We start from the raw sequence: 57671 nt of genomic DNA on the forward strand, positions 1-57671 counted from the left end.
ATTCAAGTACGCGACATACAAACCTTTGAGCGCAATGGAGAAAGCTGGGTGCGCTTTAGCATCAATGAGGCTCCCGCCTTTGAAAAGAAAATGCTGCGCTATTCCCAGATACAAGGCCAGCGAGAAAACAAGCGCCCTGTTATCCAATTGCGTTTTTCCTTGGGGCGCGTCACCCAATTGGCGGAGTTTGCTCTGGCCGACACAGCGTTCCCGGGCAACCCGGTTAGGGTGGGGCGCATGGCTCTGCGCGATGTGATGGTAGTGGATGTCAGTCGCGATCATATTGCTTCAACCACGGATAACACACCATGAACCGGGGAAAAATACCCTTTTATTTGTTGATTACTGTACTGATTGGTACCGGTTTAACCACCGCTTGGTTAAGACACACCACCACGGAAGTTCCTTTAATACCCGGTGAGCAAAAACCCGTTTGGTTAATTGAAGGGCGAGTGGATTTTTATGCCGACGGCGGAGCGGTAACTGTCAATCTTGATTTACCCGACCAGGCACCCGGCTTTCGTTTAATTAGAGAGCAGGCGGCAAGCCCAGGCTATGGTTTTGCCGTACTCGAGGACCAAAACAATCGCCGCGCTGAGTGGACCAAGCGCGAGGCCGTCGGCTTACAAACGCTTTACTACAACGCTCAATATATCCCCGTGGATAGCAGGCCTATTGAGGTGGACATTGAGCCCGAGCTGCAAACCGTTTTTTGGAGTGAGCCCCAGTCGACCGCAGCGCGAGAACTATTGCGCGGCGCTAAAGCGCGCTCGAGCAATCCTGCCAGCACCGCGCGTGAGTTAATTAAACTGCTTAACCCCAGCACTGCCGATCAAAATGCCGAATTACTACTGACTAAAGAGTTTAGTCGGGCCGAGTTATTGGTGAAGCTACTTAACCAAGCCGATGTTCCCGCGCGCAAAGTAATGGCGTTAAAACTTGAAGATGCGCGGCGCCGGCAGGTATTACAACCCATGGTAGAGTTGTTTGATGATGGTCACTGGCTTTTAATCGACTCAATGACCGGTGAGCAGGGATTGCCGCAAAATTTACTACTTTGGTCGCGTGGTGAAGCCGCGCAGCTTGATGTATTAGGTGGTCAAAATTCGCGCCTAACCTTCTCCATGATACGTCAGACCGTTCCTGCATTAGCGCTGTCGCAAGTTCAATTTACCGATAATTTATTTAGCATGCTAGGTGTTTACAGTCTGCCGATTGAAGAGCAGAGCATGTTTAAAATGCTCTTCCTATTGCCACTGGGTGCCATGGTGGTGGTGTTTATGCGGGTGATGATTGGTTTAAAAACCGCCGGCACATTTATGCCGATTTTAATATCCTTGGCATTTTTACAGACCTCGCTGATTCCGGGCTTGGTTAGTTTTATTTTAATTGTCGGCTTGGGCTTATTGCTGCGCAGTTATTTGTCATACCTTAATTTATTATTGGTAGCTCGGATCGCCACGTTAATTGTGTTGGTTATCTTTTTGATCTCTATTTTAAGTTTGGTGGGGTATCAACTGGGTTTCAATGCCGGCATCACCATAACCTTCTTCCCCATGATTATTATCGCCTGGACCATTGAACGCATGAGCATTCTGTGGGAAGAAGAAGGGCCACACGAAGTATTGATTCAAGGCGGGGGCAGCTTACTGGTCGCCGTGATTGCCTATTTATTAATGAACGTGCAATTGATTAGCCATTTAAGTTTTAATTTTCCCGAACTTAATTTAGTCATACTGGCGTTGATATTAATGATGGGGCAGTACACAGGTTATAAATTATCCGAGTTACATCGCTTTCGTTCCATGAGTCATGTCACCGATGCTGATTAGCCCGTTACGATTAAGTAAACTCGGTATGTTGGGTATGAATTGCCGCAACCGGGACTTTATTGGCCGCTACAATCGGCGTGACCTGTACCCGCTGGTGGATAATAAATTACTCACTAAGTTCTTGGCGCAAGAGCACAATGTCGCCACACCCCAGCTGCAATTTGTGGTGCGTGAACAGCATGAAATCGTAAAAATTGAGCAACAGTTAGCCAATATGAACGGGTTTGCGATAAAACCGGCTAAAGGCTCTGGGGGTAAGGGTATTTGGGTGATTACTCACCGCGAGGGTGATCATTTTATCAAATCCTCCGGCGCCGAAATTACGCTAGATGACATTCGCCGCCATATGAGTAATACCCTAGCGGGGCTCTATTCGCTCGGTGGTGTTAACGATGAAGTTATTGTTGAAGATTTAATTGAGATTGACGACTGCTTTGAAGGCTACTCATTCGAAGGGGTGCCAGATATTCGCATTGTCGTTTTTCATGGCTTTCCCGTGATGGCCATGTTGCGCTTGGCAACTCATGCCTCGGATGGTAAGGCTAACCTACATCAGGGCGCTGTGGGGGTGGGCTTAGATTTGGCCACTGGCCGATGCCTTAATGCGGTGCAACACGGCATGCCAATCGAAGAACACCCCGACACTAAACGGCCACTCAAAGATATAAAGGTGCCAGACTGGCATGGTATGTTGACGCTCGCCTCACGCTGCTACGATATGACCGAGCTGGGTTATATTGGTGTCGATTTGGTTCTGGACGCTAACCGGGGGCCTGAGTTATTAGAGCTTAACGCCCGCCCCGGTTTGGCGATTCAAGTGGCCAATGGGTTTGGTTTACTGCCTCGTTTACGTCAAATTGAAAAGCTTAATCGCAAACACTACACACAAGCTGACGAGCGGGTCGAGTATGTGATGCAACATTTTTCGCGGCTCGATTAACACCCTACCAGTACTTTTTATCTTTATGCACTAGATAACCGTGTGGGTGCCTCCCCTTAGGGTCTCGGTGAGTCCAGTGCACCACTCCGCCTTTAGCGTTCCACTCATACTCACCGTAAAAGGTGACGCTATCCCCCCGTTTGAGAGTGTTAATTCTCGGTGCTAAATCGATATTGTGCGCAATCAGCAACGTCTGTGACGAGGGTAGAGTTAGGATAAAACGTTGGTGCTGAGAGCCTTTGGTATCATCACTGAGAATGCGACTAACCTGGCCCTTGCCTAATACCTGAACATCGCTGCGCTGATTTTTCCAAAGAGATGCAAGGTCTGTATCGGTGGTGTCAGCACAGGCACTTAATGCAAGGCAAAGCCAGACGACGAGAGAGAAACGAAACAAACCGAGCGCACCGACTATTGGTCGGACCATACCGCAAACTCACTGCCGCCGGGCTCGGTAAATTGAAAGCGGCGGCCACCGGGAAAATCAAAGGTCGGCTGGATAATGGTGCCGCCAGCATTTAATACGGCCGCTTCTGTAGTGCTGAGGTCGCGACTGAAAAAAACAATAAGAGCTGCCCCGTTCTCAGTAAGGGATACCGTATCGCTGGTGAAAAACCCACCTTCTATGGTGTCACTGACAAACGCGGTGTAATCTGGGCCGTAGTCGGTAAAACGAAAATTGAAAACGGATTGAAAAAACGCTTTGCTGGCGGATAAGTTGCGCGAAGGTATTTCTAAGTATTGAATGTTTTGATGATAGTCCATATACACCTCGGCGCATTGAAGCGCCCTTAAAAAATCCTATTGCTTAACGGCGCCAAAATACAGGGCTAAACAAAACCAATAAGGTAAACACTTCTAGCCGGCCCAGAAGCATGGCAAAACACAACACCCATTTAGCGGGGCTGTTGATGTCACTATAGTGTGATGCTACCTGACCCATGCCGGGGCCGAGGTTAGTAATACAGGCGCCGACAGCAGAAAAAGCCGTTTGTAAGTCAAGCCCGGTAGCGATCAGCAATAGAAACATCGCGGCAAAAGCCACCACATACATAGCAAAGAAACCCCATACGGCTTCAATCACCCGGTCGGGTACGGTGATATTACCCACTTTTACGGCAATAACCGCATTGGGATGAATCAGCCGATGAATTTCACGCACCCCCTGTTTATACAGCAGTAAAACTCGAATGGCCTTCATGCCACCACCGGTTGAGCTGGCGCAGCCGCCGACAAACGCGAAAATAAATAGCATATACGGCAAAAAGCTGGGAAAGCTGGAATAGTTACTGGCGAACCCTGCGGTTGTCATGGTGGAGACGAAATTAAAGATCCCCAGAAAAAAGCTCTCGTTAAATGTATATGACTTCGATCCTGCCAAATAGGCGACGGTCACGACACAACCGACAACTATCCAATAGAGGAAAAATTTTAGTTCGGCATCGGCAAAATAATGACGCAAAGATTTCTCACGCCAAACAAAAAAGTGCAGAGCAAAATTAATACCGGCAATCAGCATAAACACGGTGCAGACCATCATGATTGCTGGCGATTGATAGTGCAAAATACTGGCGTCGTGGGTGGAGAAGCCACCGTTGGCAATGGTCGAGAATGCGTGACAGATTGCTTCAAACCAATTCATACCCGCTAAGCGATAGGAAATAGCACAGGCGAGCGTAAACACCAGGTACATAGTGAATAGCGCTTTGGCGGTTTCGGTAATGCGCGGGGTAAGTTTGTTGTCTTTAACCGGTCCCGGGGCTTCGGCACGGTATAACTGCATACCGCCAATACCCAGCATGGGCAAAATGGCAACGGCAATAACAATAATACCGATGCCGCCGAACCACTGAAGTTGCTGACGGTAAAACAGTATAGAGGGCGGCAGCGTATCCAGTCCCGTGATAACGGTAGCCCCGGTGGTGGTTAATCCAGATATGGATTCAAAAATAGCATCGGTAACCGATAAGTCGAGCCCGTTGGAAAAAAACAGTGGCACTGCACCGAAGGCGCCCAGTACAAACCAGAACAGGGCGGTAATCAAAAAGCCATCGCGAGTGCGCAAGTCAGCTCGGCTTTTGTAAACCGGTGCCCAGATGGCAAGACCGCAGCTGAAGGTGACCGCAAACGCGACTAAAAACGTCATATAGTTGTGGTCGTTAAACCACAGACTGACGCTGACTGGCGTGAGCAGTATCAGACTAAACATCATTAAGAGCACGCCGAGTACGCGGGCGATTACCGCAAAATGCATAGCGGCTCCGGGATGTAGGGTCGATTAACAGTGAGCATATTGACGGCCATATTTAAAAGAAGGTAAAGCCCACTTGAAATAACTTTTCGATGTCGCGGGTATGTTTTTTGTTGAGCAAAAACACAATCACATGATCACCGCTCTCCACCACAACATTGTCGTGGGCAATAATCACTTCACTGCCCGAACCTTTTTCACGCACTATCGCACCGATATTGGCCCCTTGGGGGAGGTCGATATCTTCGAGCGCCCGACCCACCACTTTAGAGGAGCTTTTGTCGCCGTGGGCAATAAGCTCAATGGCTTCGGCCGCGCCCCGGCGCAGCGAGTGAACGCTGACCATATCGCCCCGACGTACATGGGTTAATAAGCTGCCGATGGTGGTGGTTTGGGGGGAGATGGCGATATCAATATCGCCGCCTTGTACTAAATCGACATAGGCTGGGTTGTTAATTAGGGCCATGACCTTGCGAGCCCCTAAGCGTTTGGCCAACATGGAGGACATGATGTTGGCTTCGTCATCGTTGGTCAGAGCCAGAAACACATCAGTGTCTTCAATGTTTTCATCGGCCAGCAAATCTTGGTCGGATGCGCTGCCCTGCAGCACAATGGCCCGCTCCAAGTGTTCCGACAAATGCGCGGCTCGCTCTTTATTTTGCTCTACCACACGAACGCTGTAGCGGTTTTCCAGCTTGCGCGCTAAGCGCATACCAATATTGCCACCGCCGGCAATGATAATGCGTTTGTAGGAGGTTTCCATACGGCGCAATTCACTGATTACCGCACGGATATCGTTTTTGCCGGCAATAAAAAAGACTTCGTCATCCGCTTCAATGACTGAGGAACCGGTGGGCATAATAGCCCGGCCGCGTCGATAAATTGCCGCCACCCGGGTGTCGACCGAAGGCATATGCTCGCGTAAAAAACGCAGTTCTTGCCCAACCAGTGGCCCGCCGTGATACGCCTTTACCGCAACCAGTTGCACCTTGCCTTCGGCAAAGTCGAGTACCTGCAAAGCTCCCGGAGTTTCAATTAAGCGGTGAATATAATCAGAAACCAGTTGTTCGGGGCTAATCAGTACATCAATGGGGATGGAGTCGTTGGCAAATAACTTATTATTGGTCAAATAAGCGGTGGCGCGTACGCGAGCGATTTTTGTGGGCGTGCGAAACAGACTGTGGGCCACTTGGCAGGCGATCATATTGATTTCGTCGTTATTGGTGACGGCCACTAACATATCCGCGTCTTCCACCCCGGCTTGGATCAAAATATCCGGGTGTGAGCCTTCGCCGTTGACGACGCCAATATCGAGGCGATCGCGCAATTCACGCAAGCGTGCTTGATTGGTGTCAATAATAGTAATGTCGTTGGATTCGTCAGCGAGGTTTTCCGCTAAGCTGGCGCCCACCTGTCCTGCACCCAGAATAATAATTTTCATAAACCTGCCAGGTTATCCCTTAACATTGCGCTATGACTGATACATTCTTAATGGTAGCAACTTTACCGCTTTTGGCCGTCACTTGGCTATTTTTGTTAGCTTTGCGTAATAAAAGCCATCGTGATGATGGCTCGCTTGTAGCAATTGGCGGCCATGGGGTTGCGCAAGTCCCCAGTCGGCCTCAATACCGACAGATGCACAATCAGGGGTTCGGTTTACAAACGCCGCTACAACTTGGCTGTTTTCATCAGGCAGTGCCGAGCAGGTGGCATACAGCAGTATGCCACCTGGCTTTAGGGTTGCCCACAGAGCGTCGAGCAATCGGTTCTGCAGGTGAGTGAGAGTGGCAATGTCATCCGGGCGGCGCAGTAATTTGATATCGCTCTGGCGGCGGATGATGCCAGTGGCCGAACAGGGGGCATCGAGCAATATACGGTCGAAGAGCTTGCCGCTCCACCAGTCGGCGGTTTGACTGGCATCACCTTGTTGCACCTGGGCGTGAACACCCAGCCGGTCGAGATTTTCTTGCACGCGCTTTAGGCGTCGCTGATCGCAATCGAGTGCCACAACTTCCTCCAGTTGTGGCTGCAGCTGCAGTATGTGGCCGGTTTTGCCACCTGGCGCACTACAGGCATCGAGTACCCGCTGCCCCGGGGCCAACTCTAATAGCGGGGCGGCTAGTTGTGCCGCCTCGTCTTGTACGCTGACAAGGCCTGTATCGAAACCGGGTAGTCCGGTAGGGTCAGCCGGTTTGTCCAGCGTAATACCGCAGGAGCTATAGCGGCACGCTTTAGCTTCAATGTTCTGCTGGGTTAAGCGCTCCAGATAATCCTCGCGCGTTACTTGCTGGGTATCAATGCGCAAGCTCAACGGTGGATGAGCATTATTAGCCTCCAGCATTTGGGTATAGTGCTCTGGCCAAGCTTTGCGGTATGCATCGATTAACCACTGCGGGTGAGCTTTTTGAAATTCCGGGTTGCCGCCTAATTTGGCGACAATTGATTCGCCTTCGCGTTGGTAGCGTCGCAGGGCGCCGTTAATAACCCCCGTGGCCCAAGGTTTTTTCAGCGCTTTGGCGGCGCCAGCAGTTTCGCCAATGGCCGCATGATCGGGAATGCGCATAAAATCTAATTGATACAGGCCGAGCAACAGCAGCGCTTGAATATCGCTGTCTTTGGCGCGCAGGGGTTTATCCAGCAATTTGCGCGCGATCAGTTGCAGCCGGGGGTAGTAGCGCATGGTGCCATAACACAGCTCGCGCAACATTGCGTGATTACCCTCGTCTACTTGCTCTTGTACGGCGGGTAGGCTGCTGGCCAAAGAGCCCTTGTGGCGCAGTAAATCGGCCAGTACGCGAGCGGCGCCAATTCGCGGCTTCATGTATTGGGCTCCAGTAGCCGCTCACCCAAAGCGAATAATCCGGCGTTGCCTCGCAAAACATCGCTGACCGCCATAGCGCGTTTGCCGGGTAGCTGCAAAGATTCAATGCACAGGCTGCCACGGCCACAGGCGACGGTGATTTGATCTTCGCCAATCTGCACGATTTCACCCGGCGCGCCCTCTGTGGCGGGGCCCAGGCGGGCTTGCCAAATACGAATCCGGTCGTCGGGCGATTTCGCTGGGCGGGTAAAGGCGACGGGGAAAGGGTTAAACGCCCGAATCTTGCGGTGCAGCTCGGCCGCGTCTGCAGACCAATTCAACTCGGCTTCGGCTTTGGTGATTTTGGCGGCGTAGTTGGCCTCTGAGTCGTCTTGTGGCTGCGGCTGCGCTTTGTCGTCGGCCAATTGTTCTATCGCGCTTAACAGCGCCGGCCCGCCGAGAGACATTAAAGTGTCGTGCAAACTGCCGCCGGTGTCTTGATCCGTGATTGGGCAGCGTTGCTCTACTAGCATATCGCCTGTGTCCAGCCCCACATCCATTTGCATAATGGTCACGCCACTTTGGCTGTCGCCCGCCTCAATGGCGCGTTGTATAGGTGCCGCGCCGCGCCAGCGAGGCAGCAGCGAGGCGTGAACATTGATACAGCCTAGCCGCGGTGTGTCCAATACGGCTTTGGGTAGGAGCAATCCGTAGGCAACTACCACCATTAAGTCGGCGTTGAGGGCGGCCAGTTCGGCCTGAGCGTCGGCATCTTTTAAGCTTTGGGGTTGCAACACCTCAATACCGGCGGCTTCTGCGGCTTGTTTAACCGGGCTGGGTTTAAGCTTTTTGCCGCGTCCGGCGGGCCGGTCCGGCTGGGTATAGCAGGCGACAATCTGGTGGGGGCTATCGAGCAGAACGTGCAGATGGGCCGCCGCAAACTCGGGCGTGCCCGCGAAAATGATTCGCAGGGGTGTGGTCATAAACAGATCCGGTTGGTCATCGCGCGGCCTAGGCCTGGGCGCGATGTATTTTTTCCAGTTTTTTGCGAATTCGCTGGCGCTTTATCTGAGAGATATAATCGACAAACAATTTGCCGTTGAGGTGATCCAGCTCGTGTTGAATACACACCGCCAGCAGGCCATCTGGCTCGATGCTGTAAGGGTTGCCATCGCGATCGAGGGCATCGACGCGTATTTGCGTAGGACGGTCTACACTCTCATAAAAGCCGGGAACCGATAGGCAGCCTTCGTCGTAGGGCGCTTCGTCCTCGCCCAGCACGCTCACCTCGGGGTTGATAAACACCAAGGGTTCGGTCTGATCTTCCGAAATGTCCATAACGACAATACGTCGGTGAACATTGACCTGCGTGGCTGCCAAACCGATACCGGATGCGGCGTACATGGTCTCAAACATGTTGTCGAGCAGCGTGCGAACGCTATCGTCGACGTTTTCCACAGGCTTGGCAATAGTGCGCAAGCGAGGGTCGGGGAACTCAAGAATTTCAAGTAGGGCCATAAGCTTTGTGACAAACTTCTAGTAAAAAGGTAACAAGCGCTGCTAACATGATGATCGTACAGGAAATAACCTGAGTCTAAGCGTAAGCTCAGTGGTCGCGTAGCACGCTACTTTGCGCTATTATAACGTTTAAACCGCTCAGGACCGAACAAAAACAGGATCGGTTTCTATGAAAAAAATGATTTTTGCAATTCTGGCGCTCTCAGCGGCCAGTGTATTCTCTTGGGCCGAATCCTCGCCGTTCAAGTCCAACTCCCCCAGTGAGTACGTCGTGGTTGAGGGAGATACCCTGTGGGGCATCTCAGATACCTTCCTCGATGCCCCCTGGATGTGGCCTGAAATCTGGCACGCCAATCCCGAAATCGACAATCCGCATTTGATCTTCCCGGGCGATGTGGTGCGCATGGTGTACATTGATGGCCAGCCACGCCTGACGGTAGATCGCACGGTTCGTTTGGCCCCCTCGGGTGATGCCAAGCTCGAGCCAACCATTCGTGTACTGCCCATAGAGGCAGCGATACCGGCAATCTCGCTGGATAAGATCGCTTCCTATCTATCGCGCTCAACCATCGTGATGCCAGAAGATGTGGAGGCTGCACCATACATAGTGGGTGGTTCAGAAAAACGCTTGGTTATGGGCATTGGCGATACCGGTTACGCACGCGGTGATTTCCCCAGTGATATTCACAACTTCAGTGTATTTCGCGAGGGCGAGTCCTTTATTGACGAAAGCGGTGAAGACGAGGACCTGTTAGGGGTTCATGCCGTGGGTGTCGGTGCGGTTGCGATTGATAAAGTACAGGGCGACATAGCTCGGTTGCGGGTAACCCGTTCAGATAAAGAGCTGCGCGCCGGTGATATATTGTTGCCCAGTAAAGAGCGCTCGGTGGACTCTATTTTCTACCCCAGTGCACCCGATTTCCCTATTGAAGCCGAAATGATTGCAGTGGAAGGCGGGGTCAGCCAGATTGGCACCTTGGATGTAGCCATTGTTAACAAAGGTCGTCGCGACGGAGTGCAGGTAGGTAATGTCTTTGAAGGCTTTGTGCGCGGCGAACAAATTGCCGACCATGTTACGGGCGAAACTATTCAGCTGATGGATGAGTCCGCCGGCTTGGTGATGGTGTTCCGCACCTTTGAAAAATTAAGCTTCGTGATTGTGGTTGAGTCAACCCGCCCGATGGCGGTGGGGGATATTCTCCGCAACCCCTAACGATAAGCGCCGCTTGGTGCTGAGATAGCAGGAATCCAGCCATGGATGGCATCGAATCAATCTTAACCCTTTCCTATTTGCCGCAGTTGGGGCCCGCTCGTATTAAGCAATTGCACAGTGCGTTTGGCAGCTGCGCTGATGTGTTAGAGCGCGATCCCCAAGTTCTCGCCGGTTATATGCCAGAGGTCGCACTGACAGAGCTCGGACACTGGCACCGCAACCCTGATCACCCCATTCGTGAACAAGTAAAGCGCGACAGTGACGCTTTGCACAGGCAGGAATCGACAATATTAACGTTTCTGGGGCATGAGCATTACCCAGAGCTTCTCTACAACATCAGTGCGCCACCGCCATTTTTAACGATACGCGGTAGTATCACGACGCTAGAGCTGCCGCAGATAGCGATGGTGGGTACCCGTCGCCCTACGGCTGGCGGTCGCGATGTGGCTCGCAGTTTTGCCCGGTACCTAGCAGGTGCGGGTTTTGCTATTACCAGCGGGTTGGCCTTGGGGGTGGATGCCTGTGCCCACCGCGGTGCTTTAGAGGCCAAGGGCGTTACTCTGGCGGTGCTTGGTACTGGATTGGATACAATATACCCCGCGCGCAACAGAGCCTTAGCGGATGAAATTGAAGCCGCAGGCGGCACTTTAATCAGTGAATTTTTACCTGGAACGGCACCCGAGGCCAAAAACTTTCCCCGTCGCAATCGGGTCATTAGTGGCTTAAGCTTGGGCACTATGGTGGTCGAAGCGGCGGTAAAAAGTGGTTCTTTAATTACTGCACGATACGCCCTAGAGCAGGAGCGCGAAGTTTTTGCCGTACCGGGGTCGATACACAACCCCATGAGTCGCGGCTGTCATGCCTTGATAAAAGACGGTGCCAAGTTAGTAGAAACCGCCGATGATATTATCGATGAGTTGGGGGCAGCAATTGCGTATAAAAAACAGCAATGTTCCCAACCCCAAGAGAAAGCACCCGAACAGCACTGGTTGTTACCGTTTATGGGATACGATCCGGTCAGTGTTGACAGTTTGTGCGAGCGCAGCGGTGCCAACACCTCGGAAATCACCCCGGCATTGCTAGAGCTAGAACTAGACGGCCTAATTGAGCAGCGCGGCTGTCACTACTGCCGCATCTGTTGAGCTAGTGAGTCGATTTTTGGCGGCTAGTGTCATGCTCTGGATGTGTCTGACTATCAGCCTCTATATGCCGGTAAGCGTAGACGCCTAAATAGACCATAATCAGTACAATGGCGACGATGGTGGCCACGCTGAGCACTAAAACGAAATCGAACATAAGGTTTCTCCAGCCATAATCAATACGTTTAGCTTATTCCCTGTAAAATGTAAGGTTATTGATGTAGGTCAAACTAGGTTAGATTCGTTGTTTGGTGAATTAATCTAAGGTAAATTTGCCGCTTGTTGGCGCGAGTCAGTTTTTAGGATCGCGTTTTTATTGACACTTCTTTGTCTAAAGTGATCCCCGGAAAGTAATGTTGTGACTATTTGGCTCAATCATCAACGTATTGTGCATGCGGCCCAAGTGATGAGGGCGGGCGGTGTTATTGCCTACCCAACGGAGTCCGTGTGGGGGTTGGGGTGCGATCCGGCCAACCATCATGCCATTAGGCGCCTGCTTCAGCTCAAGCGGCGTCCGCGTCATAAAGGGCTGATATTAATTGCGGCCGAAAGTGATCAAGTGGCACCTTGGCTTGCGTCCGTAAGCGCTGAACAGCGGGAGCAATTACGGGCCACATGGCCTGGGCCGAACACGTGGTTGGTACCTAACCGAGGGTTGGCTTCTCACTGGGTGGTGGGAGATCATACAAGTGTTGCTTTGCGGGTAACTAACCATCCAGTGGCTAAAGCACTATGCATGGCCTTTGGCGGACCTATTATCAGTACCTCGGCCAATCCGCAAAAGCGGCCCGCAGCTAAAACATCCATACACGTTAGGCGTTATTTTGGCGCCCAGCTAGATGCCATTGCTCCTGGGCAGACCGGTGGCAACCCCAACCCATCAATGATTCGCGACTTAGCGAGCGGCTCAATTGTTCGCGGGTAAGAATCCATAAGCTGGTTAATTGCTCGGGTGTACCCTAAGTCCGGTGCTGGTACAATGGCGCCCCTTGAGAGGACACTATGACAGATACCCCCGATAAAGCTTCCGTAAAAACGTATTTACTGGAACTGCAAAACCGTATTTGCCAGGCCCTGGAAGAGGTAGATGGCGGTCAATTTCAGCAAGATGAATGGCGCCGCCCTGAAGGTGGCGGTGGGCGCTCACGGGTGCTGGCTGATGGCGCGGTGATCGAAAAAGGCGGCGTTAATTTCTCCCATGTTACCGGCGGGCAGATGCCGGCTTCGGCTACGGCGCACCGTCCCGAATTGGCCGGGCGCTCATTCGAAGCGATGGGGGTGTCTTTAGTGATACACCCGAATAACCCCTACGCGCCTACCTCGCACGCCAACGTACGTTTTTTTATCGCCGAAAAAGAAAACGAGGCACCGGTTTGGTGGTTTGGCGGCGGCTTTGACTTAACCCCTTATTACGGCTATATCGAGGACTGTGTGCACTGGCACAAAGTGGCCCAAAAAGCGTGCGAGCCGTTGGGTGACGAGGCCTACCCACGCTATAAAGACTGGTGTGACGAATACTTCTATCTGCCCCATCGCAAAGAGGCTCGAGGAGTGGGCGGATTATTTTTTGACGATTTAAACGCTCCGGGGTTTAGCAAAAGCTTTGAGTTTATGCGCTCGGTGGGCGACGCCTATACCGAGGCCTATATGCCTATTTTGCGCAGTCGAAAAGACACCCCATTTGATGATCGCCAGCGCCAGTTTCAACTCTATCGGCGCGGTCGCTATGTTGAATTTAATTTAGTCTACGATCGTGGCACTTTATTTGGCTTGCAAACAGGGGGGCGCACCGAGTCTATTTTAATGTCGTTGCCACCGCTGGTGCGCTGGCAATATGATTATGCCCCCGAAAAAGACAGCCCCGAAGCGGCACTCGCGCGAGACTTTTTGCCGGCCCGAGACTGGTTGGCCGACTCCTAAACGATAATAAAGACAGTAAGCGTTCGGTAAGAAACATCTGTTAACTTTGCCGCACGTTGACACAGTAGGTACCCCATGACGGACAGTTACGCAGTATTTGGCAATCCTATTGCCCAGAGTAAATCCCCGGTAATACATCGCCAGTTTTGCGATCAAACCGGTGAGGATATGAGCTACACCAAGCAATTAGTGGATGAGGGCCAATTTAAACAAGCGGCGGATGATTTTTTTGCCGCTGGTGGGCGTGGTTTGAATATAACCTCGCCTTTTAAACTGGATGCTTTCTCTTATGCCGATCACTTAACCGCGCGGGCGGAACGAGCCGGAGCGGTTAATTTACTGATCAAAGAGCCAGACGGTAAATTACTGGGTGATAACTCTGACGGTATTGGCATGGTCAATGACATGTTAAACCTAGGCTGGGAAATTGCCGGTAAGAGAATTTTGATGTTAGGTGCAGGCGGGGCAGTGCGAGGTGTTTTGCAGCCGCTGCTCAATCAAGAGCCCGAATCGATTACTATCGCCAACCGCACCTTAGCCAAGGCTGAAGATTTAGCCCAAGGTTTTCACGATTTGGGCAACCTAAAAACGAGCAGTTTTTCGGATCTGGCCGGTAAGCAATTTGATTTAATTATTAACGGTACCTCTGCCAGCCTGCGCGGCGATTTACCGCCCCTGCCGGACGGTTTAATAACAGATCATACAGCCTGTTATGACATGACCTACGCCGCAGAGCCGACCGTTTTTTTGACTTGGGCACAGCACCAAAAAGCGGCTCAATTAGCGGATGGCTTGGGTATGTTGGTTGGCCAGGCAGCCGAGTCTTTTTATGCTTGGCGACATATCCGCCCGGAAGTGGTGCCCGTTATTACTGATCTGCGCCGCAAAATGAACGAGAGTAAAAAGAAGGCGGGTTAACCTTAAGTGGCGGAGAATTAGTAGTGGCCGTACTTGGCATAAACCTCGGCACCAGTCATTTTCTCCGTGTGCTCTTGAGCGGCGTAATAGTCGGGCTTTTCCTCAATAAATACTTCTTGGCGCAAGGTAAATGACGTCTCGGGAAACAGGCCGGCTGATAAAATATATTCGTCGTTTGGCCGCAAATAGTAAAATAAATGTGTGCCACAGGTGGCGCAAAATCCACGTTCTGCCCACTCGGATGATCGGTAACGGCGCGGAGTATCTCCGCTGAAGGTGACGGGCCCGCTACAGTGTACCGCGTGCAGTGGACCGCTGGTCCAGCGACGGCACATACGGCAGTGGCACAAGCCAGCATCGGTTTGGGTTTCGGTCGATACCTGGATAGCACCGCACAAACACTGGCCTTGCATACACAACTCCCTTACAAGCACGGCCGTATCGGCCGTGGCATTAAGTGATTAAGCGGAAAACCTAGGTTTCGGCAGTGTCTACGGAGGGTTTTTCGTGGCGATGGCCTTTAACGGCGCCTTTGCGATGTGCGAGGGCGGCTTCCAGTTTTTTAGCGGCTTGCGCGATGGCGCTGTACATATCTTGGTGGGAGGCTTGTACTGCCACCGGTGCGCCGAGATACTGGGTGGTAACTTCGATGCTTTGCGAGGCGCGCTCAACCGTGAGCGTGACATTGGCCGCGTCGAGCTGGGGAAAGTGGCTGGCAACCTTGCCTAATTTTGCTTCTACGTTTTCTTTGATTGCGTCGGTAACAGTGACGTGATGCCCGGAAAGATTGATTTGCATAGGGTTTTCCTTCCTCTACCTCTGTGAAGTGACAATTGTTGCCCGAGATTAAATCACCGAGCCACGCTTTAAACATGAGCCTGAATAGACAAAAATTCAAGTGGGGAAATCAATTAAATTTAATCAATGAGTCACAAGTCGACATTTGTTAATCAACCTGTATGTTTTGTAACCTGTGTAGGCTCGTTAGTGACTTAGCAGGGCTTTTTAAAGGAACTCTTATGTGGATTCAGACCGAGATATCAATGCCGCCTAAGGCGCGTGGCTTTCATTTGATTACCGATGAAATAGAGCGCCAATTGCCCGATATGAGTGCAATTGCGGTGGGGTGGGCACAGATTTTCATTAAGCATACCTCCGCCAGCTTAACGCTTAATGAAAATGCTGACCCAACGGTTCGTGGCGATTTAGAACGTCATTTTAATCAATATGTACCCGAACGCGCGCCCTACTACCAACACGATTACGAGGGTGACGATGATATGCCTGCCCATATTAAAAATTGTATTTTAGGCTCCAGCCTTATGCTACCAATATCTAAAGGGCGATTTAATCTGGGTGTCTGGCAAGGGGTGTACTTGTGTGAACATCGCAATCGGGCTGGTGGTCGACAATTGGTAGTAACACTCAATGGCGAAGCAATGTGAGCAGCGCCTGAGCGGTCTGCAAGATCCCTTGCAAGCTTAATGATGGCGAAACCCTAGCGTGAAATTGCGTAAATGAGCCGGGTGATTATCGGGTAAAAGGGCTCTGGCGCCGAGGATTGTCGACATCGATCGACAGCAACAGGTTTATCGAACAAAGATGTAAGGGCCGACTATACTAGAAATAGTTGCACTCAACTTGCGTAAAACAATTTAGAAGCCCTGCCGACAGGTTAAGCCCTATTGGTTGCAGGGCCGTTATAGCTCTTGAGTATAAGAGAAACTTCTGTCATTGTTGATTGGCAGTATTAGTATGTTAATACATGGGTTTTACCGTGTGTGACTGACATAACCGTTTAATATGTGAGCAACAATAACAGCTCGGTTCACAGGTATAAAATGACCCTAGACCTCTTTCAACGACTTTCCTACAAACTGGCGCGTACCAGTTTTGTGGTTGTTGTCGTACTGGGGGTGCTAGTGGCAAGCCTGCAAGTCTATTTAGATTTTCGCACCCAATATCGAGAAATACTCAATAACGTAGAAGAAATTAGTCGAGTCAGTCGTAACTCGGCTCAACGCGCTGTGTTTTTATTGGATGAAAATTTAGCCGAGCAGGTAGTCCAGGGCTTGGCTGAATACCGGTTTTTAAGCCAAATAGCCATCTTTGATGACCAGAACCACCTTATGGCTCAGCACCACCAGGCTATCCAGCCCAGCCAGTCGCTCTGGCTAACCCGTCTTTTGGTAGGGGGGAAAGAAAGTTTTGAATACCCACTGATTGCCGAGGATGGCATGGTAATGGGAACGCTAAAGCTGGAGCTGAATAAAGATCGAGCGCTCAACCCTTTTTATCATCGAGCTTGGCGGGTTCTACTGACAGGTTCGGTGCGCAATTTCGGTATCGCCTTGGTTTTAGTGATGGTGTATCACTTTTTATTGACCCGCCCACTGGTTACCCTCGCTACCCGATTTGCCGCGCTGGATCACGCTCGGGTTCCGGTTAGCAATATTCCTCATCTGCGTAAACATGAGCACGATGAGTTGGGTTATATCGTTAATTCAGCCAACCGTTTGCTGGATAACTTTAATGAAAAACACGCCGAGCTCAAACAACAGCAACAACAACTGAGCCTGATTTTAGATGCCAGCCCCAATCAAGTATTTGCGGTGGATTTAGAAGGAACTTTGTTGTTTTATAATCAGGCATTTAAGCGTTATTTCGGGGCCGATCAGGCGAGCAATTATTTTGATTTGATTACCGAATGCGGTATTGAAGAAAGCGAGCAAATTCGAGCGTTGTTGCAGCGCGTGGGAAGAAAGCAGGCCCCCGTCTTTAATCGCCAGCAGCATTTCAGTGGTCTTCACAATGAAAGCCACATTATGCAAATGTCGTTAGTGCCCTTTGTCTCCGAACATATCACCCGTGTAATCGTTGTTTTGAATAATATTACCGAGTTGGTGGAAGCTGAGGAGCGAGTTGAGTATTTGGCCTATTGCGACACCCTGACCGGGCTTGCCAATCGCAATAAAATACTGGAGCAGCTGCAAGAGGATATTCATCGCTGCAAGGCCAGCAACCGCTACGGCGCACTGGTGCTTATTGACTTAAATGAGTTTAAGCGTATCAACGATACTATGGGCCATTCGCTGGGCGATGAACTCTTGCTGCATTTATCTGAGCGCATGGCAAAAAAGGTGCGTGAGCCTGAGACACTGGCCCGTTTGGGTGGTGATGAATTTATCCTCAGTATGCCAGAAGTGGGTACCACACAAGAAGAAGCGCGCAGTCGCGCGGAGCAAGTTGCCGAGCGGTTTTTACAAACCATCAATGAGCCGGTAACCCTAGCCAACCAAGACTTTGCGGTACAGGCAACCGTGGGCATAGCCCTTTACCCTTTAGGGGATGTCACGGTCGAAACCTTATTGTCGCAAGCCGATACCGCTCTGAATGAGGCCAAGCGTCGTGCCAGTGGGGCGGTTCAGGTATTCGAGCCGCAAATGGCAGCGGAAGTAAACCGGCTACTGCAATTGGAATCCGATATCAGGCTCTCCTATCAAGAACACCATTTTTCTTTTTACTTGCAACCGCTGATAGATCTACACGCGCGCTCACTGGTAGGGGGCGAGGCGCTCATCCGCTGGTTCCACCCTATGCGCGGTGTGGTATCACCGGGGGAGTTTATCGGGTTTTTAGAAAACTCAGAGATGATCAATCTAGTCGGTATGCAATTATTGGATGATGTGTGCCAGTTTATTCGTCGTCATAAAGAGCAGGGGCGCTTCCCACCTGATATGCGAATAGCGGTTAATATCAGCGAGCGGCAATTGTACGATGCAGACTTTGTGGGCAAATGTATTTCCGTATTGCGCAAATACAAATTACCCGGCAGTTGTTTAGAGTTTGAAATTACCGAGGGCGCGGCTCTCCACAATCTCGATGAGGTAGTGGATAAAATGCGCAAACTGCAGAACGAAGGTATCACTTTTGCTCTGGATGATTTCGGCACTGGTTACAGTTCTCTGAGTTATCTCAAGCGGTTGCCGGTAAATAAAGTCAAAATCGATAAATCCTTTATCGACGATATCACCATCGACCCCCAAGATGCTGCCATGGTGGCTTCTATTATTGCCATTGCTCGCAATATGAACCTGTTGATTGTGGCCGAAGGCGTTGAGACAGACGCGCAAGCACAGTGGCTGGCACAGTACGATGAAATATTGATTCAAGGCTATTTATTCGACAAGCCTTTACCCCCGGAAGTGTTCTCGCAAAACTACCTGCCTAAACCACCCAGCTATTAATCCCTGTTACAGAGAAGCCCCACTTTAAGAGGCGTGAGTTGGCCCGCGGTTGGCCAATTGTGTTGCTCGGCAAGCTTGAGTCTTCGTTGTTGTCGGTGGTCACTGTGGGGGTGAGTGGTCAACCAGCTAAGCGTTTGTGCGTCTTGTTCGCTGATCATTTCAAACAAATCGCCACTGCCATTAATGTGTCCGTAATGACGTAATAGAGCCTGATACGCCCAGGCATCCGCCTCTCGTTCAAACTCGCGTGAATAACTGAGCAGTGCCAATGAGCCGCTGAGCCCCGCTAATTGGCCAGCGTTGCTCTGGCCAAACAATAGAGCTACCGAAAGCGAGAGTCCCAATTGCTGTGCGGCCGAGCGAATAGGGTGGCGCAGGTGTAGATGGGCAAGCTCGTGGGCGAGGACAAAGGCAAGCGCTTGTTCAGAGTTCATTTTACAGAGCAGTCCATCAAATATCACTATATGTCCCCCTAGGGTGGCATAGGCATTGATAGCCTCAGAGTTGTTTCGGTGTAGGGTAAAAGTGATGTCTGGGTCTAGTCCGCCCGCTTGGGCGATTTGCTCGGTTAATGTTTGCAGGTAAGCGGGTGAGTCTGTGCCTGATGATATTTGCCACTGCTCGGTTAAGGTGCGCTCCCAGGCAAAAGGGGTTAAGCGGGTAAGTTCAGTCAGTAACAGTAGTAATAGCCAGAAAAGAACAGCAAAAACGCCGACCACCATGGCTAAACGGCGCAATAAGTCCGCCAGCCATGGACCACTTTGAGCATTAATATGCTCAGGTGGTAGGCGGTTGTGATAGGCCATGAGGGGGAATGAGCGCGGTGCCATAGGCCACCACCTCCAGGCAAGCGGTGCCTGCCCGGGCGCTGCGCCCGGCAATGGCGGCGGTTTGTAACTTCATATTAAAAACGCTTTGCGCCCCCAGTTGCTCTGCTTGCTCTTTCATACGCAAAATTGCTTCGCGCCGGGCACGATCGAGCAAGGTTTCGTAGGTGTCTAAACGCCCGCCTACCAGCATGCGCAGCACGGCGATAAAGCGCTTGAAGTAATCGGCGGAAATCACCACCGAGCCAACTACCAGCGCTGTGGTGGGCGCTGGTAGTTGTGGCGGCGGTAGGCGCTGGGGGTAGGTTAAGATGCCCACCAGTGCCCGCTCGCGCTGACGAATACTTTGGTAGTGACGCTTTTCAGCAATAGAGCCAAAAATAAGCCCACAGAGCATCAAAATAGAAAAGAGTACCAGTGGCCCAATAAACTGCATTAGTGCGGCAGACACAGCTTACGCTAGCTCAACGGCGGTGCCGTAAACAAATAATTCACTGGCGCCCTGAGCCACCGAGCTGGTGGAAAAACGCACATTCAAAATAGCGTTGGCGCCAATGGCTTGTGCTTGCGCCTGCATGCGTGCCATGGCTTCCTCGCGCGAATCGTTGAGCAGTTCGGTATAGCCTTGTAACTCACCGCCAAATACATTTTTAAAACTGGCGGCGATATCGCGCCCGACATGCTTGGCGCGCACCGTACTGCCTTGCACCAGTCCCAAATGCTCTTTAACCCGGCGGCCGGGCACTACTTCCAAGTTGCTGATTAACATATATTCCTTGCTCTAACGTCGTGTGAATTCAGTATAGGTGATTGAACCTTGTTGATTGCGGTTAATTACACTTCGGCTAAATACTGATCTTTAAGACGGACGTAATTGTTGGCCGAATAACAGAAAAAGTCGCGTTCTTTGTGGTTTAGGGGGCGCACCTGTTTGGCGGGACTGCCCATATACACAAAGCCGGATTCTAATCGTTTGCCCGGCGGCACCAAGGTGCCGGCCCCGATGACCACTTCGCTCTCAATGATGGCCCCGTCCAAAATAGTAGCGCCAATGCCCACCAGTACCCGATCGCCGATGGTACAGCCGTGCAGGCAGGCGCTGTGGCCTACCGTCACATCCGAGCCAATAGTCAACGGATAGCCCTCGGGGTTAAACGGTCCGGCATGGGTAATATGCAGTACCGTGTTGTCTTGAATACTGGTGCGTTCGCCTATACGTATAGAGTGCATATCACCGCGTGCCACAGCAAAAGGCCAGACGGAGGAGTCTGCGCCAATACTGACATCGCCGATTATCAGCGCTTTGGGGTCGACAAAGGCCCGCTCGCCCAACTGGGGGTGGTGACCTTGAAACGAACGAATGTTATCCGCTGTCGTGGTGGAATTCATAGTGGGTACCTCTGCTAAGCGGTGTATCATAGCCAGTATAAGGGGTGAGCCAGGCTCTGGGTTGAAAATAAGCCTGAACATACCCTATTTAATATCGGCCCCAGAGTATAACGGCTGTGGGCCCTAAACCGGAGGAAAAATGACCGATTCCCTAGCGCAAAACCCCCTACTGAGCGATCAGCCACTGCCCCTGTTTGACGAAATAAAACCCGAGCATATTGTGCCTGCTGTCGAGCATCTTATCGCCGAGGGGCGAGCGCATTTGGAGCGGTTATTGGCCTGTAACGATAAGCCCACCTGGGACAATCTGGTCGCGCCGCTGGAGGCTGAAGATGACAGGCTGGAGCGCGCTTTCTCGCCGGTGAGTCATTTAAATGCGGTGGTTAATTCGCCAGAGTTACGCGAAGCCTACAACACCAGCATAGCTTTGTTGACCGAGTACAGCACCGAGGTGTCGCAAAATCGCGACTTGTACAACGCCTACAAAGCTCTGGCAGAGAGTGATGAGTATTCAGCGCTGAGTACCGCCCAGAAAAAAGTGGTTGATAATGCCCTGCGCGACTTTGTCTTGGGCGGTGTCGCACTGGATGGTGAAGACAAGCAGCGCTTTGCCGATATCTCCCGACAAAAGTCTGAGCTGTCCACCCGTTTTGCCAACAATGTGCTTGATGCCACCGGGGCTTGGTATTTGCATTTCGACAGCGCAGATTCTCTCGCCGGCTTGCCCGAGTCGGCCATCGCGCAAGCGCGTCAGGCAGCCGAACAAAAGCAGGATGATCAAGACAACCCACTATCGGGGTATGTTGTTACTCTGGATTTTCCCTCTTATCTGGCGGTCATGATGTACGCTAATGACCGCACCCTGAGGGAAAAAATGTATCGGGCATTTGTCACCCGGGCCAGTGCCGATGGTAAAAAAGCCGATGGCAGTAGCGCCGCAGAGTGGGACAATACGGCGTTGATTGCCGAAACACTTAAGCTGCGCCACGAGCAGGCGCAGCTGCTCGGCTTTGCCAGCTACGCCGAGCGCTCGCTGGCCACTAAAATGGCCGATAGTCCCGAACAAGTATTGGGTTTTTTACACGAGCTGGCGGAAAAGTCTCGCCCGCAAGCTCTGCAAGATGTGGCCGAACTTAAACAATTTGCGACCGAGCAGGGGTGTGACGATTTACAGGCCTGGGACCTAGCCTATTACAGTGAAAAGCTGCGCAAGCAAAAATACGATATTTCACAGGAAGAGCTGCGTCCTTATTTCCCAGCCGAAAAAGTCATTAGCGGAATGTTCGATGTAGTAGCCCGGTTGTTTGATATCGACATTGTTCCGGTGGCGGCATTTGCTAGCTGGCACCCGGATGTTCGTTTTTACCAGATTTACCGCAACGGTGAACAGGTGGCGAGCTTTTATCTCGATTTGTTTGCTCGCGAACACAAGCGCGGCGGCGCTTGGATGGCGGATTGCCGTGTGCGCCGTCAAACCGAATCGGGTCTGCAATTGCCGGTTGCCTTTTTAACTTGTAACTTTACTCCGCCGGTGGGCGATACGCCTTCACTGTTGACTCACGACGAAGTCACCACCTTATTCCACGAGTTTGGTCACGGCCTTCACCACATGCTAACCGCCATTGATGTTGCGGCCGTTAGCGGTATTAATGGGGTGGCTTGGGATGCCGTCGAACTGCCCAGTCAGTTTTTAGAAAATTGGTGCTGGCAGAAAGAAGTAATAGGTAAAATGTCCGGCCACTTTGAAACCGGCGAGCCACTGCCGGAGGCGCTACTTGATAAAATGTTGGCGGCGAAGAACTTTCAGTCGGGCATGCAAATGATGCGGCAGCTTGAGTTCTCGCTGTTTGATTTTCGCCTGCACGCCGAATACAACCCTCTTAACCCAGTGCCAGCAGCCGTGCTGTTGGATGACGTTCGGCGCGAGGTGGCAGTTGTTCCGCAACCGGCGTTTAACCGGTTCGAAAACGGTTTTAGCCATATCTTTGCCGGTGGCTACGCGGCGGGTTACTACAGCTATAAGTGGGCGGAAGTGTTATCGGCCGATGCCTTTTCTGCGTTTGAAGAAGAAGGTATTTTTAACAATCAAACCGGCCATCGGTTTATGCAGTCAATCTTAGAGCAAGGTGGTTCGGCCGAGCCCATGCAACTGTTTATTCGCTTTCGTGGGCGCGAACCCTCAATTGAGCCGCTGTTAAAACACAGTGGACTTATCGCGGAGGCATCATGAGCAGTTATAGCGAAACCCCCCGGTTTTTAGCCGGGGCCATTTGCCCTAAATGCGAAGCTCTAGATCGTATTAAAGTCTACTCGAAAGACGGAAAGGATTATCGCGAATGTGTTACCTGCGGTTTTCAGGATGAAATGCACTTTACTTCAGCCGCCAAAGAATTAGAGACTCGTGTTAATGCGCAGAAGCACACTGTGCCCACCGAGGTGGTCAACATCGTTAAGCTGTCGGATCAATAATCAAACTGTTCTTACAATCGCTCGCGATCGAAATTAAGAAAAATGGCCCTGTCTGACGCCAGGCAAGGCCAGCGAGATATTTCTACCGACCAACCACTTTGCTGGTGGCGGGCAAAAAACTTGTCAAAGACGGCGCCAGAAAAACTGTACTCACTTAACAATAACTCAGCGGAAAAAATGACTGCCTGATCCAGCTCGTTGGCAAAAGGCTCGCCAATCAATTCGTGTGCGATTAAATTGGCGCGTGTCGTGTCCATAGGCACTAGCGGTTGGCCGCAGCGCAAAATAAATCGATCGTTAATTTCCTCCAGTAAACGATGAGCCAAATAGGCTTCGTCCAGCAGTGATTCGAGTGGGCTGTGCTCGGTGATTAAGTCGGGTGGTTTGAGGAAGTAATCGGTGGCAATAGTCAGTAAAGGTTGCACTTGTGGCAGTAGTTCAGAGTCGGCAGCCATTTCATAAATGGCTTCAACAAAATCGGGTACATGTTCGATATAGCGCACCACAAAATCGGCCAGTAATAAAGGTGCTGAGTCGGCCGGCAAACTGATAGAGGCATGTAAAGAAGAGGTGCGGTCCGCCAAGCGTTCCACCAAAGACGTCGTCCCTCTTGGTTGCTCAATGGCATGTTCTACAATGTCCCGAATGCGTCCAATCTGTCCCTGAAAGGTGGCGGTGTCCGAGTGTCTGCCAGCCATGGGCGTCTCGCTTGCGTGATTGAAATTGTCAGGGGCGTGCATTCGGTTTCCTTATGAAAACAACGGAGTTGCTTAAAAAGTAATATAAATAAGCACTAATGCAAGTTTGCAGAGAGATTAAAATCTTATTAGCACTAGCCGGAATTATACAAATAGGTATAACCGCGCGATTTAACCTAAAGGGTTATGTGTGCCAGCGACGTTTAAAACATCAGCGCGTTGATAAAAATTTCGCAGGTGGATTGATGAACAATACCCCCGCCATAAATAAGCCGCGGCTGACGTTAAAAAGACAAAAAGCTAACCAGAGCCCAGTATTACCCCAGCTTGTGCTTAACCACCAAGCGGGGAAAAACACCATAAGCATGCAGCCGAGCATGGTGTTTTGCATGGCACGAGTCATGCCCATGCCAATAAAAATACCATCCAGTTGATAACTCCAAACTGCCAATAACGGCAATGCAATCATCCACGGGTATTGTCGATTTGCCTCAAGCAAAACCTCAGGCAATTGTGTAAAAAGTTGTAACAAAGGCTCTTGGCCCAACCAAAACAGAACGCTGATCAAAAAAGCGCTGGCCGCGGCCATAATCGTAGTGGCATTAATAATTCGTTTTAACTCGTGTTGGTTATTGGCGCCAACCGCTTTACCGCACAAGGCTTCGGCGGCGTGAGCGAAACCGTCAAGCGCGTGGGAAGTTATCATTAATAGCTGCAATAAAATGGCATTCGCGGCAACAATAGTGGTGCTGGCCCGGGCGCCTTGAGCTGTGAAGAACGTAAATACACCTAAGAGGCACGCTGTGCGAATAAACAAATGTCGGTTAATGGTCAATAGCGGCACGTATTCTCGCCAGGCCCACAATCGTTGCCAGTGCTCACGAATCGAGTTGGTTAAGGTTAAAGCTGATAAGTGGCGGCGCAATAAATAAAGGCCGCAGGTAAGCCCACTGTACTCGGCAAGCACGCTGGCATAAGCGGCGCCGTCACTGGCCCAACCGAGCCCTAAAATAAAAAGACAATCAAGAGCAATATTAAGTGCATTGGTGAAAAATAAAATGATTAGCGGGCTGCGAGTATTTTGCTGGCCAATACACCAACCAATAATAGTGTAATTAAGCAATGTGGCCGGAGCGCTGTAAAAGCGAATTTGACAGTAGCGCTTGGCCAGCTCTAACGTTTCTGGAGCCGGCTGCATCCACAACAGAGCGAACTTTATTATCCAGCCACTGGCCAACACTAAGGCAAAGGCCAGCGCGAGCGCCAGTATCGCTGAGCGGAGCCACAGAGTTAACGTTTCGTCCCAGTTTTGCCCGCCCACGGCACGGGCCACCAAGCTGGTGGTGCCCATTCGTAAAAAACCCAACGACCAAAATACGAGGGTGATGATACTGCCTCCAACCGCTACGGCCCCCAAGTAGGCGGCCGATGGAAGGTGGCCCAATATGGCCGTATCGACAGTACCCAATAAGGGAACGGATAGGTTGGTCAGCATGATTGGCCACACCAGGGGCCAGATGCCAGAACTGGTTTGGCGCCAGCGGGAAAATATAGACAAAGTTGCGCTCATTGGCGGAAGTTGGCCAGAATTTGGCTGAAAAAACCTATTTTCTCACAGACTATAGTGCGTGTGAAATGCGATAAAGATATTGACTTTTGTGCCGCGTTATGGCCTTATAAAATCTGTAGTTGCGACGATTTGCCGCAGTTTATTTGTCGTACCCTTCCGAATTTCTTCGCTGGTACCCAATAAGCTAGGCCCAGTATCTACTGTTTCAGTAAATACTGTTGTGACTGTGTTTAAGGCGCTTGGAGTCTCGTTTAGTTGCTCCTAATAAACGAGTGGTGGCTTGTCACCACAACCCGCTGGGTTGGGTTCTCGTTTGGGTAACATTTAACCGCGTCTCAGCTGTCTATAGGCGGCTCTTAATCAGTTGCTACTAAGTTAGTGGCGCAGGATTAGTGCAGGTTGTGCCTCTGGTATAAGAGTGACAGGCTCTATAAATAAAAACACTTGTGGCGGTCACTCCGCATAAAGTGTTTGGCTGTGTGGCTGGCTAGCATACCGTGATCTAGGCCACTCACGAGCAGTAAAATCATGCAGGCAACGAATGTGCCTGCCTAATAATAAGCATAATGAAACTAAACGGAGAAGATGGGCAATGTTGAAAACAGCACGTGGCCTTTGTGCCTGGTTGCTTGGTTTCGCGGTGCTGTTGTCATCCAACTGGGTGCTAGCAGAGCAAACTGAGCAGTTGAAGTTCAATATGACCCGGGGGGTGACGCCGGTCAGTCAAGACATACACGGACTTCATATGCTGATGTTCTGGTGGTGTGTCGGCATCGGTGTGGTTGTGTTTGGCATCATGTTTTTCAGCATGTTTGTACATCGCAAGTCTCGGGGTGTAAAACCCGCCAACTTCCATGAAAGCACAATACTTGAGCTTACCTGGACGGCAATTCCATTCGCAATTCTAATCGCCATGGGCATCCCCGCCTCAAAATCCCTAATCGAACTCTACGATACTTCCGAGTCACAAGTGGATGTATTGATCACCGGTTATCAGTGGCGCTGGAAATACGAAATTTTAGGCGAAGACGTTAGCTTTTTTAGTAACCTCTCCACCCCGCGCGACGAAATCACCGGTTTTGCCGAGAAAAACCCCAATTATCTACTTGAGGTGGATGAGCCTCTGGTGTTGCCCGTGGATAAAAAAGTCCGCTTTATCGTCACTGCCAACGATGTCATTCATAACTGGTGGGTGCCGGCTTTTGGTGTTAAGCGCGATGCGATTCCAGGCTATACCAACGAATCTTGGGCTGTGATCGAAGAGCCGGGTGTCTACCGAGGCCAGTGCGCTGAATTGTGCGGTAAAGATCACGGCTTTATGCCGATTGTGGTGGAAGCTAAATCCGAAGCTGACTACCGCGCTTGGCTGGAAGAGAAAAAAGCCGCCGCTGCCGCCCTAGCCGAGCTGACCGAAAAAACCTTTACCTTTGATGAGCTCTACGCCAAAGGCGAAGAAGTGTATAACCGCTCTTGTGCCGCTTGCCACCAGGCTAGTGGTGAAGGGGTTCCGGGTGCCTTCCCTAGTTTGAAAGAAGGCATTACGGTCGGACCGATTGAACAACATATTGATGTAGTAGTGAATGGTGTTCCCGGTACGGCCATGCAGGCCTTTGGCGAGCAGTTGTCAGAAGTCGACATTGCCGCCGTCGTCACTTACGAACGTAATGCTTGGGCAAATAACATGGGCGATCTCGCTCAGCCGCTCGATATTTATAATCATAAACAGGGCAAATAGGAGGTAGACAATGGCTCACGGTCCCGCAAAAGGTATTACGCGCTGGTTGTATACCACCAACCACAAAGACATCGGTAGCATGTACTTGTGGTTCAGTTTTGCAATGTTCTTTTTGGGTGGCATATTCGCCCTGGTGATTCGCGCCGAGTTGTTCCAACCCGGGCTGCAAATCGTTGAACCGAATTTCTTTAACCAAATGACCACCATGCACGGTTTAGTGATGGTGTTCGGTGCAGTGATGCCCGCCTTTGTTGGCTTGGCAAACTGGATGATTCCTATGCATATTGGCGCGCCAGATATGGCCTTGCCACGTATGAATAACTGGAGCTTCTGGATTCTGCCGTTCGCGTTCGCCATGTTGTCGTCCACCTTGTTTATGCAAGGCGGGGCACCCAACTTCGGCTGGACGTTCTACGCACCACTGTCCACCACCTACGCACCCCCCTCGGTGACCTTCTTTATTTTTGCCGTGCACATCATGGGCGCCAGCTCGATTATGGGGGCCATTAATATCATCGCCACCATCGTCAATATGCGCGCTCCTGGCATGACCTACATGAAGATGCCACTGTTCGTTTGGACTTGGTTAATCACGGCTTTCTTGCTGATCGCGGTAATGCCCGTGCTGGCTGGTGTGGTCACCATGATGTTAATGGACATCCACTTCGGCACCAGCTTCTTTGATGCCGCCGGTGGTGGTGATCCGGTTCTGTTCCAGCACGTGTTCTGGTTCTTCGGTCACCCCGAGGTGTACATCATGATCTTGCCGGCCTTCGGTATTGTCAGCGCGATTATCCCAACCTTCGCGCGCAAGCCACTGTTCGGTTACGCCTCTATGGTGTATGCCACAGCCGCCATTGCCTTTTTGAGCTTTGTAGTTTGGGCGCACCATATGTTTACCGTGGGCTTACCCATCGCCGGTGAGCTCTTCTTTATGTGGGCGACCATGCTGATTGCGGTACCTACCGGGGTGAAAATCTTTAACTGGGTGGCGACCATGTTCCGCGGCGCCATGACCTTTGAAACGCCGATGTTGTTCTCAATTGCCTTTGTGATTTTGTTTACCATTGGTGGTTTCTCGGGTCTGATGCTTGCCATAGCGCCGGCGGATTTCCAGTATCACGATACCTACTTTGTGGTCGCTCACTTCCACTATGTTCTGGTGCCCGGTGCGATCTTCTCGATCACCGCCGGCGTGTACTACTGGCTGCCCAAGTGGTGCGGCAACATGTACAACGAAACCATGGGTAAAATGCATTTTTGGCTGGCGTTTATCGGCCTGAATGTCACCTTCTTCCCTATGCACTTCTCGGGCTTAGCGGGTATGCCGCGTCGTATTCCCGATTACAACATGATGTTTGCCGACTGGAACATGATCTCTTCAGTGGGTGCCTTCTTGTTTGGTGCCGCTCAGGTAATGTTCTTGTACAACGTCATTGCAACCATCGTTTCGGGCAAAAAAGCCACCGACGAAGTGTGGGAAAACCCAGAAGGTTTGGAGTGGACAGTTGCGTCACCGGCGCCTTACCACACCTTTTCAACACCACCGGAGTTGAAATAACCCATCGCCTAGGCGCGCGGTTGAGAAATAAACATGAAGTGGTTGCCGGAAAATCCCAATACCCGATTAACGGTGAAACTAACCGCTATCGTCAGCTTCATGTTTGTTTTTGCAATCTTCATTATGCCGCCAATGTACGATGCGTTTTGTGAAATAACAGGTTTAAATGGAAAAACCGGCGATCAGTATCAAGCGGTGGATGTGAAAATCGATACCAGCCGTGAAATTAAGATACAGTTTGTCGCCACCAACAATGAGGGAATGCCCTGGCAGTTTGGCCCAGAAGTGAAAACCGTGACGGTTCATCCAGGTGAACAAACGCGGATTAACTACTTGGCAAAAAACACCACCGGTAGAGATATGATCGGGCAGGCCGTACCCTCTTTGATTCCATACAAAGCGGCCAGTTATTTTCACAAAACAGAGTGTTTTTGTTTTAACCAACAGGCGCTGTTGGCCGGTACCGAAGCAGTTCTACCGATGTATTTTATCGTCGATCAAGACCTGCCCGAATACATCAAAACAATTACGTTAAGTTATACATTGTTTGATGCCACCGACCGATTTAGCAAAGAAGAGTTGTTAAGCATGGCCGAAGCAGGGCCAGTAACATTAACCGCAGAACAATAACATTTTGCGCGGGGAGTAGAATTATGAGTGGAGGAACCTACTACGTACCGGAACAGAGTAAGCTGCCGATTTTTGCCAGTTTTAGCCTGTTTTTAACGGTATTTGGTGCGGCCAATTGGATAAATGGTAATTCCTATGGCACCTGGCTATTTTTTGCCGGTGGCTTAATGTTTGCCGCCGTATTATGGAATTGGTTCAGTATTGTCATTAGCGAAAATATGGCAGGAAAGAACAGCCCGCAGCTAAAACAATCCTATGTTATTGGCATGGGCTGGTTTATCTTTTCCGAGGTTATGTTTTTTGCCGCCTTCTTTGGCGCCTTGTTTTATATTCGCACTCTGGCAGTGCCTTGGCTTGCCGGTGAAGGTGATGGCGGTGCCAGCAGTGAATTACTGTGGCCCGGATTTGAAGCCCAGTGGCCGCTGATGACCACCCCCGACATGGCCGTTAACGGCGAAGAGGCTCTGCGCAAAGGCCCAGAGCAGAATATGAGCTGGCCAGGCTTTGGCGGCTTATTAAGCTGGCTGCCATTTTGGAACACCGCTATCTTGATGACCTCCAGTGTGACGGTACATTTTGCCCATACCGCTATTAAAAACAACAAGCGTAAGCAGTTTAATATTATGCTGGGCTTGACCGTATTGTTAGGGGTTATCTTCCTAATATTACAAGCGGAAGAATATATTCACGCCTATACCGAACTGGGCTTAACGCTTGAGTCTGGCATCTACGGCTCCACTTTCTTTATGCTGACAGGTTTTCACGGTGCACACGTCACCATGGGTACCATGATGCTGCTGATTATGTGGTTGCGATCGGTCACCAAAGGCCACTTCAAGCCCGACGATAATTTTGGTTTTGAAGCGGCCAGTTGGTACTGGCACTTTGTCGATGTCGTTTGGGTCGGCTTGTTCTTTGCCGTGTACGTATTTGGTTAAAGATTGAATGCCCTGGGGTTAGCGTAAATGCTGATCCCAGGGTGCGCTATCGGTAAGAATACCGGTGTAAAAACCGTAACCGACGCAGATCATCATCAGTACCGCCAGCGTTATACGCACGCCCAGCGAGTAGAGTGTGCGTTTAGAATCGGGAACACCGGCATCGCGCAATAAAAAATTTAGGCCCGCACTCAAGCTGAGTACGACGCCAACAAATAAAATGAGAATGATAATTTTCAACCACATAGCAAAATCCTGAAAATCGCCCTAATTCGTGTTATTGGGAACGGGCAGCATACCCCTGCCACTGGCAATAGTCACCTACGGATTAACCCGGCTCGGGATCGCAGCACAAGTAGGTATCACTGTGACACCCACACCATCACCCCAGTTAAAATTCACGCCCAATATCCCTCTGGTGATATTGTCGTTAGTATTATTACCAGCGCTCATTTCACTGGGTGTTTGGCAGCTGGGTCGTGCCGAGGAAAAACGATCCATAGAAGCGGCACTCAATGCACGACAAACTCAGGCGCCCATTAACCTCGACTGGCAAACTCAACTGGCGCCCTATACACGTGTCATTGCCCGAGGCCGGTTTGATAATAATCGAATATGGTTAGTGGACAACCGACAACGCGGAGGGCGTGTGGGTTATGAGGTGGTGCAACCTCTACGATTAACCAATGGATTTGAAGTCTTGGTCAATCGGGGCTGGGTGCAAGCACCGGCCAAGCGTGAGCAAATACCCAGTATTGAGCCATTGATCGGGGAACACACCGTGTTTGCTTCGGTGGCAGCTCTATCGGATCACCCAATGTTGAGTGCCAAAAGTCACTCGGAACAGTGGCCAAAAATTATTACTCAAATTGCACCACAAGAAATGCTGGGTACGAGTGAGCAAGCCCGATCGTATTATTTAAATATTGATTCGGCCAGTGTTGGAGCCCTGCGTACCGAGTGGAAGGCCGTGAATATGAAATCTAGCAAGCACACCGGCTATGCGGTGCAGTGGTTCGCGATGGCCTTGGCGTTATTCGTGCTCTCTATGATTGCCAATACCAATATTGCCAGTGTGTGGCAATACAGAAAAAACAACGAGATAAAATAAGACTATGTCTGCTAAAAAAAGTAAACGCCGGGGGCAAATTCAAGCAGTATTGCTGATGTTAGTGGTTGCATTGCCCATGGTTGCGGCTTATACCATTTACCATACCGGTTGGGGCATGCCCCAGGGCACAGTCAATAAAGGTGTTTTATTACAGCCTCCGCAATTGTTAAGTGAGCTGACTCCGCGTTTATCCGATGGCGCCGAGTGGGACATTAAAAGCGAAGAAAAACGCTGGCGCTATGTGATACCTGGCCATGCCCAGTGTGACTCGATATGTATGGAGAATCTTTACGTAACACGCCAAGTACATATTCGCTTGAATGAAAAAGCGCGTCGGGTGGAGCGTATTTATTTATTACTGGACGATGATTTATCGCCTGAATTGGCCGAGCATATTGCTCAAGAGCATCCAAAGCTGCGAGTCATGCAGGTTGCCAATACAGAATTTAACTCGGCATTAGCTGCCACCAACTTTGCAGACAATAGCGTGAAAGCAGGCCGATATTTTTTAATGGATCAAGAAGGCTATTTAATGATGGCATATCACCGCGACGACCAAGGCGGTGAGCTGTTAAAAGATATTAAAAAGATGTTGAAAACGTCATACGAAGATTAGGGCGAACGATGACTAATGAAAGATGGGTGTGGGGATTTAGAATAGCACTACTGGCCACCGCGCTGGCCTCTTTAGTCGTGGTGCTCGGCGCATTTACCCGACTGGCGGATGCCGGGCTGGGCTGTCCAGATTGGCCCGGTTGCTATGGCCACCTGACCTGGCCGACAACGGCCGATCATGTCGAAGCTGCCGAAGCACTTTTTCCTGAGTCGCCGGTTGAGCATGATAAAACCTGGCCGGAAATGGTTCATCGCCATTTTGCCGGAGCGCTCGGTTTATTGATTTTGGGCTTAACCATTGTAACCTGGCGCAAGGCCAGTAAAACCCGTACAGAAGTGCCACGTTGGCATACAGTTGGTTTGCTGGTGTTGGTGATAATTCAGGCCGCCTTTGGTATGTGGACGGTAACACTAAAGCTATGGCCACAAATCGTCACCGCACACCTTTTGGGCGGTTTTGCCACTTTAAGCTTGCTCTGGTTATTGGTACAGCGCTTGGGACCTTGGCGCTGGGTGACCCAACAGCACCTAACACTACAATCGCTCAAGCCCTTAACTGTGTTGGCGTTAGTATTGGTTACCCTACAGATTGCATTAGGTGGTTGGACCAGCTCTAACTACGCCGCTCTAGCGTGTACCGACTTTCCAACATGCCACGGCCAATGGTGGCCAGAAATGGATGTTGTGCGCGGATTTAATTTAACGCAAACTATCGGCCCCAATTACTTAGGTGGGCTGCTGGAAGGCGATGCTCGCACGGCTATTCATATGGCGCACCGCTTCGGGGCTATTGTGGTGACCTTAACGTTATTACTGCTGTTGCGCCGCTTATTGCAGGTGCGAGTGGCGCGTCCAATGGGGCTGGTGTTGGCCACGGTTCTGGCCGCGCAAATTACCTTGGGCATCACTAATGTAATGGCTCACTTACCGCTGGCCATTGCTGTTGCTCACAATGCTGTAGGCGCTTTATTGTTGCTGTGCATGGTAACCTTGACGCACCGTGTCTATACAGCCAAAGTAGCGATACCACAGTAAGTGAAAACCCATAAATGAATAAACGAGTAACTGCTGCATGAGCCACACCCAAGCCGTTGAACAATCGCCCAGCTGGCGCGATTATTATGAATTAACCAAGCCCAAAGTGGTTATGTTAATGATCCTAACCTCGGTTATCGGCATGCTATTGGCGGTACCTGGTATGGTACCTTTGCATGTGCTGATTATTGGCAACCTGGGTATTGCTTTGTGCGCGGGCTCGGCAGCGGCAGTCAACCACCTGGTGGATAAAGGCATCGACCAGAAAATGGCACGTACTCACAATCGCCCGGTTGCCAAAGGGCGGGTCGGGCCGATGCAGGCTCTGGTATTTGCCGGTGTGATTGGCGCGCTGGGCATGGCGCTGTTGGTGATATTCATCAATACCCTGACGGCCGTCTTAACCTTGGTGTCGTTGCTCGGTTACGCTTTGGTTTATACGCTGTTTTTAAAGCGCGCCACACCGCAGAATATTGTTATTGGCGGTATTGCTGGCGCCGCGCCGCCGCTGCTGGGTTGGACGGCCGTAACCGGTACGCTCGATGGCCACGCATTGTTATTAGTGCTCATCATATTTGCTTGGACGCCCCCGCATTTTTGGGCTTTGGCCTTGCACCGCAAAGACGATTACGCCAAAGCGGGTGTCCCTATGTTGCCGGTTACCCACGGCGAAAAATACACCAAGCTGCATATTTTTCTATACACCATCATTATGATTTTGGTGACCTTACTGCCCTTTATTACCGGCATGATGAGTTGGATCTACTTGATTGGCACGCTCATATTAGGCGCGGGATTTTTATACTGGTCGTTTATGTTAATGGTCAGCAAGCGCGAAGGATTGGGGATGGAGACCTTTAAATACTCGATCATTTATTTAATGGCATTATTTGTGGTGATGTTGGCCGACCACTATCTGTTGCCTACCCATCCGCTGGGAATTTAACGGAGTCAATAGCATGAGTGATACGCAAAATACTGCCCGTAACATACGCTGGACAATTTTCGCCTGTGTGGTGTTTATGGCCGCTGCCGTGGCGCTGGTGGTGAATAAACTTGTCACCCCACGGGTTATGAGTAATGACGAGTTGCGTATCAATGGCGCTTTGATTTTTGAACAGCCGCGCCGCTTTGAGGCCTTTGAACTACTCGATCAAAATGGCGAGACATTCACCCAAGATGATTTTAAAGGCCATTGGTCGCTGTTGTTTTTCGGGTTTACACATTGCCCGGACATTTGCCCCACAACTATGGCCGAAATGTCGCGCTTAATGGGCGCACTGCCTGAACCCATTGCCGCCGATACCGAAGTTATGCTGTTTAGTTTAGACCCCGCGCGCGATACCCCCGCCATTATGAAAGAGTATGTGGCGTACTTTGGTGACGACTTTATCGGCGTAACCGGTGAGTTTTTAACCATGCGGCGCTTTGCCAACCAAGTGAATGTTGCCTTTAGCAAAGTCACCCAAGGCGATGATTACACCGTCGATCACTCCGGTAATATTGTGATTATTAACCCGCGTGGTGATTACCACGGTTTTTTTAAGCCCCCCTTCGAGTTGGCCAAACTCAAAGCGACCTTTAGCTCCATTTACCAAAGCTTCGACGGCTAACCTCGCCCCGGCAGCCGCGCTAGCCAGTTAAGTTAGCGCGGCTGCCGGGTGGGCGAATCTTGCAAAATCTTCTCTGATTTACAAAACCATAGGCGTTTAAGCCACTACCGACTCGCAAAACTGCCCATCTGGCCCTACGCTTAATAGATAAACGTGGCGGCGCGTTCTTTGCTTTATTAACTGGAAAGTAAGCGCCAAGTAATACAACTCAGCCGGGGAGGTTCAGGTGAAAAACAGCTTTAATGCCAAATCTACATTGACGGTCGCAGGTCAAGACTACCGCTATTTTCATTTAGGAGCGCTGGCCGATCAGTACAATCTCGATCGGTTGCCCTTTTGTCTGAAAATACTGTTAGAAAATTTATTGCGTAAAGAAGACGGTAAAAACGTTAGCGAACAAGACATACACACCCTGTGCCGCTGGCAGGGCTCTGATGAGGCCAGCGAACAGGTTAACTTTACCCCCGCGCGCGTGGTGTTGCAGGATTTTACCGGGGTTCCAGCCGTTGTCGATTTAGCCGCCATGCGCGCGGCTATGCGCGAACTAAAAGGCGACCCGGCCAAAATTAATCCGCTGGGGGCGGTGGACTTAGTCATTGACCACTCGGTAATGGTGGACTATTACGGCTCAGCCGACGCCCTGGCCAAAAATACCGAAATTGAATTTCAGCGCAACAACGAGCGCTACCAATTTTTGCGTTGGGGTCAGCAGGCCTTTTCTAACTTTAGAGTGGTGCCGCCCGGTACCGGTATCGTCCACCAGGTCAATTTGGAATACCTCGCCAAAACGGTGTTGGTGGAAGAGCAGGGCGGCGAGCGACTGGCGCTCCCCGATACTTTGGTGGGCACGGATTCGCACACCACCATGATTAACGGCCTCGGTGTACTCGGTTGGGGCGTGGGTGGCATAGAGGCCGAGGCCGCCATGTTGGGGCAGCCCATTACCATGCTTATTCCAGAAGTGGTCGGGTTCGAGCTAAAAGGCGAGCTGCCGCCCTCGGCTACCGCCACTGATTTGGTACTGACCGTCACCCAAATGCTGCGCGAGCACGGTGTGGTGGGTAAATTTGTCGAATTCTTCGGCGCAGGGCTGGCCAATTTGCCACTGGCCGACCGAGCCACTATCGCCAATATGGCGCCGGAATACGGCGCCACCTGCGGTATCTTTCCCATTGACGATGAAACCCTTAACTACCTAACGCTCACCGGTCGCACGGCAGAACAAATTGAGCTGGTAGAGGCCTACGCTAAAGCTCAGGGGTTGTGGCGTGGCGACGATGACCCCGTGGCAGATTACAGCGACATACTCACGCTCGATATGGGCGATGTAGTGCCCAGCCTGGCTGGCCCCAAGCGCCCACAAGATCGCATTGCCCTAACCGATGCGCAAGATGCTTTCCGGCAGTTGTTAACCGAAGAGCGTGAAGAGCAGGGCAAGGTGCTCGCCTCCAGCGATGGTGAGCGCTTTGCCAGTGAGGGCGGGCAAACCGCCATCGACAATACCAATGTGGGCGATACCGGCGGTGTGCCGGTGGAGTACAAGGGCGAGCAGTTTACCCTGCAACCCGGCGCCGTTGTTATTGCCGCTATTACCTCCTGTACCAATACCTCCAACCCCGCAGTGTTAGTGGCGGCCGGTTTAGTGGCCGAAAAAGCGCGCGCACTGGGGCTCACCAGCAAACCCTGGGTAAAAACTTCATTTGCTCCCGGCTCGCAAGTGGTGCCCGCCTATATGCAAAACGCCGGCTTGTTAGAGCCGCTGGCCGAGCTGGGTTTTAATATTGTCGGTTTTGGCTGTACTACTTGTATTGGCAACTCCGGCCCGCTGCCCGACCCCATTCAAAACGCTATTCGTGCCGAAAACATGTTGGTGACCGGCGTGCTATCGGGTAACCGCAACTTTGAAGGCCGTATCCACCAAGACGTGCGCGCTAACTACCTGGCCTCGCCGCCACTGGTGGTTGCCTATGCGCTAGCGGGCAACATGAACATCGACTTACTTAACGAGCCGCTGGGCACCTCGCAAGACGGCAAGGCGGTCTATCTAAAAGACATTTGGCCCACGCCGCAAGAAGTCGCGCAAACCATTGGCAGCGCCATGACCGATGGCCTGTACAGCGAAAAATACGCCGATGTATTTGCCGGCACGCCGGCTTGGCAGGCCCTGCCGGTACCGGATGACGACATTTACACCTGGCCCGACTCCACCTACGTGAAAAAACCGCCCTACTTTGAGGGCATGAACATGCAGCTGCCCGAACAAGGCGCGATACAACAGGCACGTTGCTTGGTTAAAGTGGGTGACTCCATTACCACCGACCATATTTCACCGGCCGGTGCCATTAAGCCCGACAGCCCCGCGGGCCTATACCTTAAAAGTCAGGGCGTTGAGCAAAAAGACTTTAACAGCTACGGCTCACGCCGCGGTAACCACGAAGTAATGGTGCGCGGCACTTTTGCCAATGTGCGTTTAAAAAACAAAATGGCCCCTGGCACCGAGGGCGGCTGGACCACCTACCTGCCGACCGACGAGCAAATGAGCATTTATGATGCATCGCAAAAATACCAGGCCGATAAAGTCCCGCTGATTGTGTTGGCCGGTAAAGAGTACGGCACCGGCTCCAGCCGCGACTGGGCCGCCAAAGGTACCAATTTGTTGGGCATTAAAGCGGTGATTGCCGAAAGCTTTGAGCGCATTCATCGCTCCAACTTAGTGGGCTTTGGTGTACTGCCACTGCAATTTAAAAACGGCGAAAGTTATGAGTCTTTGGGGTTGGACGGCTCAGAAGTATTCGACTTTGCCGCCATTGAAGGCGAACCCAAAACTTTAAACATAACCGCACACAAAGAGGGTAAAGAAATTAACTTTGAAGTGCGCGTGCGCATCGACACCGAAGTGGAGTGGGACTACTACCGCCACGGTGGTATTTTGCACTATGTGCTGAGGCAGTTGGCGGGGTGACTACGAATAGACGTATCGAGCAGGCTATGCGAAAGCATAGCCTGCGTTTTCTTCGCTTATTCCATCGATGGGGCTAATAACGCCTAGCTTTCCGCGCTTTACGACGTGTGTGTAAATCTCAGTTGTTTTAACATCAGAATGCCCCAGTAGCTCCTGAATCGTGCGTAAGTCGTAGCCACTCTCAAGTAAGCGCGTTGCAAAAGAATGCCTAAATGTGTGGCAGGTAACGTGTTTAGGAATGTCCAGTGAACGCATAATCCTGCGTAAATGCTTAGTAACAGCGGTATGATGTAAGTGATGCCTTCTAATTTCCCTCGTGCGAGGGCAGGGGCCGGGGCGGCTGGACGGAAACAAATACTGCCATTTGCTCGAAGTCGCGGCAGACGGATACTTTCTAGATAAAGCATCAGGCAGATAGACGCTGCCTAACCCGCTCTTTAGGTCGGTGCAGTGTAACTGCTTTACCAACTCTATTTGAGCTTTTATATCTGGCAGTAGAGATTGTGCTAACAAAGTCGTTCGGTCTTTACGCCCTTTGCCTTGCCGTACATGTAATATCAGGTTGTCAAAATCAATATCCAATAACCGTAGAGATAAACACTCCGCTTGCCGCAGGCCAGAGCCATACATAATAGAAAACATCAGCTTAAACGGTTGTTTTGCATGATCAATAATCGCTTGGGCTTCTACGTTTGATAGCACTGTTGGTATTCGTTGGTGCACCTTGGCGTACTTAAAGTTTAAATCCGTTAGAGGCTTTCGTAAAAACTCACGATACATAAACACTATGGCATTTAGGGCGATACGCTGCGTATTGGCCGAGTTATTGCGATCGGTGACCAGATGAGTTAGCCAAGCCTCGACCTCTGGCCCAGACAACGTTAGAGGGTGGGCCAACTAGCTGAAGCGTATGAAATTGACAACCCAATGCACATTAGTTTTTTCTGTTTGATAGGAAAGGCCCCTATATCGAATAAACCCACGCAGCTGATCGATAAATCGAACGCTTTTATGGGAAACGTAAACGGGTATATCGTTTGGTGTCTTCATAAGCGACTCCTATGGCTGTGTTTATAGACAGTTATAGGTGAAAACACCCGTTATGCAAGCAGGTGAACATGAGACGGCTTACTTTCCGATTCTGAAAGCGCAACATTAAATGTGATATTTAGTAGATATTTCATGGGCTTAAAGACTCAAGTTCACGAGATGTAATAAACATGATAAATTGCCGGCTGCTGTTCAATTTGGCTTCTTTACCTTTCTATCGAAATGCGCCAAATTTACGGAAATTATATAAATTACAGTGAGTTGTAGCGCATATCTAAAAGCATTCTGGGTGTGATACATTGCCGGGCGCATTTTACAACTCGCACATTAATAAGCTGTTAACTGCATAATTAAATTATGGATATATTAAAAGATATAGAAATTTTAAGTATCGCCAAATTGGCCATACCTGCACTTATATCAATTATTGGGTGGTTTATTCTCAGTAGCCTTTCTCGGTGGCGAGAGAAAGAGAAATTAAGAGAAGAAAAACGCTTTGAGTATCTTGAGCAGGCATACTTCAATATCACGCAGCTAAGAGCTGTAGGCAATCTAACTATTGAGGAGCTGTCCGCTTTATGGACTGAGATTTCATCTTCTATCGAGCTTTACGGTACTGAAACCCAGATTAATCTATGGAGAAGCATCGTAGATGAAATTTCAGGGGGGGAGTCTGACTACCAACAAGTAGACCCTCAACCAAAAATTGTTTCTTCGAAAGCACTGGGCCAGGTACTAGAAAGCATTAGAGATGAAATACGTGAACATCTGAAATATCAAAAAGTTGAAGGCGGGATTCCTTTTCTTGTTCACCATAAGAGCAGTTAACAAGCGCCAGCACAACCGCACACTACGTGTGCTGGACTCGCAACATGTTGCTCGCCTGTGTGGCGGGCGTTATATCTACTTAAGGATCTAACAAGTTTGTGGTTGTCTTCGCTTCCCTTTCCCTTGCACGACCAGGCAGGTGCAAAGCGGCCGCCGATTAGTGTGGTGACGAGCAAGGCTGCTAGGGAAGTGAAGTGCTTGTACATCGTTGTTTACTCATAGTCCGTCGAGGCCGACAGGTTTTGCCACACATCGATTTCTGCGAGTCGCGCGGTGAGGCCGTTGCGCGCCATTTCCAACGCATCTGAGCCAAGCAATAGATGCAGTGGCGGTGTATCTGCATTCGCTAGCTTTACAATCGCTGGCCCAATTTTGACCGGATCGCCAGGTTGGTGATGACTGTAGCTTTTGTACGTGGCTTCAACCCTGCTCCGAACCTCTTCATAATCGTCGATAGGGTTATCGCAAAAGCGTATCGATTTGTTATCCAGAAAGTCGGTACGAAAATAGCCGGGTTCGACGACTGTGACATTAATACCCATAGGTGCTAAATCATTAGCTAGATTGATGCTGAACCCATTTACAGCGAATTTGGACATTCCGTAAAGCGTGCAAAGATCAAATCCTATTTCGCCGCCGATTGAACTGATGTTAATGATATGGCCTGAACGCTGACAGCGCATTACTGGTAGGACCGCGCGTGTTAACCGTATTACGCCAAACACATTGGTATCGAATTGGCGCCGTATATCTTCTTCCGAAGATTCCTCGAAAATACCGAGGTGGCCATAGCCGGCATTGTTCACCAATACGTCGATAGCGCCAAAACGTTCAACGGCGGCCTCCACAACTGAATCGGCTTGTGTGGTGTTTGTGACGTCTAGTGGCAAGCACAATAGCCGTTCAGTATGTTCGTTGAAGGCTGTACGCGTAGCATCCACGTTGCGTGCCGTAGCGACAACATTGTCGCCGCTCGCAAGTGCCGCACGTGCGACTTGAGCGCCCAGGCCACGAGCCGCACCGGTAATCAACCATGTTTTACTGGACATTACTTGGTTCTCCTTTTGGTGATGAATAATTTGTCATTTGATGTCTCGGTGGTTGAGGGTGCCAAACGCCCCCCAAGATTTGATAGAAATCGGAATATTCACTTGTATGGCACCTGTCTGTGACAACCCTGTTTGTACACGGATGTACCTACTTGCAATGTGAAGGCTAATGAGTCGAAAAACCTATGGCCGACGCTATTTTCTATTGAAGGCCGAAGGAGAAGGTATTCTTGTTGTCTGGATTGTTTGCACGATCGTCCGACTATAATCTATTTCTCCTTCCCGAAAGCCGGGTGCAGCCGTATCATGAGACTCTATGAATACACTTGAGACTTTGGTTGATCTAATCGACCGCCACACTCAACGGGACGGTAGCCATATCAGCCCTGTTCCAGGGTTGAAACTGCTGCGTGCATCATCACCGAGCATGTCGATGCCAGTGATTTACGAGCCTACTCTGTGCCTTATTGTTCAGGGCGTGAAGCAGGTATGCCTTGGGACAAAGACTTTTCAATACGATACTGGTAATTATTTGATTGCCTCTGTCGAATTGCCAGTCGTAGGAACGGTCATTGAAGCCAGCAGTACAGAGCCTTATCTCTGCTTACAATTAGACTTGGATAAAAGGGTGCTATCGGATCTAGCAGTTCGCTACCCAGATCATTCTATTAAGGCATTTGTTTCTCCCACTGGTTTGGCACTCAACCGAACCACTGCTGCCTTGCACAACGCCGCGGTACGCCTAGCGGCCTTGCTGGACACTCCCGAGGACATTGATGCGCTTGCTCCACTTATTATTCAAGAAATTCTCTATCGCTTACTGACTGAGCCGGGCAGCAGTCTAATCAGACAAATGGCGCAAGCCGATAGCCGATTGAATCAGATTGCTCGCACCATCCGTTGGATGAGAGATCACTTTCACGAGCCATGTCGTATTGAGCATGCGGCTAAAATCGCGGGTATGAGCCGCTCTACATTCCACTTACATTTCAAAGCCATTACCACCATGAGTCCGATTGAGTTTCGTACACATTTGCGCATGCACGAAGCCCGCCGGTTAATGGTTAGTGATGGGCTGGATGCCGCCAGTGCGGGTTTTAGAGTCGGCTATGAAAGTCCTTCGCAGTTCAGCCGAGACTATGTTCGCCTATTTGGATTGCCGCCTACAAAGCATACTGGACAGCTGCGCGAATTGTTTAATGCTGCACGATAAGGAAGGTTTGATGCGTATCTTGGTTTTAAAAAAATAGGACACCCACAGCTTAGAAAGGCTTAGCTTGGTATGGCTTTTTACTAACCGTTTTTATGTGCTTGGATCATTGAATCTTGAGTTATTAGGGAGTCGATCAATTTATCCAATTTACGACATAATAATCTTGGTCATAAGGCCTATCGTGAATATCGGCTGGTTGTGGGTGGATACATTAGTGAGTACCCCAGTTGATCCTATTTAACTTTATAGAATCTCTATTTTTAGAAGATAGCATATTGCCCACTCCAGTGCTGTTAGGTATTGCAGATGAGCCGGTATCTATAAGTCTATAGACTTTAATGCGAATTAAAATAAGTAACCGGTGGGCTGCTTTAGGGTTAATCTCATAAAAAGAAGATAACGAAATAGAACGGATTCAAAGGTTGTTTGCCATTTATATTAAACGCATAAACCTAAATATGCAGTTGTCAGAAGGGGGAGTACAGATATAGAGCTGTCATTCGTTATCTTGGCATTAGGTAAAGAAATAAAATATGAGGCGTTTACATGGTATAACTATGATCAGTAGCAAATGAGATATAATAAGTCGTTTTAGTGTCCACATACAAAAACCCGTGCGGCTAGAGTGGTAATGCTTCGATTCTATTAATTTCTAAATTGTGTGTTAAGTCTAAAGAGGATTGTTAGTGGATTTGGAGCGTACAGTTATATTTAGTAATGTTACACATGTCATTCTTGGTGGGTCGTATCTAATTTCTCTCTTTTCGTTATTTCTGTTGCGATCGAAAATAAAGAGTATAGGTATAAACTTTGCCATTGTTGGTTTTCTCAGTCTCCTTATAGTTTCTTTTCTTAATGCATTTATAGGACATTTTTTTAGTCTAGAAACAATTAAAGAAATAGCGATATGGAGATACTTGGTTGAATGTATTAGCTTTTTTACCATAAGCTTGGGTGTTCTAATTTTTAGTTTAGGTTTTAAAAAGAAATCTAAATAAGGAAAAGTACGCCTTGAGCTTGCCCCACTTTATCGGACATCTTTAGATAACTCATCTGAAGGTGGGAATGCCAAAATATAAAAAGCCACGTAAAACATGAGCATATTCAATAGAGTTCAATGTGCCGACGGAAAAATGAGCTACGGTGCCGGCATCTAAAGTAAACAGGTAGCAGGGCGAGTGTTGGCATAACGCACAGTGAGTATTGTCCTGTATGATGCACTTATGATCATTACATCACTCACTGAAAAGCGAACTTATAGGGAATGTCCGGTTTCAGAGTTTTCGTGATTTGCATCGAGCATTAAAACGATATATAAACAATTTCTACAATACGGTGAGCTTGCAGTCATGGAGTAAATACTCGCCGATAGAGTATTAGCTCATGGAAGGTTGGGAATATAAGAGGCCAATTTTGTAGGGCCAGATCAACTTCTTTAAAAACACAGAATTATGATTTATGGTAATTCTTGAATTGAATTTAAATCAAAGTAAATTTTATGGAAAAGTCGAATTGGAATACAATAAGGAAGCAATTTCCGCGAAAAGGGTTGTCTAGAGCAACCTTACTTATTTGGATGTGCGATTTACTTTTGATTGGATTTTCTTTGTTTCTCTTTCAGTTGAAAGGTGTTTATATAATATTATCTTGGTTTTTTCTAACCATAGCTCTATTACACACTTACTTGTTTCAACACGAAGCAACACACAATGCTTTATCTAAAAGTAGTACGGTTAATGATTCTCTGGGGCATTTTTTTAGTTGGTTGATTTTCATGCCTTATCTCTCAAGAAAGCGATCGCACGTATTACATCACCGTTATACAGGGCATCCGACTCTCGATCCTGCTAACAAAAGGGCGATTGAGTTTTTCTCTGTCCTCTCTGACGATATGTCTAGAAAATTAGAGCTGATTTGGAAATATTGGATACCTCTATTTGTACTAAATGATAGGGTCGGTCTTTGGCGAGATCCATTTCAAAACACTCATAAAAATCATGATTCTCTATCCCTTAAAAAAGAACGAAATTATTCTATTTTTTATATTTTATTATATCTACTGGCGCTAATAGTACTGTTTAGAACTTCTCTCTTGGTGACGGTATTATTTTGGTATCTTCCTGCACTTATATTTTTATTTTATTTGGAGGAGCTAGTTAATTTGCCACACCATGCGGAAACTCCACTGTTAGGTAAGGAAGAAAAGCCGTTGCATTTCTCTAGGCAATATTTAGTGTCCCATTCATGCAAGCATGTACCTATTTGGTCAAATATTTTTTTGTTAAATTTTAACCGCCATATCCCACATCATCTGTTCCCTTGGGTTCCCTGGGATCAGCTTCCTCGTTTAGAGGATAAGATAAGAATGAATATTGCTCCGTATATAATAGAAGAAAAAACCCGCAATGAAATTAAATGGTCCATAACAAATCGTAAACGTTCGATCTTAGATATAATGGGGCATTATTTTGATAAGCGATAGTGTTTTTGAAATTAGAAAAGTAATTTAAACGTAACAATACTCTTTAATCAAAATTATATGACTCAATATGAATTTTAAATTAGTAGAAACTGATAAAGAACGCCATTTGGTACAAAAACTGTATCATGATTGCTTGGTGTTAGAAAGCAACATGCAAATTCAGGAGTCTGGAATTATTAATATGTACCCTCAATTGGAGGACCGGTACAATAGCGATGTGATATTCGTTAAAGAAGAAGATAAAATAGTGGGTACTATTAGCATTTCAAAAGATATTCACTTGGGCGCACCTGCTGATAAATACTTTCCCAATGAAATGACACAGATACGTAAAAACAACAACAAAATATGTAATGTCTGGCGTATCTGTACGCACCCAGAATACAGATCAAGAAATAGCTTAATAAAAAAACTCTTAAAACAGGCAATACAAATTATTATTAAAAAAGATTATGAGGAGATTGTCATAGCAGTGAACCCTGATAATGGTTTTTTTTATAAGAGGGTTTTAAATTTTACTGAAATTGCTCGAACCGCTCAAATGCCTAACGAATTAATATCAGCCGGAGTTATTCTAATGAGGGCGCCTCTTAAAGAATTACCGGAATATTGGAAAAAAGATGTTTCATACTTCTAATCAATCAATCACTGATTAACGTCAAAAAGAAGCGGTTTTACTTGTGCGCGCTTTATAATAGTTTCCACAATAGGCAGTACTACTTCAATTTTGGCACTGTCTACTATGGATAATGTAATCCAATAAATGGCGTTATTGTGTTTAAGTAGATAAAAGCCAACGCGCTGGTTTACTTTATTTTCGGAAAACTCATAGACCCTGTACCATACTTGTGCATCTTGATTCGTAAAAAATTGGGCACGATCAAGAACCGATATTGTATTGGACAAACTGCGGTGTTTTAATTTTCGCTCTAATATTCGCCAAAGCATATGATTCCGTTTCCAGCCGCTGATCATGCTAGCTGAAATAAAATAACTTGGTTGGTTGCTTAAGTAGCCAGCCAAAACCGTAGAATCGCTGGTGTCTGGATGTTGTATGGTGGATATAATTAGAGAGTCGGGAGGAGCGAGTAAAAGTCCAGGCGCTAATTCTACCGTTGGGTTTGCAGCCCATGCTGGAATGATAATAATGCAGAGTAATACGACGGCAGCAGGCTGGCGCAGGCGGCAAGCGTATAACGACCAGGCAATAAAAGACCGGGCGCTTAGGCTTAGAAGTGCTAGCAAATCTAGCCGAGGCCTGCATATACGCATGTTATTGATTTAACCCACATTGGCTACAGCTAATTAACACTGCAACGTCTGACTATTATTGTAGTGATCACTTTCCAGTTTCCCACGCGACCATCTTATAAGAGTTTTACCGACTTTTGTGTTTTTGTGCAACCCATTTCAGGTTTTAGAGTGATCCTTCAAATATAGTACCTAGAGGTAAAGAATACAATATTGTCAGTCTTTAGATGGCGGAAAACACTAAATCAGTCGTTAGTTAAGGAGCGAAGTCATACCTCGTGAAGGAGAAAACAATTTGAGTTTAGCCAAATAATGTACCTGTTAGAGTGTATTGGCCAACTAGGTGGTGGTTGAAACAGATACGCAACGGCTAGCTAGTGTAGAGCAATTTAATATTTCCAATAATAACAGTGAAATAACATTAACCGATTTTGAGTATGACGGTAAGCCCACTCTACGATAGGTCTTTGGCATATATACGCAAGCGGTACGGGGCACATATTCCAATAGATACAGCGTTAAATTTCTGACAGGTACTGGATTGCAATTCATTCTAGGTCGTAATAGTCAGCTTAATATTAATAATGATGACGCCAAAAAGAGAAGTACGCCTTGCAGCATAAAAGTAAAATGTCCAGCGCTGTCATTATTGTTTTGTCTTCAGTAGGAAGAGCCCTGGCCATTGATTAATAATCAGAATTCTCTAATGGATAAGAACAAAGTGAACAAGTTAACGAAGAGAAAATTTCCATTAGTATTCTCTGAATTTAATCGGCCACGTTGATTTAAAACACACTGGTGATTATGAGGATTTAGCCAGCGCCGATGCTAGGAGCAGAGGGAGTGATCGAGAGACGGAACACGAACGAGAAAAACCATAAATTGGCAGATCATGCCATTCTCAATTCGTATTTTATAAATAGAACATAAGTGAATTATCGTTTAACAGTTTCTATAAGGGTGTATTTAAAGGCGAGTGTATTTTGAAAAGAACGATTTCGGATGAAATAAAATATAAAGTATCAGATCTATTAGTGCCGATTTCAGATTTACGCTTTTATGGCCCCTTGTATTAGGTATTGATAAGAAAGGGTACATTATGAAATTTAGATTACTATTTGTCGCCAGCTTAACCCTAATGGTAAATGCTGGGTATGCGGAGGTGGCATTCCCAGAAAAACAACCAGAAAACGGAAATTTTAATAGGCCAATTCCCAACCAAGTGGTGGATGTATCGCCTCCGGGTTTTAGTTGGTGGCGTGCGGCACCGAGGGGTGAGGTCAGTTATCGTTTGTCGATTGATAGTGACGCTGGAAAGCCTGTGTATGTTTCAAAGTTGCAGAAAGATCCTGTCTATGTTCCCAGTGAAGTGTTGGCACAAGGTGAATATGTATGGCGAGTTGAGGCTGTTAACAAACAGGGGGAAACAGTCGCGATTAGAGCCCCGCAAGCGTTTACTGTCGCCGACGATGCTTTGGACTTGCCTTGGGTTGATCCAAAAACCTTGCTGCAACGAGTGGAGCTTGAGCACCCCCGATTATTATTTCCAAAGGCACAATTAGGCGAAGTGAAAAAAACATTGAAGGGGGAACGCAAGCTCGCTTTTAATGATCTGAAAGCTATGGCTGATACTGCGCTTACTATGGAACTTATGGTGAAGCCAGATTTTGATAAATATGATATTGAAAAGGAATACCCCGCTCGGCGCACGGCGTACCGAGCCTCCTATTTAAAATTCACCGATGTATACACACAAGGTATGACTCCCTTGGCATTGGTTTACTTAATGACCGGTGAAGAAAAATATGGCTTGGCGGCAAAAAAACACCTACTGCATGTACTTGATTGGGAGCTAGAGGGTATTGGTTCACTGGATGAGGGGTTTGATGAAATAGGATTGCGTATTGCTCGCACTGCCGCTCAGGGCTATGACTGGTTATACGATCTATTAACGGAAGAAGAACGCAAGGCCGTTAAGAAGATGCTGCTCGCCCGTGGCGATCAAATGTTAAATCGTTTAAAAGGGCGGGATTATTTAAATTTCTCGATCTACAGTCACGATGGCCGATTGCCTGGCTATTTGATGGAGTTTGCTATTGTTCTGGCTGAGGAAGAGCGAACCGTTGAGTGGTTGGACTATGCTCTTAAAGCATGGCTAACGGTTTATCCGCATTGGGGGGGCAGCGAGGGTGGTTGGGCCGAAGGCGTACACTATGCCATGTCTTATAATGATCGGTTTATTACTCCTTTGCAGTCGCTCTATGTGGCGACGGGCTACAATTTATGGAATAAAGCCTATCTAAGAAATATGCGACACTTTCTTACCTATGCGGTTGCGCCTCTGGGGGAGGTGATTCCATTTGGCGATATGGAGCATAATCCGGTAAGTAATTACGCTGGTGATCTATACTCAATTTTAACTTTCCATGCTTTGAATTATGGAGATGCTAAAGCTAGATGGTGGGCCGAACAATATAAGGATCAGCGAATGAATACGCGGCGGCTGGGAGCTATGCATCGTTTAATTCACCCTGATGCTATCGGTTCGAAAAAGCCTAATAAAATGCCACAGGATAAATTATTTTCAGGCATTGGCTGGGCCGCACTACATTCAGATATTTTAAATCCTACAAGTGATGTAATGCTGTTGTTTAAAAGCTCGCCTTTTGGTTCGGTTAGTCACAGCCATGCCGATCAAAATAGCTTTGCGATTATGAAAGGGGGTAAGGCACTGGCTCACCCTAGTGGTGCTCGCTTTCCACAACATTTCTCACCCTTTCATGTGGAGTATACCCGACAAACACTGGCTCATAACGCATTGCTAATTAACGGTGAGGGCCAAATTGACAGAGATGCAACAGCCACGGGAGGTATTGTCGATTTTCACAGTACCGAACACTTAGGTTATGTAGTAGGTGAAGCTGAAAGAACTTATGGTGACAGGCTTGATGAGTATCAGCGTCATGTTGTGATGATTCGACCCTCAGTGGTGCTTATTATTGACGATATGGCGGGGCCAGTACCTTTTACTGTTGATTGGTTATTGCACAGTAAAGAGGCAATGCACCTTGATCAGGGCAAACAACGTATAGACTCCACCCGTGGTGATGAGAAAATGCGTACTTATCTGTTGGCGCAAGAGGAGCTCGAATTTACCGTTTCGAATCGATGGCCGGTTGATCCAAAAAAGGATTACCCAATGGTTGAAACACCGGTGCCGGCTAACGAGTGGCATTTTTCTGCGCACTCCGGATCACAAGCCAAGCAAAAAGTTATAGCTGCGGTAATGCTAATTGCCGATAAGGGTGTTTATCCAGATGTAGAGATGACCCGTAAAGGTGGAAAAATTACTTTAAGTGGCCAGGTTGGTGGCGACCACTGGGAGGCTGTTTTACAGCTGAATTCACAGGAGAAAAATAGCGAGCAATTGCTCGATTTGTGGTATCAAACGGCTGAAGAAGGGCTACCAGAGACGATTAAAATTCCATAAATCTATATAATTTACGTTCCTTAGCGCCCAGTGTGCCAGAATTAAACGTGGTGCATTGGGCGATTTTTTTCCAGTGCCGTAAAAGCCTAGTGCTCGGTAGAGAAAAAGAACTGTTCTACTAGCACTAAGATTTAAATATTAATAATATTTATGGCGGAAGCTAAATCCTCAGTCGTCTAATAAAAAGCGGAGTAAATAACTTCGCATGGGAGAGAGTTGAAGTGACTATAAAGCCAAAAGCAATACTTCCTGTTTTATTGGGTTGTGCGCTATCTGCTCAAGCGGAGACTTCTCAATTGGGAACGACCGTTAACTTCAATATCTCTAGTGATAAAGCCGACATAACTCTCACCGAGTTTGCTCAGCAATCGAACCTAACGGTGATCGTTCCTTACGACAAAGTATTTACCATCGATACCCCCGCACTTGAAGGAAATTATTCCATTATAAATGCGGCAGTAACTTTGCTGGAAGAAACTGGTCTTCGCTTGGCGGTGAACCAAAATGGTCAGCTCACTATTAGAACGAATAACGATATTAAGAGGATTGACTCCATGCTGCAGAAAAATAAACTATCCAGCGCCGTAATCATGGCTCTAAGTACGTTGGCGAGCGCGCAAAATATCGCGCAGGAAACGGAACTTGCCTATGAAGAAAATAAAGATGAAATGGTGATTGAAGAGGTCATCTCGATCGGTATTCGTGGCAGTTTATCAGCGGCCATAGATGTTAAACGTGATTCAGATCAAATCGTCGATGCGATCGTAGCGGAAGATATTGGTAAGCTGCCTGACAACAATATTGCTGAGGCGCTGCAAAGGGTAACCGGGGTCTCAATTAACCGTGACTTTGGTGTTGGCTCAGAGGTTTCCATTCGGGGGTTGCCGCAGAATAGGGTTGAGTTAAATGGCCGATCGACACTGGGTGATGGGCGAAATGGTGTGAATTTTCAGGATTTTCCGGCGAGCTTTTTGTCGCGGGTTGAAGTAGTAAAGTCACCCACGCCGGAGATGATCGAGGGGGCTCTTGGGGGTACAGTTAATTTAAAAACGATACGACCGGTAGATTTAACCGAACCAGTTGCAGCCATTTCCATTGACGCTGAGTATGCGGATAAAACCGATAACTGGGCACCAATATTAAGTGCATCCGTGGGTAATAACTGGGACTTGGGTGATGCGGGGACTTTTGGGGCCATGGCAATGCTGTCCTACCAGGACCGCGAGTTGCGTCGCGATCGATACGAAGTCAACCTCTTCGTTTACGATGATATAGATATGAACCTCGACGGCGAAGTCGATGCTACTGATAGCGCTCAGAATACACCCAGTGGACAGTATGTAGTACCTATGGGCCATAAGTACGAACCCTATATAGAAGAGCGCGAGCGTACTGCGTTTAATGTGTCTTTACAGTGGGAGCCGGCATCGGGCCAGGGTAATTTTTATCTGGATTTAAATGGTACTGAACGCGATGGGAACCAAGAAGCTTATTCAATTCTTCCATCGGAAGGCAATCCAGTGGCAACCAGTAGCTCTTTTGAAGATGATAAAGGGATGCTCAACAACTATCGTATTGAAGGCGTTGCTCTAATCCCTAAAACATGGAGTGAATTTCGGCAGACGGATACGACCTCGTCGGCACTCGGTGGCGAGTGGCACTTTACCGATAACATTAAGGTAAGTGGTGAGTACTCTTACGCTGAATCTAATACCTATCAACCTCGATCAGAATTTAATTTGCGTGGTGTAGACCCTGTCGCTGAAGCGGAAAATCCACAAGATACGAATGATTTTATAACCAGCTACTCTGTTATTAATGCCAATGACTCAATGCCCAGTGTAATTTTTGACGGTGGCAATCACATCAATAACAACAGTTTATTAGCTCTTCGGGAGTATAGAACCCGCGATTTATCCATCGACAACGAAGAAGAGGCATTTCGGCTAGACGCGCAGTACTCCGACATTGGTAAAGGTGATTGGCTTACCATCAAGGCCGGTTTCCGCACTACTGAACGCGATTATACGCGGCAAGAGGCTGAAGTAAGGTTAACAAACATTTATCGGGATATGTTCGACAGTAATGGCGATCCAGGTATTATTTGGGTAAATGATATTGAAAGTCAGTTTCCGGGTAGCATAATCTCACCCAATGTTTCGGCTGATGCGTTTGAGCATACGGGCTTTGCCGGCGCTAACGATTTGCGCGACTTTACCGTGTTTGATGCGGGAATCTTGAAAGATACTGAGCAAACATTCTCTATTGTGCAGAGTCTTCTGGCTGGCAGTAACTACAATAGCCCGGATAATGGCAATGGTTATATTGATGCTTCCGGTAGTCGTGCTGACAATCTACAGGAAGTGACCGGTTCATACGCATTAATTAATGAACAAACCTCTGCGGCCTATTTACAATTCAATCTAGATTTTGAAAACGTCAAAATGGTCTTTGGTGGGCGTCAAGTAAATACCGAGCTAACCTCTACCGCCTATAACCAAGATGGCGATGCGTTAGTTTCAGAAACCAATAAGTACAATGACTTTCTGCCTAGCATGAACATGAGTGTTTATATTTCTGAAGACACGATTCTTCGCTTTGCCGGGGCTAAGGTTATGCGTCGAGCAGATTTTGATTTATTGAGTCCAACCTATCAATTTAATTCAGACCGCCTGCTTGCGACCAAGGGTAATCCTCAGCTTGAACCCTTTAGAGCGACACAATTTGATATTTCTGCGGAGCATTATTTTGGTGAAGGAGATATGTTATCGGCGACAGTTTTCTTCAAAAATGTGGAGTCCTTCCTGAAGTCTGAACAGTTTTGCTCTTATCAGCCCGAGGTTGTTCAGCAGCAAAACCTGACTGTACCACTTAATGTGTGTATCAGACCTACGGCGGTAGGGGATTCATCGACTTATTTATTCACCGATGATCCAGCAGAGCTTGCCAGTTACGTTGAGCAGGGAAGAAACGGTATTTTAACCACCGTATCTACCAATGGGTCGAGCGGTACCATTGAAGGTGTAGAGTTGGGATATCAGCAATCGTTCGACTCGTTACCAGGTGTATGGTCCGGTCTGGGGCTTATTGCCAACTACACTTTCTCGAAAAGTGAAGATCCAGATGGTGTGCCACTAGAAGATATTTCAGAAAACAGTGCAAACTTGCAGGTGTACTGGGAGAATGAAACGTTTGGAGTGCGTCTAGCTTACAGTTATCGCGACAAGTTCTTAGATAACAATCTGCATAAGCGTGTATCTCGTTTGGGGGATCAAGTGGCCTTTGGTACTGGGGCTGAAGATCCAACAGAGGGCAACGATTATCGAGATGGCTTGGAGCAAATTGATCTATCTGCCAGCTGGAATGTGAATGATGCTCTAACTCTGGTGGCGAATGTTAATAACCTGACCGGTGAAGCGAATTTCAACCAGGGTGCTACAGGTACGACTTGGCAAATTCAGGAGTCAGGTCGCCGCATGTCATTGGGTGCACGCTACTCCTTCTAGGTTTTTAAGTTAGGCAACAATGCGGGCTCACCCACCAATTTAGGCATAGGCATTCGGTTTTGCCGAATGTCTGCGGGTGAGCCTTATTTCACCGGCCGTTTAGGCCCGCGATACTGCATGGTAGATGTATGAGATTTAATAACATAACAAAAGTATTACGCACTTTAGTGTGCTTGGTGTTCAGTGTGCTATTGCTCACGGTGCACGCTTCTGCTGAAGATTATTTGGTGATGGATAAGGAGCAATATACCTCGGCAGTTAAAAACCTTAAGCCGGGCGATACGATTGTATTAGCCAATGGGGTTTGGCATGATTTTGAAATAGTGTTTGAGGGAGTGGGTACAAAAGACAAACCCATTACTTTAACGGCGCAAACAAAAGGGCAGGTTGTTATTTCGGGCAAATCTAACCTGCGTTTGGCCGGCGAGCACCTGCTGGTGTCGGGGTTAGTCTTTAAAGATGGATACTCCCCTACCACTTCGGTTATATCATTCCGTAAAAATATCGATGAAATAGCAAATAACTCCCGTGTTACAGAAATTGTTATAGACCGATTTAATAAAGCATATCGCGGCGAGGCAGACTATTGGGTTGCGCTATACGGCAAGTTCAATCGATTTGACCATAGCCATCTGGAAGGTAAGGGTACTAAAGGGGTGACCTTGGCGGTGAGGCTCGACACTGAGGCAAGTCGAGAAAATCACCATCGGGTGGATCATAATTACTTTGGTCCAAGGCCAGTGCTGGGAGCAAATGGCGGTGAGTCGCTTCGTATAGGCACCAGTCATTACTCAAGATCGCGTTCGGAGACGACGGTTGACCATAACTACTTTTACCGAACCGATGGCGAACACGAAATAATCTCCAACAAGTCGGGCGGTAATCGCTACCAAAACAATGTTTTCTTTGAAAGTAAGGGTACGCTAACGCTTAGGCACGGCCATGACAACTTAGTAGAAAACAATGTATTTATTGGCAACGATATTATGCATACCGGTGGTATTCGAGTGATTAATGAACGTCAAGTGGTGCGTGGAAATTATCTTGAAAACCTTAAGGGTGAGCGTTTTCGAGGGGCTTTGGTAGTTATGAATGGTGTGCCCAACTCGCCATTGAATCGATACGATCAAGTGAAAGATGCAGTAATTACCAACAATACGGTTATTAATGCCAGTCAAATAGTATTGGGAGGTGGTAGCGATGACGAATTAACAGCTATTGCGGAAGATACGATTTTTACCAACAATCTTATCTACAATAAGAGTGGTGAAGATATATTTACTATTTATGATGATATTTCGGGCATAGAGTTTAGTGACAATATTCTACACAAAGTGTCTAACCCAGATATTAAGAAAGGCTTTAAGGCGGAACAGGTTGTCTTGAAAAAATCTGACAATGGTCTGTTGTATCCTTTATCGAATGAACTTAAGAACGTCGGAGTTAGTGCGGACTTAAAACCAATTGATAAAAAATCAACCGGCGTGGCCTGGTATCCCAAACAAGAGAGGGGCGTTGAGTTTGGGGCGGGAAGCATTGTTAAGGTGAGTGCTGAACCAGGGGCATTGGAGCAAGCCGTAGAAAATGCATCGGCTGGTGATGTACTGGTGTTAGAGTCAGGTACATATTTTTTAACTAAGCTTGTGGTGATTGATAAACCACTAACTCTGCAGGGTGCGGGGGAGGTAACAATTGCGTATGAGCGTTCATCTTTGTTTGAGGTGGCAGAGGGCGGAAGCTTGCATTTGAAAGGGCTAACTATTACTGGTGCCAAAGCTCAGGATTACAGAGGTAATTCAGTAATTCGAACCAGCCGTCAGTCAATGCTTAGCAATTACCGATTGTTGATCGAAAGCTGTGAGGTGACGGACCTGAATGTAAATTTAAAATTCAATTTTATTCACGCCTCGCCAGGAACGCTCGCGGATAGTATTGAGATAATCAATTCAACATTTAGTGATATCAGTGGTTCTGTTATGAGTCTGGAGTCTGATAAAGACCCGCACGGAAATTATGTGGCAGATTATATTACTGTTCAGGGCTCGGAGTTTACCAATATTGGTGGAACAATATTACAAATCTTCAGTGAGGCCGGTGAGAGTGTCTTTGGCCCGCATTTTCTGATGGAGGATTCTGTCCTTGATCGTGTCGGCATGGGTAAAGATAATCTGAGTGGTGCGTCATTAAGTCTGCATGGTGTACTTGCAACGGATATTCGTAACAATAAGCTTATCGATAGTGCGCGAATAAAAGTTAATCATATTAAGGGTGAACCTAAAACCAATATTATTGACAATATATTTCAGGCGACTGAAAGGCCTGTTGTGAATGAGTTGTTTTATGTCAATAAGACGCCCAGCGCACATTTAGAAGGCAATAAATTTGTAAATTAGAGATATTGCTAGGAGTCTGATTACAGATAGGTATATATGCCTAAAAATTAACTGAATGAATCAATAGTTTTGTCTTGCTCAGGTCATATTTTCTCTCAAAGGGCCTATCTTCACCTTATGTGGGATATTAAATTTCTCGCGTAAGGTGTTTTTTTGTCTAAGTATACCGTTCTGTATATACACACTGTGTGTACTTTTCCTATAAGATCTTATGAGTGTGGAAAACAGGTAATGGCTTAAATCTCTAAGTGCTGATATTTGTACGGTAGGCAATTGAATGGAAAATCGGTAGGCGGTGTGAATACATTCTAACTCAGTTTCTACGAGTTATTTTTACGTACTTTGACGTTGTGATGAATTACTTAGAGTGGTGAGTGTAATGTAGAGGTGTCATCCACGATGATATCGGCTGGAATTCGATTGAGTGAATAGCGCTCACGACGTTCCCTTGCAAGCATTAGCATCTGCTTCATGGCTCTTTCTTCGCTGGTATTGTGAAGAGCGTTTAGGATAAAAGAAAAGTGTTCACGAATATTTGCTCTGGACCCTTGAGGGTTTTTAAGCTGTAAGGCATTAAAGATCGTCTGGTGTTGTTGGATAAATACGGATCGTTCGTGTTTCATGATGGTTTTATATGTGGTGCGTATGTCGGTTGAATGTTCACAGGCACGCATAAGATTGCGCACGATGTCGATAAGTGAACGGTTCAAGGTGGAGCTGACCAAAATAGTATGAAATTCGTTCTCAGCCTGACGCAGAGAGTCGATATCTTCTGCGTGAGTTGCGTGCATAAGTTTGATTGTACTTTGCAATTGATCAAGTTGTTCCTCAGAAATGGTCGACACCGCTAACGCGGATACTTCCGACTCTACCAAGCTTCTGGTTTCAATCAATTCAAACGGGTTATGGTTATAATTGGTAGGTGAAGCGTAAGTGTCTGGGGGCAGTATATAGGCCCCTGATCCGTGCCGAACCTCAAGCTTTCCCATCACCTCAAGTGCAATAATAGCTTCGCGTACAGGCGCTCGGCTTACCTTGAACCGCTGTGCTAATTGGTTTTCTGTTGGCAGTCTACCGCCGGCCTTAAATTCCCCTACCGCTATAAGTTGTATAATCTTAGCTACAATTTTTTGATAAGTGCGTACAGCCGCTAGTTGATGCTGCTTGCTCATAGAGCCTCCTGGGTATTGATCAGTCGTCGTCGGGTGTATGATCCGAGTGTGTTGACGAAGTTCCCTATCAGATTGTACAGGGCGAACTTACCTGTTGGCGGCCTTTGAAAAAGGCCGCGCCTGCGTAAATTGTACGTATTGGCAGTCCCGTATTATGGGGCGATGGTGTGTGAGTGTTCTGTATGAAAGCTAATGAGTGTGTTCTGGTTAGCCGTCATTGCTATCACTTGCTTTCCCGTCACCCTGCAAAGACAATTCGATGATGTTGGATTCAGTTTTATGATGGTTAATTTTAAAGTTCTCATGCAAAGCATTCAGTAAACCTTCGACATCACCTGCTTTGTATAGTCCGGCAATACGCATATCCAAAATGGCAGCGTCCATGACTTCGAATTCAGTGGGCGTATAGCGACTAAGCTCCTGTAAAGCTTCGCGCAAGGTTTCTCCACGAAACACTAGGTTGCCATCGCGCCAAGATAGTTTATCTTTGATGGCGCTATTATCAATTGTTTCTACCTGTGCTATTCGGCTATCACGCACACTGAGTTTCTGCCCTTTGGTTAACTCGCGTACAGGCTCTAGCACCAACTTTGATGGATCACCACGCAGGCTGTCTGGTTTGGCTGAGGGTTTAACTCTTACTCGCCCGTCGGTGACGATCACATCAAAATTTTTCTTATCTCTTAATAGCACATTAAAAGCCGTGCCAACTGCCTCGACAATTCTGCTACCGGTATCCACACGCAAGGGGCGTTGTTTGTCGTGTGCTACTTCTACGTGTAATTCACCTTTGTGCAGTACTAAAAGTCGCTCTTGGTCACTGTAAGTAACGGCCACTTTAGTGTCTGTATTGAGTAACAATTTGGTGCCGTCGGGCAAATTAACACTTGAGTGCACACCGATGCCCGTTTCATACAGTGTGTTTGAGGTCTCTGAGTTGACTTGCTTTTGTGATGCTGTTGATTCTTGGGTGTTGGGTAACATCGGTGCCAGTAGATTAAAGGCAAGTGCCAGAGCTAGTATGGATGCGGCGGCAGCCCAAACGGTTCGACCTTTGCTGTGGCTAGGTTGTACTTCATTGGTTGGTGGGTCAAACAGCTCAGATAAAACTGAGAGCCTGTCCATACGATCCCACAGAGCTGCCATTTCTAAAAAGATCTCACGGTGTCTGGTGCTTTCGGACAGCCAGGCACGCAATTGTGCTGTCTCTTGCTGAGACAGCTCCCGGTCCAACCGTGCTACCCAGAGCGATGCGGTATCGTAAACCTGCTCTTCGGTTTGGAGTTGATATACATTACTCATTGCG

At 48.4% G+C, this 57671-nt stretch carries 52 protein-coding genes and 1 pseudogene (2 of these 53 cut by a window edge); 30 read left to right on the forward strand and 23 right to left on the reverse strand.

Annotated features, from left to right (window positions below; all coding sequences use genetic code 11):
• The 3 genes in view from Q4526_RS00330 to Q4526_RS00340 are tightly spaced (each overlapping or abutting the next) and all read left to right on the forward strand, a layout consistent with a single transcriptional unit that may run on beyond the window.
• A protein-coding gene (locus Q4526_RS00330) for a RimK/LysX family protein (RefSeq protein ID WP_215974714.1) crosses the window boundary here: on the forward strand, nucleotides 1-312 show its 3' end. The gene continues 399 nt to the left of window position 1, outside the view; only the last 312 of its 711 coding nucleotides appear in the window; the start codon falls outside the window, past its left edge; its stop codon occupies nucleotides 310-312.
• Nucleotides 309-1832, forward strand: coding sequence for an inactive transglutaminase family protein (locus Q4526_RS00335; RefSeq protein ID WP_215974715.1), 1524 nt, complete (start codon nucleotides 309-311; stop codon nucleotides 1830-1832). Before Q4526_RS00330 ends, Q4526_RS00335 begins: the two co-directional genes overlap by 4 nt.
• The gene (locus Q4526_RS00340; RefSeq protein WP_215974716.1) at nucleotides 1822-2772 is read left to right on the forward strand and encodes an alpha-L-glutamate ligase-like protein; all 951 of its coding nucleotides are present in this window, start codon (nucleotides 1822-1824) and stop codon (nucleotides 2770-2772) included. Before Q4526_RS00335 ends, Q4526_RS00340 begins: the two co-directional genes overlap by 11 nt.
• Nucleotides 2773-2776: 4 nt before the next feature.
• On the opposite strand, the gene Q4526_RS00345 is transcribed toward Q4526_RS00340, so the two are convergent.
• The 7 genes from Q4526_RS00345 to def form a co-directional block, all read right to left on the reverse strand.
• Nucleotides 2777-3199: a DUF3465 domain-containing protein gene (locus Q4526_RS00345; protein WP_215974717.1), complete on the reverse strand. Its 423-nt coding sequence runs from the start codon at nucleotides 3197-3199 to the stop codon at nucleotides 2777-2779.
• On the reverse strand, nucleotides 3184-3537 hold the full coding sequence (locus Q4526_RS00350; protein WP_215974718.1) for a VOC family protein: 354 nt from the start codon (nucleotides 3535-3537) through the stop codon (nucleotides 3184-3186). Before Q4526_RS00350 ends, Q4526_RS00345 begins: the two co-directional genes overlap by 16 nt.
• Before the next feature lie 43 nt (nucleotides 3538-3580).
• On the reverse strand, nucleotides 3581-5026 hold the full coding sequence (locus Q4526_RS00355; protein ID WP_215974719.1) for a TrkH family potassium uptake protein: 1446 nt from the start codon (nucleotides 5024-5026) through the stop codon (nucleotides 3581-3583).
• A gap of 52 nt (nucleotides 5027-5078) precedes the next feature.
• Nucleotides 5079-6464, reverse strand: a complete 1386-nt coding sequence (trkA, locus tag Q4526_RS00360; RefSeq protein WP_215974720.1) for a Trk system potassium transporter TrkA — start codon at nucleotides 6462-6464, stop codon at nucleotides 5079-5081.
• 78 nt (nucleotides 6465-6542) lie between these two features.
• Nucleotides 6543-7844, reverse strand: coding sequence for a 16S rRNA (cytosine(967)-C(5))-methyltransferase RsmB (gene rsmB / locus Q4526_RS00365; protein WP_215974721.1), 1302 nt, complete (start codon nucleotides 7842-7844; stop codon nucleotides 6543-6545).
• Complete coding sequence (gene fmt, locus Q4526_RS00370) at nucleotides 7841-8806, reverse strand: methionyl-tRNA formyltransferase (RefSeq protein ID WP_215974722.1); 966 nt, start codon at nucleotides 8804-8806, stop codon at nucleotides 7841-7843. Before fmt ends, rsmB begins: the two co-directional genes overlap by 4 nt.
• A 28-nt stretch (nucleotides 8807-8834) precedes the next feature.
• The gene (gene def, locus Q4526_RS00375; protein ID WP_215974723.1) at nucleotides 8835-9341 is read right to left on the reverse strand and encodes a peptide deformylase; all 507 of its coding nucleotides are present in this window, start codon (nucleotides 9339-9341) and stop codon (nucleotides 8835-8837) included.
• Between the two features lie 169 nt (nucleotides 9342-9510).
• Between def and Q4526_RS00380 the strand changes: the two genes are divergently transcribed.
• Nucleotides 9511-10554 (forward strand): LysM peptidoglycan-binding domain-containing protein, encoded by a 1044-nt coding sequence (locus tag Q4526_RS00380; protein WP_215974724.1) that lies wholly within the window; start codon nucleotides 9511-9513, stop codon nucleotides 10552-10554.
• 41 nt (nucleotides 10555-10595) lie between these two features.
• Nucleotides 10596-11696 carry a DNA-processing protein DprA gene (gene dprA / locus Q4526_RS00385; RefSeq protein WP_215974725.1) on the forward strand — a complete coding sequence of 367 codons (1101 nt, stop codon included), beginning with the start codon at nucleotides 10596-10598 and terminating at the stop codon, nucleotides 11694-11696.
• Nucleotide 11697: 1 nt separating this feature from the next.
• Here the strand turns inward: dprA and Q4526_RS00390 are convergent, their stop codons facing one another.
• Entirely contained in the window at nucleotides 11698-11850 is a 153-nt protein-coding gene (locus Q4526_RS00390) for a DUF3149 domain-containing protein (protein ID WP_215974726.1), read from the reverse strand.
• A gap of 201 nt (nucleotides 11851-12051) precedes the next feature.
• Between Q4526_RS00390 and Q4526_RS00395 the strand changes: the two genes are divergently transcribed.
• The 3 genes from Q4526_RS00395 to aroE all read left to right on the forward strand — a co-directional run bounded on the left by Q4526_RS00395 (nucleotide 12052) and on the right by aroE (nucleotide 14531).
• The gene (locus Q4526_RS00395; protein ID WP_303609483.1) at nucleotides 12052-12618 is read left to right on the forward strand and encodes an L-threonylcarbamoyladenylate synthase; all 567 of its coding nucleotides are present in this window, start codon (nucleotides 12052-12054) and stop codon (nucleotides 12616-12618) included.
• Nucleotides 12619-12695: 77 nt separating this feature from the next.
• A complete protein-coding gene (gene hemF / locus Q4526_RS00400; RefSeq protein WP_215974727.1) occupies nucleotides 12696-13613 on the forward strand; it encodes an oxygen-dependent coproporphyrinogen oxidase in 918 nt (305 codons plus the stop codon).
• Nucleotides 13614-13688: 75 nt separating this feature from the next.
• The gene (aroE, locus tag Q4526_RS00405) at nucleotides 13689-14531 is read left to right on the forward strand and encodes a shikimate dehydrogenase (protein ID WP_215974728.1); all 843 of its coding nucleotides are present in this window, start codon (nucleotides 13689-13691) and stop codon (nucleotides 14529-14531) included.
• Between the two features lie 17 nt (nucleotides 14532-14548).
• On the opposite strand, the gene Q4526_RS00410 is transcribed toward aroE, so the two are convergent.
• Both Q4526_RS00410 and raiA read right to left on the reverse strand, forming a co-directional pair.
• Nucleotides 14549-14944: a GFA family protein gene (locus Q4526_RS00410; protein ID WP_215974729.1), complete on the reverse strand. Its 396-nt coding sequence runs from the start codon at nucleotides 14942-14944 to the stop codon at nucleotides 14549-14551.
• Nucleotides 14945-15005: 61 nt separating this feature from the next.
• Entirely contained in the window at nucleotides 15006-15329 is a 324-nt protein-coding gene (raiA, locus tag Q4526_RS00415) for a ribosome-associated translation inhibitor RaiA (RefSeq protein WP_215974730.1), read from the reverse strand.
• A 221-nt stretch (nucleotides 15330-15550) separates the two neighbouring features.
• Between raiA and Q4526_RS00420 the strand changes: the two genes are divergently transcribed.
• On the forward strand, nucleotides 15551-15976 hold the full coding sequence (locus Q4526_RS00420; RefSeq protein ID WP_215974731.1) for a secondary thiamine-phosphate synthase enzyme YjbQ: 426 nt from the start codon (nucleotides 15551-15553) through the stop codon (nucleotides 15974-15976).
• A 396-nt stretch (nucleotides 15977-16372) separates the two neighbouring features.
• Entirely contained in the window at nucleotides 16373-18778 is a 2406-nt protein-coding gene (locus Q4526_RS00425) for a bifunctional diguanylate cyclase/phosphodiesterase (RefSeq protein ID WP_215974732.1), read from the forward strand.
• On the opposite strand, the gene Q4526_RS00430 is transcribed toward Q4526_RS00425, so the two are convergent.
• The 4 genes from Q4526_RS00430 to Q4526_RS00445 form a co-directional block, all read right to left on the reverse strand.
• Nucleotides 18775-19608 (reverse strand): M48 family metallopeptidase, encoded by an 834-nt coding sequence (locus tag Q4526_RS00430; RefSeq protein ID WP_215974733.1) that lies wholly within the window; start codon nucleotides 19606-19608, stop codon nucleotides 18775-18777. The two genes, Q4526_RS00425 and Q4526_RS00430, sit on opposite strands and share 4 nt — an antisense overlap.
• Nucleotides 19556-20056, reverse strand: coding sequence for a YbjQ family protein (locus tag Q4526_RS00435; RefSeq protein ID WP_303604400.1), 501 nt, complete (start codon nucleotides 20054-20056; stop codon nucleotides 19556-19558). Before Q4526_RS00435 ends, Q4526_RS00430 begins: the two co-directional genes overlap by 53 nt.
• 3 nt (nucleotides 20057-20059) lie before the next feature.
• Entirely contained in the window at nucleotides 20060-20374 is a 315-nt protein-coding gene (locus Q4526_RS00440; RefSeq protein WP_215974734.1) for a YbjQ family protein, read from the reverse strand.
• A gap of 65 nt (nucleotides 20375-20439) precedes the next feature.
• Nucleotides 20440-20994: a gamma carbonic anhydrase family protein gene (locus Q4526_RS00445; protein WP_215974735.1), complete on the reverse strand. Its 555-nt coding sequence runs from the start codon at nucleotides 20992-20994 to the stop codon at nucleotides 20440-20442.
• 139 nt (nucleotides 20995-21133) lie between these two features.
• Between Q4526_RS00445 and prlC the strand changes: the two genes are divergently transcribed.
• Both prlC and Q4526_RS00455 read left to right on the forward strand, forming a co-directional pair.
• Complete coding sequence (gene prlC / locus Q4526_RS00450) at nucleotides 21134-23224, forward strand: oligopeptidase A (protein WP_215974736.1); 2091 nt, start codon at nucleotides 21134-21136, stop codon at nucleotides 23222-23224.
• Nucleotides 23221-23463 (forward strand): YheV family putative zinc ribbon protein, encoded by a 243-nt coding sequence (locus Q4526_RS00455; RefSeq protein ID WP_215974737.1) that lies wholly within the window; start codon nucleotides 23221-23223, stop codon nucleotides 23461-23463. The genes prlC and Q4526_RS00455 overlap by 4 nt, the downstream gene beginning before the upstream one ends.
• Nucleotides 23464-23474: 11 nt before the next feature.
• Here Q4526_RS00455 and Q4526_RS00460 read toward each other — a convergent pair whose 3' ends face one another.
• Nucleotides 23475-24203, reverse strand: coding sequence for a hypothetical protein (locus tag Q4526_RS00460; protein WP_215974738.1), 729 nt, complete (start codon nucleotides 24201-24203; stop codon nucleotides 23475-23477).
• 169 nt (nucleotides 24204-24372) lie between these two features.
• Entirely contained in the window at nucleotides 24373-25656 is a 1284-nt protein-coding gene (locus tag Q4526_RS00465) for an MATE family efflux transporter (RefSeq protein WP_215974739.1), read from the reverse strand.
• Between the two features lie 667 nt (nucleotides 25657-26323).
• Between Q4526_RS00465 and coxB the strand changes: the two genes are divergently transcribed.
• The 4 genes from coxB to Q4526_RS00485 are packed head-to-tail and all read left to right on the forward strand — an operon-like array spanning nucleotide 26324 to nucleotide 30595.
• Nucleotides 26324-27466 (forward strand): cytochrome c oxidase subunit II, encoded by a 1143-nt coding sequence (gene coxB, locus Q4526_RS00470; protein WP_215974740.1) that lies wholly within the window; start codon nucleotides 26324-26326, stop codon nucleotides 27464-27466.
• A gap of 10 nt (nucleotides 27467-27476) precedes the next feature.
• Complete coding sequence (gene ctaD / locus Q4526_RS00475) at nucleotides 27477-29027, forward strand: cytochrome c oxidase subunit I (protein WP_215974741.1); 1551 nt, start codon at nucleotides 27477-27479, stop codon at nucleotides 29025-29027.
• Nucleotides 29028-29060: 33 nt separating this feature from the next.
• Nucleotides 29061-29657, forward strand: a complete 597-nt coding sequence (locus tag Q4526_RS00480) for a cytochrome c oxidase assembly protein (protein ID WP_215974742.1) — start codon at nucleotides 29061-29063, stop codon at nucleotides 29655-29657.
• Nucleotides 29658-29680: 23 nt separating this feature from the next.
• On the forward strand, nucleotides 29681-30595 hold the full coding sequence (locus tag Q4526_RS00485; RefSeq protein ID WP_215974743.1) for a cytochrome c oxidase subunit 3: 915 nt from the start codon (nucleotides 29681-29683) through the stop codon (nucleotides 30593-30595).
• 18 nt (nucleotides 30596-30613) lie between these two features.
• On the opposite strand, the gene Q4526_RS00490 is transcribed toward Q4526_RS00485, so the two are convergent.
• Nucleotides 30614-30841 carry a DUF2909 domain-containing protein gene (locus Q4526_RS00490; RefSeq protein WP_215974744.1) on the reverse strand — a complete coding sequence of 76 codons (228 nt, stop codon included), beginning with the start codon at nucleotides 30839-30841 and terminating at the stop codon, nucleotides 30614-30616.
• Nucleotides 30842-30962: 121 nt separating this feature from the next.
• On the opposite strand from Q4526_RS00490, the gene Q4526_RS00495 reads away from it, so the two are divergent.
• From Q4526_RS00495 to acnA, 6 genes are all read left to right on the forward strand, one after another.
• Complete coding sequence (locus tag Q4526_RS00495) at nucleotides 30963-31706, forward strand: SURF1 family protein (RefSeq protein WP_303609484.1); 744 nt, start codon at nucleotides 30963-30965, stop codon at nucleotides 31704-31706.
• Nucleotides 31707-31710: 4 nt separating this feature from the next.
• Nucleotides 31711-32322: a hypothetical protein gene (locus tag Q4526_RS00500; RefSeq protein ID WP_215974746.1), complete on the forward strand. Its 612-nt coding sequence runs from the start codon at nucleotides 31711-31713 to the stop codon at nucleotides 32320-32322.
• Between the two features lie 8 nt (nucleotides 32323-32330).
• Nucleotides 32331-33356, forward strand: coding sequence for a heme A synthase (locus tag Q4526_RS00505; RefSeq protein WP_215974747.1), 1026 nt, complete (start codon nucleotides 32331-32333; stop codon nucleotides 33354-33356).
• Between the two features lie 37 nt (nucleotides 33357-33393).
• Complete coding sequence (gene cyoE / locus Q4526_RS00510) at nucleotides 33394-34302, forward strand: heme o synthase (RefSeq protein WP_215974748.1); 909 nt, start codon at nucleotides 33394-33396, stop codon at nucleotides 34300-34302.
• A 13-nt stretch (nucleotides 34303-34315) separates the two neighbouring features.
• A complete protein-coding gene (locus Q4526_RS00515; RefSeq protein WP_215974749.1) occupies nucleotides 34316-34969 on the forward strand; it encodes an SCO family protein in 654 nt (217 codons plus the stop codon).
• Between the two features lie 226 nt (nucleotides 34970-35195).
• Nucleotides 35196-37931: an aconitate hydratase AcnA gene (gene acnA, locus Q4526_RS00520; RefSeq protein WP_215974750.1), complete on the forward strand. Its 2736-nt coding sequence runs from the start codon at nucleotides 35196-35198 to the stop codon at nucleotides 37929-37931.
• A 24-nt stretch (nucleotides 37932-37955) separates the two neighbouring features.
• Here acnA and Q4526_RS00525 read toward each other — a convergent pair whose 3' ends face one another.
• Nucleotides 37956-38828: an integron integrase gene (locus Q4526_RS00525; protein ID WP_215974751.1), complete on the reverse strand. Its 873-nt coding sequence runs from the start codon at nucleotides 38826-38828 to the stop codon at nucleotides 37956-37958.
• A 510-nt stretch (nucleotides 38829-39338) separates the two neighbouring features.
• Between Q4526_RS00525 and Q4526_RS00530 the strand changes: the two genes are divergently transcribed.
• On the forward strand, nucleotides 39339-39809 hold the full coding sequence (locus tag Q4526_RS00530) for a hypothetical protein (protein ID WP_215974752.1): 471 nt from the start codon (nucleotides 39339-39341) through the stop codon (nucleotides 39807-39809).
• A gap of 212 nt (nucleotides 39810-40021) precedes the next feature.
• Here the strand turns inward: Q4526_RS00530 and Q4526_RS00535 are convergent, their stop codons facing one another.
• Complete coding sequence (locus Q4526_RS00535; RefSeq protein WP_215974753.1) at nucleotides 40022-40858, reverse strand: oxidoreductase; 837 nt, start codon at nucleotides 40856-40858, stop codon at nucleotides 40022-40024.
• A 316-nt stretch (nucleotides 40859-41174) separates the two neighbouring features.
• Here Q4526_RS00535 and Q4526_RS00540 point away from each other — a divergent pair, with 316 nt between their 5' ends.
• The 4 genes and pseudogenes from Q4526_RS00540 to Q4526_RS00550 all read left to right on the forward strand — a co-directional run bounded on the left by Q4526_RS00540 (nucleotide 41175) and on the right by Q4526_RS00550 (nucleotide 45190).
• On the forward strand, nucleotides 41175-42071 hold the full coding sequence (locus tag Q4526_RS00540; RefSeq protein ID WP_215974754.1) for an AraC family transcriptional regulator: 897 nt from the start codon (nucleotides 41175-41177) through the stop codon (nucleotides 42069-42071).
• A 1239-nt stretch (nucleotides 42072-43310) separates the two neighbouring features.
• Nucleotides 43311-43451 (forward strand): annotated as a pseudogene (locus Q4526_RS16450) (IS3 family transposase); the annotation flags it as partial.
• A 118-nt stretch (nucleotides 43452-43569) separates the two neighbouring features.
• Nucleotides 43570-44553 (forward strand): fatty acid desaturase, encoded by a 984-nt coding sequence (locus tag Q4526_RS00545; RefSeq protein ID WP_215974755.1) that lies wholly within the window; start codon nucleotides 43570-43572, stop codon nucleotides 44551-44553.
• Nucleotides 44554-44620: 67 nt separating this feature from the next.
• Entirely contained in the window at nucleotides 44621-45190 is a 570-nt protein-coding gene (locus Q4526_RS00550) for a GNAT family N-acetyltransferase (protein WP_215974756.1), read from the forward strand.
• Between the two features lie 8 nt (nucleotides 45191-45198).
• Here the strand turns inward: Q4526_RS00550 and Q4526_RS00555 are convergent, their stop codons facing one another.
• Nucleotides 45199-45798 carry a hypothetical protein gene (locus tag Q4526_RS00555; protein WP_215974757.1) on the reverse strand — a complete coding sequence of 200 codons (600 nt, stop codon included), beginning with the start codon at nucleotides 45796-45798 and terminating at the stop codon, nucleotides 45199-45201.
• A 1105-nt stretch (nucleotides 45799-46903) separates the two neighbouring features.
• Here Q4526_RS00555 and Q4526_RS00560 point away from each other — a divergent pair.
• From Q4526_RS00560 to Q4526_RS00570, 3 genes are all read left to right on the forward strand, one after another.
• Complete coding sequence (locus tag Q4526_RS00560) at nucleotides 46904-49294, forward strand: DUF4962 domain-containing protein (protein WP_215974758.1); 2391 nt, start codon at nucleotides 46904-46906, stop codon at nucleotides 49292-49294.
• 296 nt (nucleotides 49295-49590) lie between these two features.
• A complete protein-coding gene (locus Q4526_RS00565) occupies nucleotides 49591-52800 on the forward strand; it encodes a TonB-dependent receptor (protein WP_303609485.1) in 3210 nt (1069 codons plus the stop codon).
• 128 nt (nucleotides 52801-52928) lie between these two features.
• Nucleotides 52929-55193 carry a polysaccharide lyase 6 family protein gene (locus Q4526_RS00570; protein ID WP_215974759.1) on the forward strand — a complete coding sequence of 755 codons (2265 nt, stop codon included), beginning with the start codon at nucleotides 52929-52931 and terminating at the stop codon, nucleotides 55191-55193.
• Between the two features lie 362 nt (nucleotides 55194-55555).
• Here Q4526_RS00570 and Q4526_RS00575 read toward each other — a convergent pair whose 3' ends face one another.
• From Q4526_RS00575 to Q4526_RS00585, 3 genes are all read right to left on the reverse strand, one after another.
• Nucleotides 55556-56365: a FadR/GntR family transcriptional regulator gene (locus Q4526_RS00575; RefSeq protein WP_215974760.1), complete on the reverse strand. Its 810-nt coding sequence runs from the start codon at nucleotides 56363-56365 to the stop codon at nucleotides 55556-55558.
• Nucleotides 56366-56572: 207 nt separating this feature from the next.
• On the reverse strand, nucleotides 56573-57667 hold the full coding sequence (locus tag Q4526_RS00580; protein ID WP_215974761.1) for a FecR domain-containing protein: 1095 nt from the start codon (nucleotides 57665-57667) through the stop codon (nucleotides 56573-56575).
• A protein-coding gene (locus Q4526_RS00585; RefSeq protein ID WP_215974762.1) for an RNA polymerase sigma factor crosses the window boundary here: on the reverse strand, nucleotides 57664-57671 show its 3' end. 553 nt of this gene lie beyond the right edge of the window; only the last 8 of its 561 coding nucleotides appear in the window; the start codon falls outside the window, past its right edge — the gene reads right to left on this strand; it ends in the stop codon at nucleotides 57664-57666. The genes Q4526_RS00580 and Q4526_RS00585 overlap by 4 nt, the downstream gene beginning before the upstream one ends.

This window comes from Gilvimarinus sp. 2_MG-2023, assembly GCF_030547685.1.
Taxonomy (GTDB): Bacteria; Pseudomonadota; Gammaproteobacteria; order Pseudomonadales; family Cellvibrionaceae; genus Gilvimarinus.

What these genes read in the sequence shown, in the direction of transcription:
- Q4526_RS00420 (WP_215974731.1), top strand. Translation starts at nt 15,551, where the DNA reads ATGTGGATTCAGACCGAGATATCAATGCCGCCTAAGGCGCGTGGCTTT.
- Q4526_RS00515 (WP_215974749.1), top strand. Translation starts at nt 34,316, where the DNA reads ATGAGTGATACGCAAAATACTGCCCGTAACATACGCTGGACAATTTTC.
- Q4526_RS00430 (WP_215974733.1), bottom strand. Translation starts at nt 19,608, where the DNA reads ATGGCACCGCGCTCATTCCCCCTCATGGCCTATCACAACCGCCTACCA.
- dprA (WP_215974725.1), top strand. Translation starts at nt 10,596, where the DNA reads ATGGATGGCATCGAATCAATCTTAACCCTTTCCTATTTGCCGCAGTTG.
- coxB (WP_215974740.1), top strand. Translation starts at nt 26,324, where the DNA reads ATGTTGAAAACAGCACGTGGCCTTTGTGCCTGGTTGCTTGGTTTCGCG.
- rsmB (WP_215974721.1), bottom strand. Translation starts at nt 7,844, where the DNA reads ATGAAGCCGCGAATTGGCGCCGCTCGCGTACTGGCCGATTTACTGCGC.
- Q4526_RS00380 (WP_215974724.1), top strand. Translation starts at nt 9,511, where the DNA reads ATGAAAAAAATGATTTTTGCAATTCTGGCGCTCTCAGCGGCCAGTGTA.
- Q4526_RS00530 (WP_215974752.1), top strand. Translation starts at nt 39,339, where the DNA reads ATGGATATATTAAAAGATATAGAAATTTTAAGTATCGCCAAATTGGCC.
- Q4526_RS00490 (WP_215974744.1), bottom strand. Translation starts at nt 30,841, where the DNA reads ATGTGGTTGAAAATTATCATTCTCATTTTATTTGTTGGCGTCGTACTC.
- raiA (WP_215974730.1), bottom strand. Translation starts at nt 15,329, where the DNA reads ATGCAAATCAATCTTTCCGGGCATCACGTCACTGTTACCGACGCAATC.
- Q4526_RS00355 (WP_215974719.1), bottom strand. Translation starts at nt 5,026, where the DNA reads ATGCATTTTGCGGTAATCGCCCGCGTACTCGGCGTGCTCTTAATGATG.
- hemF (WP_215974727.1), top strand. Translation starts at nt 12,696, where the DNA reads ATGACAGATACCCCCGATAAAGCTTCCGTAAAAACGTATTTACTGGAA.
- Q4526_RS00425 (WP_215974732.1), top strand. Translation starts at nt 16,373, where the DNA reads ATGACCCTAGACCTCTTTCAACGACTTTCCTACAAACTGGCGCGTACC.
- Q4526_RS00540 (WP_215974754.1), top strand. Translation starts at nt 41,175, where the DNA reads ATGAATACACTTGAGACTTTGGTTGATCTAATCGACCGCCACACTCAA.
- Q4526_RS00410 (WP_215974729.1), bottom strand. Translation starts at nt 14,944, where the DNA reads ATGCAAGGCCAGTGTTTGTGCGGTGCTATCCAGGTATCGACCGAAACC.
- Q4526_RS00535 (WP_215974753.1), bottom strand. Translation starts at nt 40,858, where the DNA reads ATGTCCAGTAAAACATGGTTGATTACCGGTGCGGCTCGTGGCCTGGGC.
- ctaD (WP_215974741.1), top strand. Translation starts at nt 27,477, where the DNA reads ATGGCTCACGGTCCCGCAAAAGGTATTACGCGCTGGTTGTATACCACC.
- Q4526_RS00550 (WP_215974756.1), top strand. Translation starts at nt 44,621, where the DNA reads ATGAATTTTAAATTAGTAGAAACTGATAAAGAACGCCATTTGGTACAA.
- trkA (WP_215974720.1), bottom strand. Translation starts at nt 6,464, where the DNA reads ATGAAAATTATTATTCTGGGTGCAGGACAGGTGGGCGCCAGCTTAGCG.
- Q4526_RS00350 (WP_215974718.1), bottom strand. Translation starts at nt 3,537, where the DNA reads ATGGACTATCATCAAAACATTCAATACTTAGAAATACCTTCGCGCAAC.
- Q4526_RS00455 (WP_215974737.1), top strand. Translation starts at nt 23,221, where the DNA reads ATGAGCAGTTATAGCGAAACCCCCCGGTTTTTAGCCGGGGCCATTTGC.
- Q4526_RS00460 (WP_215974738.1), bottom strand. Translation starts at nt 24,203, where the DNA reads ATGCACGCCCCTGACAATTTCAATCACGCAAGCGAGACGCCCATGGCT.
- fmt (WP_215974722.1), bottom strand. Translation starts at nt 8,806, where the DNA reads ATGACCACACCCCTGCGAATCATTTTCGCGGGCACGCCCGAGTTTGCG.
- Q4526_RS00440 (WP_215974734.1), bottom strand. Translation starts at nt 20,374, where the DNA reads ATGTTAATCAGCAACTTGGAAGTAGTGCCCGGCCGCCGGGTTAAAGAG.
- Q4526_RS00500 (WP_215974746.1), top strand. Translation starts at nt 31,711, where the DNA reads ATGTCTGCTAAAAAAAGTAAACGCCGGGGGCAAATTCAAGCAGTATTG.
- Q4526_RS00335 (WP_215974715.1), top strand. Translation starts at nt 309, where the DNA reads ATGAACCGGGGAAAAATACCCTTTTATTTGTTGATTACTGTACTGATT.
- Q4526_RS00570 (WP_215974759.1), top strand. Translation starts at nt 52,929, where the DNA reads ATGAGATTTAATAACATAACAAAAGTATTACGCACTTTAGTGTGCTTG.
- Q4526_RS00465 (WP_215974739.1), bottom strand. Translation starts at nt 25,656, where the DNA reads ATGCTGACCAACCTATCCGTTCCCTTATTGGGTACTGTCGATACGGCC.
- Q4526_RS00560 (WP_215974758.1), top strand. Translation starts at nt 46,904, where the DNA reads ATGAAATTTAGATTACTATTTGTCGCCAGCTTAACCCTAATGGTAAAT.
- prlC (WP_215974736.1), top strand. Translation starts at nt 21,134, where the DNA reads ATGACCGATTCCCTAGCGCAAAACCCCCTACTGAGCGATCAGCCACTG.
- Q4526_RS00390 (WP_215974726.1), bottom strand. Translation starts at nt 11,850, where the DNA reads ATGTTCGATTTCGTTTTAGTGCTCAGCGTGGCCACCATCGTCGCCATT.
- cyoE (WP_215974748.1), top strand. Translation starts at nt 33,394, where the DNA reads ATGAGCCACACCCAAGCCGTTGAACAATCGCCCAGCTGGCGCGATTAT.
- Q4526_RS00505 (WP_215974747.1), top strand. Translation starts at nt 32,331, where the DNA reads ATGACTAATGAAAGATGGGTGTGGGGATTTAGAATAGCACTACTGGCC.
- Q4526_RS00345 (WP_215974717.1), bottom strand. Translation starts at nt 3,199, where the DNA reads ATGGTCCGACCAATAGTCGGTGCGCTCGGTTTGTTTCGTTTCTCTCTC.
- Q4526_RS00340 (WP_215974716.1), top strand. Translation starts at nt 1,822, where the DNA reads ATGCTGATTAGCCCGTTACGATTAAGTAAACTCGGTATGTTGGGTATG.
- Q4526_RS00545 (WP_215974755.1), top strand. Translation starts at nt 43,570, where the DNA reads ATGGAAAAGTCGAATTGGAATACAATAAGGAAGCAATTTCCGCGAAAA.
- Q4526_RS00480 (WP_215974742.1), top strand. Translation starts at nt 29,061, where the DNA reads ATGAAGTGGTTGCCGGAAAATCCCAATACCCGATTAACGGTGAAACTA.
- Q4526_RS00580 (WP_215974761.1), bottom strand. Translation starts at nt 57,667, where the DNA reads ATGAGTAATGTATATCAACTCCAAACCGAAGAGCAGGTTTACGATACC.
- def (WP_215974723.1), bottom strand. Translation starts at nt 9,341, where the DNA reads ATGGCCCTACTTGAAATTCTTGAGTTCCCCGACCCTCGCTTGCGCACT.
- aroE (WP_215974728.1), top strand. Translation starts at nt 13,689, where the DNA reads ATGACGGACAGTTACGCAGTATTTGGCAATCCTATTGCCCAGAGTAAA.
- Q4526_RS00575 (WP_215974760.1), bottom strand. Translation starts at nt 56,365, where the DNA reads ATGAGCAAGCAGCATCAACTAGCGGCTGTACGCACTTATCAAAAAATT.
- Q4526_RS00485 (WP_215974743.1), top strand. Translation starts at nt 29,681, where the DNA reads ATGAGTGGAGGAACCTACTACGTACCGGAACAGAGTAAGCTGCCGATT.
- Q4526_RS00445 (WP_215974735.1), bottom strand. Translation starts at nt 20,994, where the DNA reads ATGAATTCCACCACGACAGCGGATAACATTCGTTCGTTTCAAGGTCAC.